The organism is Photorhabdus kleinii (assembly GCF_025384885.1).
Taxonomy (GTDB): domain Bacteria; phylum Pseudomonadota; class Gammaproteobacteria; order Enterobacterales; family Enterobacteriaceae; genus Photorhabdus; species Photorhabdus kayaii.
Map to the genome: position 1 here is coordinate 1 of NZ_JAJAFY010000032.1, position 57,671 is coordinate 57,671.

The 57,671-nt window shown below is 42.6% G+C and carries 43 protein-coding genes, 1 tRNA gene and 6 pseudogenes (1 of these 50 running past the window's edge); 22 read left to right on the forward strand and 28 right to left on the reverse strand.

Annotated elements, in window-relative coordinates; translation table 11 throughout:
* From LG003_RS15050 to LG003_RS15075, 6 genes and pseudogenes are all read right to left on the reverse strand, one after another.
* A partial coding sequence (locus LG003_RS15050) for a hypothetical protein (RefSeq protein ID WP_262981078.1) occupies positions 1-416 on the reverse strand: 416 nt, incomplete at its 3' end.
* 115 nt (positions 417-531) lie between these two features.
* A complete protein-coding gene (locus LG003_RS15055; protein ID WP_112878473.1) occupies positions 532-1,668 on the reverse strand; it encodes a DUF6973 domain-containing protein in 1,137 nt (378 codons plus the stop codon).
* A 52-nt stretch (positions 1,669-1,720) separates the two neighbouring features.
* Entirely contained in the window at positions 1,721-2,380 is a 660-nt protein-coding gene (locus LG003_RS15060) for an alpha/beta hydrolase family protein (RefSeq protein WP_240000828.1), read from the reverse strand.
* Positions 2,381-2,804: 424 nt separating this feature from the next.
* Positions 2,805-3,398, reverse strand: a complete 594-nt coding sequence (locus LG003_RS15065; protein ID WP_112878474.1) for a hypothetical protein — start codon at positions 3,396-3,398, stop codon at positions 2,805-2,807.
* Between the two features lie 412 nt (positions 3,399-3,810).
* Positions 3,811-4,191 (reverse strand): annotated as a pseudogene (locus LG003_RS15070) (virulence RhuM family protein); the annotation flags it as partial.
* Between the two features lie 198 nt (positions 4,192-4,389).
* A tRNA-Sec gene (locus LG003_RS15075) sits at positions 4,390-4,484 on the reverse strand.
* Positions 4,485-4,723: 239 nt separating this feature from the next.
* Between LG003_RS15075 and prlC the strand changes: the two genes are divergently transcribed.
* On the forward strand, positions 4,724-6,766 hold the full coding sequence (gene prlC / locus LG003_RS15080; RefSeq protein WP_262981079.1) for an oligopeptidase A: 2,043 nt from the start codon (positions 4,724-4,726) through the stop codon (positions 6,764-6,766).
* Between the two features lie 5 nt (positions 6,767-6,771).
* A complete protein-coding gene (rsmJ, locus tag LG003_RS15085; RefSeq protein ID WP_262981080.1) occupies positions 6,772-7,515 on the forward strand; it encodes a 16S rRNA (guanine(1516)-N(2))-methyltransferase RsmJ in 744 nt (247 codons plus the stop codon).
* A 37-nt stretch (positions 7,516-7,552) separates the two neighbouring features.
* On the opposite strand, the gene gdhA is transcribed toward rsmJ, so the two are convergent.
* Together gdhA and uspA are read right to left on the reverse strand one after the other, a co-directional pair.
* Positions 7,553-8,896 carry an NADP-specific glutamate dehydrogenase gene (gdhA, locus tag LG003_RS15090; RefSeq protein ID WP_112878477.1) on the reverse strand — a complete coding sequence of 448 codons (1,344 nt, stop codon included), beginning with the start codon at positions 8,894-8,896 and terminating at the stop codon, positions 7,553-7,555.
* 261 nt (positions 8,897-9,157) lie between these two features.
* Positions 9,158-9,589 carry a universal stress protein UspA gene (gene uspA / locus LG003_RS15095; RefSeq protein WP_036779007.1) on the reverse strand — a complete coding sequence of 144 codons (432 nt, stop codon included), beginning with the start codon at positions 9,587-9,589 and terminating at the stop codon, positions 9,158-9,160.
* A 460-nt stretch (positions 9,590-10,049) separates the two neighbouring features.
* On the opposite strand from uspA, the gene uspB reads away from it, so the two are divergent.
* A complete protein-coding gene (gene uspB, locus LG003_RS15100; RefSeq protein ID WP_049583893.1) occupies positions 10,050-10,385 on the forward strand; it encodes a universal stress protein UspB in 336 nt (111 codons plus the stop codon).
* A 54-nt stretch (positions 10,386-10,439) separates the two neighbouring features.
* On the opposite strand, the gene pitA is transcribed toward uspB, so the two are convergent.
* Positions 10,440-11,930 (reverse strand): inorganic phosphate transporter PitA, encoded by a 1,491-nt coding sequence (gene pitA, locus LG003_RS15105; protein ID WP_262981081.1) that lies wholly within the window; start codon positions 11,928-11,930, stop codon positions 10,440-10,442.
* A 269-nt stretch (positions 11,931-12,199) separates the two neighbouring features.
* On the opposite strand from pitA, the gene LG003_RS15110 reads away from it, so the two are divergent.
* From LG003_RS15110 to LG003_RS23510, 12 genes and pseudogenes are all read left to right on the forward strand, one after another.
* Positions 12,200-13,384 carry a BaiN/RdsA family NAD(P)/FAD-dependent oxidoreductase gene (locus LG003_RS15110; RefSeq protein WP_112878479.1) on the forward strand — a complete coding sequence of 395 codons (1,185 nt, stop codon included), beginning with the start codon at positions 12,200-12,202 and terminating at the stop codon, positions 13,382-13,384.
* Between the two features lie 132 nt (positions 13,385-13,516).
* On the forward strand, positions 13,517-14,338 hold the full coding sequence (locus tag LG003_RS15115; protein ID WP_262981082.1) for a TnsA endonuclease N-terminal domain-containing protein: 822 nt from the start codon (positions 13,517-13,519) through the stop codon (positions 14,336-14,338).
* On the forward strand, positions 14,328-16,454 hold the full coding sequence (locus tag LG003_RS15120; RefSeq protein ID WP_192903271.1) for a transposase: 2,127 nt from the start codon (positions 14,328-14,330) through the stop codon (positions 16,452-16,454). The genes LG003_RS15115 and LG003_RS15120 overlap by 11 nt, the downstream gene beginning before the upstream one ends.
* A gap of 10 nt (positions 16,455-16,464) precedes the next feature.
* Entirely contained in the window at positions 16,465-17,913 is a 1,449-nt protein-coding gene (locus LG003_RS15125) for an ATP-binding protein (protein WP_262981083.1), read from the forward strand.
* Between the two features lie 593 nt (positions 17,914-18,506).
* Complete coding sequence (locus LG003_RS15130) at positions 18,507-19,898, forward strand: TnsD family Tn7-like transposition protein (RefSeq protein WP_262981084.1); 1,392 nt, start codon at positions 18,507-18,509, stop codon at positions 19,896-19,898.
* A gap of 147 nt (positions 19,899-20,045) precedes the next feature.
* The gene (gene mads1 / locus LG003_RS15135) at positions 20,046-20,222 is read left to right on the forward strand and encodes a methylation-associated defense system helix-turn-helix domain-containing protein MAD1 (RefSeq protein WP_042522582.1); all 177 of its coding nucleotides are present in this window, start codon (positions 20,046-20,048) and stop codon (positions 20,220-20,222) included.
* A gap of 20 nt (positions 20,223-20,242) precedes the next feature.
* Positions 20,243-23,242, forward strand: a complete 3,000-nt coding sequence (locus tag LG003_RS15140) for a type I restriction endonuclease subunit R (RefSeq protein WP_262981085.1) — start codon at positions 20,243-20,245, stop codon at positions 23,240-23,242.
* Positions 23,235-24,461 carry a restriction endonuclease subunit S gene (locus LG003_RS15145; RefSeq protein ID WP_262981086.1) on the forward strand — a complete coding sequence of 409 codons (1,227 nt, stop codon included), beginning with the start codon at positions 23,235-23,237 and terminating at the stop codon, positions 24,459-24,461. Before LG003_RS15140 ends, LG003_RS15145 begins: the two co-directional genes overlap by 8 nt.
* Positions 24,458-25,570, forward strand: a complete 1,113-nt coding sequence (locus LG003_RS15150) for an AAA family ATPase (RefSeq protein WP_262981087.1) — start codon at positions 24,458-24,460, stop codon at positions 25,568-25,570. Before LG003_RS15145 ends, LG003_RS15150 begins: the two co-directional genes overlap by 4 nt.
* A 2-nt stretch (positions 25,571-25,572) precedes the next feature.
* Positions 25,573-27,204, forward strand: coding sequence for a type I restriction-modification system subunit M (locus tag LG003_RS15155; RefSeq protein ID WP_262981088.1), 1,632 nt, complete (start codon positions 25,573-25,575; stop codon positions 27,202-27,204).
* Positions 27,205-27,497: 293 nt separating this feature from the next.
* Positions 27,498-28,463 carry a hypothetical protein gene (locus LG003_RS15160; protein ID WP_262981089.1) on the forward strand — a complete coding sequence of 322 codons (966 nt, stop codon included), beginning with the start codon at positions 27,498-27,500 and terminating at the stop codon, positions 28,461-28,463.
* A gap of 361 nt (positions 28,464-28,824) precedes the next feature.
* Positions 28,825-29,013, forward strand: a pseudogene (locus tag LG003_RS23510) (IS4/Tn5 family transposase DNA-binding protein); the annotation flags it as partial.
* A 489-nt stretch (positions 29,014-29,502) separates the two neighbouring features.
* Here LG003_RS23510 and LG003_RS15170 read toward each other — a convergent pair.
* Positions 29,503-29,820 (reverse strand): hypothetical protein, encoded by a 318-nt coding sequence (locus LG003_RS15170; RefSeq protein ID WP_112879834.1) that lies wholly within the window; start codon positions 29,818-29,820, stop codon positions 29,503-29,505.
* 328 nt (positions 29,821-30,148) lie between these two features.
* On the opposite strand from LG003_RS15170, the gene LG003_RS15175 reads away from it, so the two are divergent.
* On the forward strand, positions 30,149-30,730 hold the full coding sequence (locus LG003_RS15175; RefSeq protein ID WP_112879833.1) for a plasmid pRiA4b ORF-3 family protein: 582 nt from the start codon (positions 30,149-30,151) through the stop codon (positions 30,728-30,730).
* Between the two features lie 19 nt (positions 30,731-30,749).
* On the opposite strand, the pseudogene LG003_RS15180 reads toward LG003_RS15175, so the two are convergent.
* The 4 genes and pseudogenes from LG003_RS15180 to LG003_RS15195 all read right to left on the reverse strand — a co-directional run.
* Positions 30,750-32,015: pseudogene (locus LG003_RS15180) on the reverse strand (IS4 family transposase).
* 191 nt (positions 32,016-32,206) lie between these two features.
* Positions 32,207-32,791, reverse strand: a complete 585-nt coding sequence (locus tag LG003_RS15185; RefSeq protein WP_262981090.1) for a plasmid pRiA4b ORF-3 family protein — start codon at positions 32,789-32,791, stop codon at positions 32,207-32,209.
* 53 nt (positions 32,792-32,844) lie between these two features.
* The gene (locus tag LG003_RS15190; RefSeq protein WP_262981091.1) at positions 32,845-33,111 is read right to left on the reverse strand and encodes a hypothetical protein; all 267 of its coding nucleotides are present in this window, start codon (positions 33,109-33,111) and stop codon (positions 32,845-32,847) included.
* A gap of 224 nt (positions 33,112-33,335) precedes the next feature.
* Positions 33,336-33,882: pseudogene (locus LG003_RS15195) on the reverse strand (IS630 family transposase); the annotation flags it as partial.
* 216 nt (positions 33,883-34,098) lie between these two features.
* On the opposite strand from LG003_RS15195, the gene LG003_RS15200 reads away from it, so the two are divergent.
* From LG003_RS15200 to LG003_RS15210, 3 genes are all read left to right on the forward strand, one after another.
* Entirely contained in the window at positions 34,099-34,767 is a 669-nt protein-coding gene (locus LG003_RS15200) for a papain-like cysteine protease family protein (protein WP_262981092.1), read from the forward strand.
* Between the two features lie 16 nt (positions 34,768-34,783).
* The gene (locus LG003_RS15205) at positions 34,784-35,344 is read left to right on the forward strand and encodes a hypothetical protein (protein WP_262981093.1); all 561 of its coding nucleotides are present in this window, start codon (positions 34,784-34,786) and stop codon (positions 35,342-35,344) included.
* A gap of 855 nt (positions 35,345-36,199) precedes the next feature.
* Entirely contained in the window at positions 36,200-36,361 is a 162-nt protein-coding gene (locus LG003_RS15210) for a hypothetical protein (protein WP_262981094.1), read from the forward strand.
* A 12-nt stretch (positions 36,362-36,373) separates the two neighbouring features.
* On the opposite strand, the pseudogene ltrA reads toward LG003_RS15210, so the two are convergent.
* Positions 36,374-37,756: pseudogene (ltrA, locus tag LG003_RS23515) on the reverse strand (group II intron reverse transcriptase/maturase).
* 579 nt (positions 37,757-38,335) lie between these two features.
* Between ltrA and LG003_RS15230 the strand changes: the two are divergent.
* A pseudogene (locus LG003_RS15230) lies at positions 38,336-38,791 on the forward strand (IS66 family transposase); the annotation flags it as partial.
* A gap of 273 nt (positions 38,792-39,064) precedes the next feature.
* Here the strand turns inward: LG003_RS15230 and LG003_RS15235 are convergent.
* From LG003_RS15235 to LG003_RS15260, 6 genes are all read right to left on the reverse strand, one after another.
* On the reverse strand, positions 39,065-40,003 hold the full coding sequence (locus LG003_RS15235) for a helix-turn-helix domain-containing protein (protein ID WP_112878384.1): 939 nt from the start codon (positions 40,001-40,003) through the stop codon (positions 39,065-39,067).
* A gap of 193 nt (positions 40,004-40,196) precedes the next feature.
* Complete coding sequence (locus LG003_RS15240) at positions 40,197-40,619, reverse strand: DUF4143 domain-containing protein (protein WP_262981106.1); 423 nt, start codon at positions 40,617-40,619, stop codon at positions 40,197-40,199.
* On the reverse strand, positions 40,619-41,362 hold the full coding sequence (locus LG003_RS15245) for an ATP-binding protein (RefSeq protein WP_262981098.1): 744 nt from the start codon (positions 41,360-41,362) through the stop codon (positions 40,619-40,621). The genes LG003_RS15240 and LG003_RS15245 overlap by 1 nt, the downstream gene beginning before the upstream one ends.
* Before the next feature lie 595 nt (positions 41,363-41,957).
* Positions 41,958-42,431 (reverse strand): hypothetical protein, encoded by a 474-nt coding sequence (locus LG003_RS15250; protein WP_112878386.1) that lies wholly within the window; start codon positions 42,429-42,431, stop codon positions 41,958-41,960.
* Entirely contained in the window at positions 42,431-42,928 is a 498-nt protein-coding gene (locus tag LG003_RS15255; RefSeq protein ID WP_112878387.1) for a hypothetical protein, read from the reverse strand. The genes LG003_RS15250 and LG003_RS15255 overlap by 1 nt, the downstream gene beginning before the upstream one ends.
* A gap of 600 nt (positions 42,929-43,528) precedes the next feature.
* Positions 43,529-43,690 carry a hypothetical protein gene (locus LG003_RS15260; RefSeq protein ID WP_262981099.1) on the reverse strand — a complete coding sequence of 54 codons (162 nt, stop codon included), beginning with the start codon at positions 43,688-43,690 and terminating at the stop codon, positions 43,529-43,531.
* Between LG003_RS15260 and LG003_RS15265 the strand changes: the two genes are divergently transcribed.
* A complete protein-coding gene (locus LG003_RS15265; protein WP_112878388.1) occupies positions 43,689-44,564 on the forward strand; it encodes an alpha/beta fold hydrolase in 876 nt (291 codons plus the stop codon). The genes LG003_RS15260 and LG003_RS15265 overlap by 2 nt on opposite strands.
* Positions 44,565-44,819: 255 nt before the next feature.
* Here LG003_RS15265 and cynS read toward each other — a convergent pair whose 3' ends face one another.
* Both cynS and LG003_RS15275 read right to left on the reverse strand, forming a co-directional pair.
* Positions 44,820-45,290: a cyanase gene (gene cynS / locus LG003_RS15270; RefSeq protein ID WP_112878389.1), complete on the reverse strand. Its 471-nt coding sequence runs from the start codon at positions 45,288-45,290 to the stop codon at positions 44,820-44,822.
* A 27-nt stretch (positions 45,291-45,317) separates the two neighbouring features.
* A complete protein-coding gene (locus LG003_RS15275; RefSeq protein ID WP_262981100.1) occupies positions 45,318-45,977 on the reverse strand; it encodes a carbonic anhydrase in 660 nt (219 codons plus the stop codon).
* A gap of 418 nt (positions 45,978-46,395) precedes the next feature.
* Here LG003_RS15275 and cynR point away from each other — a divergent pair, with 418 nt between their 5' ends.
* Positions 46,396-47,298 (forward strand): transcriptional regulator CynR, encoded by a 903-nt coding sequence (gene cynR / locus LG003_RS15280; RefSeq protein ID WP_262981101.1) that lies wholly within the window; start codon positions 46,396-46,398, stop codon positions 47,296-47,298.
* A gap of 47 nt (positions 47,299-47,345) precedes the next feature.
* Here the strand turns inward: cynR and LG003_RS15285 are convergent, their stop codons facing one another.
* From LG003_RS15285 to pulA, 5 genes are all read right to left on the reverse strand, one after another.
* On the reverse strand, positions 47,346-48,542 hold the full coding sequence (locus LG003_RS15285; RefSeq protein WP_262981102.1) for a Wadjet anti-phage system protein JetD domain-containing protein: 1,197 nt from the start codon (positions 48,540-48,542) through the stop codon (positions 47,346-47,348).
* Positions 48,539-51,934, reverse strand: a complete 3,396-nt coding sequence (locus tag LG003_RS15290) for an ATP-binding protein (protein ID WP_262981103.1) — start codon at positions 51,932-51,934, stop codon at positions 48,539-48,541. Before LG003_RS15290 ends, LG003_RS15285 begins: the two co-directional genes overlap by 4 nt.
* The gene (locus LG003_RS15295; protein WP_262981104.1) at positions 51,927-52,844 is read right to left on the reverse strand and encodes a DUF4194 domain-containing protein; all 918 of its coding nucleotides are present in this window, start codon (positions 52,842-52,844) and stop codon (positions 51,927-51,929) included. Before LG003_RS15295 ends, LG003_RS15290 begins: the two co-directional genes overlap by 8 nt.
* Before the next feature lie 41 nt (positions 52,845-52,885).
* On the reverse strand, positions 52,886-54,346 hold the full coding sequence (locus LG003_RS15300; RefSeq protein ID WP_112878395.1) for a DUF3375 domain-containing protein: 1,461 nt from the start codon (positions 54,344-54,346) through the stop codon (positions 52,886-52,888).
* Positions 54,347-54,754: 408 nt separating this feature from the next.
* On the reverse strand, positions 54,755-57,671 hold the 3' portion of the coding sequence (pulA, locus tag LG003_RS15305; RefSeq protein ID WP_262981105.1) for a pullulanase-type alpha-1,6-glucosidase. The gene runs 356 nt beyond the window's last position; 2,917 of the gene's 3,273 nt are visible here — the last part of the coding sequence; its start codon lies beyond the right edge, outside the window; the stop codon is at positions 54,755-54,757.

Genomic DNA, 57,671 nt, shown 5'->3' on the forward strand with positions numbered 1-57,671 from the left:
TGAACCTGCTGCTCATTAATGGAAGAAAATAAATAGTAAATTTTGTCCTCTACTGATGGGTCTCTTTTCATTTTTATGACAATTTTGGAATCCTCTCTGGGAACACGATAATAAGCTATAAGCCCTTTGTCCTGATTTTCATAATCAAAATCGAGAACCAAGATTTTTTCATCCCCTGAATCCGGATAATAATAATACTCTTCGAAATAAACCACTTGCCCATCCTTAACAAAGATAATCTTGGAAAAAATATCAGTCCTTTCCTTTAAATCCGCGCCAATGACAGACTTAATTTCGTCAAGATTCCAACCACTATCAATAATATACAACGTGTCCCATTTAAACGGCGTGATTTTGCTAATATTAACCAAGCAGTCTGTATTTTGCTGGCAATGTTTATCAGCATAATCAAACATACTCTTAACAATGCTAAACTGTCGGTTACTACTGAACATAAAAAAAACTATCAGCAATGTACATGAAAAAAAAATAATTTTATTTTTTCTGCTGTTCCAATTGCATCGCCAATAGTTACTCAGGTGAAAAGCCATCTTCATTTCCTCTTTCAAATACCGAGTTCATATAAGAAAACTGCTCATCGGTGATTTTTTCTTTGACAATCTCAAACCCCATCGCATTTTTCTTGGCAACATACAGTCCCTCTTTATGAAAGCGATTCAACACTGCCTTGGCCTGCGCTTTCATGGACGAGTTCCTGCTTTGTAGGCCAATCCTACGCCCTATCTGGTTATTGAGTAAATCAATTGTCTGATCTGCGTCCTTAAGGGCAGCAAACTGCCGGATGTTAAGATCTATTTTAGGATCACTTTCATGAGCATTGCCTGCATGGAGTGCAACTTCTTCACCATACCGAGCAGCAATGGTAGCTTGCCATAGTGTATGCCGGAAGGCATTGACTTGGGAGCCTTCCTTATATTTATTATCCAGTAACGTACCATTGGGGTTCGTTTTACTATTCCCCTGGGTCGAAAAACGCACCGCATTAGTCGTGATATTGGTAGCACCTCTTTCGTAGAGCCCAATATCATAGGCTGCAATAGGGTGCCGCATCGCAAATAAGATTTCCTTCATTTTCTGAGGCAAGTTATTGCTCTCTCCAGTATAAGCACCATACCAATCTTCAGGATAGCTAGCATCTTCCTCTGTTTTATACCCATATTTTTTATCAAAATCAGCCAGGTATGTAGTTAATTTTTTTATTTTACCTACCTCATTATTAATATTACCATTTGCTTTTATTAATTCATTTAAAACAAAAAGATTTCTTTCTGTCAGCGGCATATTATCATGTAGCTCTTTTATAGCTTTATTATAATTTACTTCTCCTATAGATCCTTTAAGATTATTATAAAACTTATCATATTTTGAATCTCTTGCATCCCTTCCATAAACAAATATTTGTAAAACAGCTTGAATTTTAACTGGTAGTAATCTAAATGAATTTATCTTCTGCTCTAGAAAAAATCGATCATCAAAAAATTCTCTCAGAGTATTCACATTTGAATTAATTCTTCCTTCAAACTTAGATACATAACTCATTACAACAGGTAATGTTGAATTAAAAACATACCCATTAGCCATAATTGGTCTGGTGATATGTGGATTACCCATCAAAAATGCTTTTTTCTCTGAGCCAAATTTTTTCATCCCCCTCAATATATTCTCACAGTCTCTTTTTAAAACTGGGCAATCTTTTCTTTCACAATAACCAATTCTTTATATCTTCAACTATAGGAGTAATCTGCAAAACACCTTCACTATTCCTAAATCCATGACTGAGACCTGGGTATTGATAAAAGGTAATATTATCTTTCTTTAATTGTTCTTCCATTTTTATCGCTGAACTAGGACTGACTGAATTATCATTTAGTGTTTGAATAATCAATACAGGTCTTTTAGACTGACTTAACACCTTATATTGATCAATACCGAGTGCGACTCTCCACCAATTAGCACCGTGATTACTCATCTCTATATGAATCATATGATTCCCAGCACTTATTTTCTGCTGAAAATCCCTAAATCCTTTAATTGCTTCATCGATATGCTCTGGTGGCACTTCACTCATCATACTATGAATAACATCATCAGCGAAATACCGACCTCCACCATTCAGTGACACTGTTCTATCAATATAATTGACTTGTGATGTAATTAAATTGGCAACTATTGCCCCTTCACTGCCACCCAAGATAATGATCTTGTTATATTCATTCTGATGTTTCAAATCACCAATGATCTGAATATAATCCTTAACCCGCTGTTCTAGAGTATCCGATCTAATATAAGCCTTAGGACAATCTGAACGTTCAACAGCGTCAGACCAAGGGAGTGATGCATTAATGCCATATTTTTCCACGGTCAGAATCACTATCAGGATAAATATCACTGAATGTGTCATTCACAAACTTATTATTAGCGATACTATTACAATCAGAACCTTGTATCAGCACCAACAAATTCTTACCGCCTCTTTATTTAAGATAGTAAGTTATTTCACTACCATCATGGCGGAAAAACTGTTTATGCGTATTTGTATTTCAGTAAGCGAAACCTATACAACATGAAAAAAGCACAACAGAAAGATTATTGCCGCTTTGTCCGCCTCAGATTTTATAGATAGAAGGGTATCTTTGACTTTGTTTAGCGATAAGTCCGTATTTACAAGGTTGATCAAAGCTGAAAATAAAATAAGGATATTATTATGACTCTTGCTGCCGGGATTGACATCGCTAAATATAAAACGGACTCGCCCTTAGGTAAGTCCGTATGAAGTTGTTGAATCAATTACTGACACCTATCTGTTTCATAAGCTCGCCCTCATCCCAGAACAGATACTCTTCATCCATAACGACGCCTTCAAATCCTTTAGCTTTGACTTTGGTCCAGTGCCCAAGCGTTGCCATAGGGAGGTGATAAGACTTACCTGTAGGTTTGATAACCTTACCACCACCCAGATCCATGGGTTTCGTAAATGTTCCATCAGTAAATCCCGTTACAGCAGTCCATTCTCCATCATTTGTACCAAACCGCACCGGGTGCTCTGTGATTCGGTTGTCAGGGGCAAATGTCCACATATACTTCAGATCGTCAATGTGCTTTTTAATGCCCTTGGTAGTATGACCATCAGGATAGTGAACAATAATGTCCATGGCATGGCTCTTATGTAGCTCCCACCATTTTTGGTTTGTATAGACATTGAAATCAAGGTCGTCAAAGTTAGCCAGATTCTTTGCCAGAACTGCGGACATACCTTTAACTTTAGGTGCGGGTTGATTTACTTTCGTGCCGGGCCAATTATTCTGCACCGCAAACACTATTGGACTGGCAGTAAACAGTAAAAGTGTGAATAACGATAATCTCTTGCGACTTTTCATGATCTTTCCTCTTTGTTAGTGCTAAAGGAACTAAAAGATTGTTCTATAACGAATTAAGTACTGTTGGACCCCCTTACATTGGATAGATTAAAAATGGTAGTTCATCAGTTTGCTTGGCCTTGATTAGATGGAGAAGAACCCTCCAAAACAACACGATTTAATCAAAGAGAAAATAACTAAACTGACTCACACACCGGATAATATCGTATAGAAAATCATCAAGGCCCCCGATACTACGCCTAATAGAAAAGCCTGTAAATAGTCACAACAAGTAATTATAACGATGAAAAACAAACCAATGTCGATTGGCCGTTTCGATCACAGGAGTCGCATTTGATGATTAATTTATTGATTTAATGTTGATAATTTGTGTTGGATAAATGAATAACCCCCATAAACACCCCCAAATGGTTTTGATCAGGTATTCCTGGAGCGTCTGGGTTGCCCACTGGCGGAATTGAGTGCCTCGGGGAGAGCGGACACGGTAACCGACAGCAAGAATGACGGGCAGGCTGTAGTGAAGCATATTGCGGCTTACCTGACGATTTCCTTCCTGTTGAACTTGTAAGTAAGACTTACAGGTTGCATTTTGTTCAAGCTCGCCTTCTTCGTAGATCGCTTTAATGTGTTGCATAATGGCCTGGGGAGTGACCCGGTAAAGGTTCGCAATGGTTGCTTGAGGTAGCCACAATGTCTCTTGCTCAAAGCGACATTCAACACGCACTTCGCCGTCATCACTAGCAAACATAATAAATTCGCCTGCCGGGGATTGGGTTAAGTGTTTATCTGTCATGCCGCCTCCGCTTTCATCTGACTCACAACGCTGTAATCCGCTTAGTATGCCAGAGATCTATGTTGAAGCTCATTACGCGTATAGCGTTTATTTTGCTGGCAACGGTTGATATGAGTTGATTACAGTAGAATAATTTTGCTTATTTTTCTGGTGTTACAAGGGATTTGTTGACGCTGGGAGAGTTCACAAGAGGCTAATTGGCGGAAGATCACAGGAGTCGAACCTGCCAGAGACCGCTGGCGGCCTCATCTGGATTTGAAGTCCAGCCGCCCCACCGGGGACGATGATCTTCCATATCAATACAAAGAATTATGAGAAGGAGCTAATCATAACGCATATTATCTGGCTTCTGAATCCGTTTGCTGAAATCATTCTCAATTTCCTAAAAAGCATTAAATTTTATTGTTCATAAGCTCAACATTCGCGTTGAGTTTGTCGAATTTTACCTACATCTTATTAGCCGATACCCATTACGATACAGGGTTGCTCCGCTCAGCAATGTATCCAAACACACATAAAAAGGACGTTTTATATGACTAATCCGTTACTCGTTCCATCAGGTTTACCAAAATTTTCTTCTATTAAACCAGAACATGTTGTTCCGGCTGTAAAAGAAGTCATTGCCAATTATCGCCAAACCGTCGAAAAAATCTTGGCCGAGAATACCGTTTTTACCTGGGATAATCTGTGTCAACCACTGGCCGAAGCGGTAGATAAACAGTCCCGTGCATGGTCACCCGTCAATCATCTGAATGCAGTTAAGAACAGCCCAGAATTACGCGCCGTCTATGAAGAAAGTTTACCGTTACTGTCCGAATTCAGTACCTGGTTAGGTCAGCATAAGGGATTATATCAAGCCTATAAGTCATTACGTGAAAGTGCTGAGTTTGAGAAGCTTTCTGTGCCTCAACGCAAAGTTGTCGAAAATGCACTGCGTGATTTTAAACTATCAGGTATTGGTCTGCCTGAAGAGAAGCAGAAACGCTATGGCGAGATCAGTGCACGTTTGTCAGATTTAAGTTCGCAATTCAACAATAATGTGCTCGATGCCACTATGGGCTGGACTAAATTAATCACTGACGTGAAAGATCTGTCCGGCGTGCCTGAAAGCGCAATCGCCGCCGCTAAAGCACAGGCAGAAGCCAAAGGACAAAAAGGCTGGTTACTGACTCTAGAAGCGCCAAGTTATCAGCCAGTTATCACCTATGCAGATAACCGTGAACTGCGTCGGGAAATTTATTACGCCTACAATACTCGCGCATCCGATCAAGGCCCAAATGCAGGTAAATGGGATAACAGCGAAGTGATAGCCGAAACCCTCGCGCTGCGCCATGAACAGGCTCAATTGCTTGGTTTAAAAAATTATGCTGAACAATCCCTTGCAACCAAAATGGCAAAAACCCCTAAGGAAGTGTTGGATTTTCTGAATGATTTGACAAAACGCGCGCGTCCACAGGGAAAAGAAGAAGTAGATGAATTAAAAAGCTTTGCTAAATGGCATCATTGCGCCCATAAGCTGGAAGCCTGGGATATGACTTATTATGGCGAAAAACAAAAACAGTACGAATTCTCTATCAATGATGAGCAATTACGTCCTTATTTCCCAGAACAAAAGGCTGTTGAAGGTCTATTCGAAGTTATTCGCCGTATCTATGGTATTACTGCCAAAGAGCGCCATGATGTAGAAACCTGGCATCCGGATGTCCGTTTCTTTGATCTGTATGATGACACCAATGAGCTGCACGGTAGCTTCTATATGGATCTGTACGCACGCGAGAATAAACGTGGCGGCGCTTGGATGGATGAGTGTATCAGCAAAATGCGTCGTTCCAACGGCGAACTGCAAAAGCCTGTCGCTTATCTGAACTGCAACTTCAATAAACCTGTTGGCGATAAACCAGCGCTGTTCACCCACAGTGAAGTCAACACTCTGTTCCACGAGTTTGGTCACTGTCTACATCTGATGCTGACCCAGATTGAAACTGCCGGCGTTTCTGGTACTAATGGTGTACCGTGGGATGCGGTAGAAATGCCAAGCCAGTTCATGGAGAACTGGTGTTGGGAACCAGAAGCACTGGCATTTATCTCTGGTCACTACGAAACTCAAGAACCTCTACCACAATCCATGTTGGATAATCTGTTAGCAGCGAAAAACTATCAGGCTGCTATGCGGATCTTGCGTCAACTTGAGTTTGGTCAGTTCGATTTCCGCCTGCATGTTGATTATGATCCAAAGAAAGGTGCTCAGACCATGAAGACTTTAAAGGAAGTGAAGAAATTGGTCTCGGTAGTGCCTTCACCTGAATGGGGCCGTTTCCCACACTCATTCACCCACATCTTCTCCGGTGGTTATGCTGCGGGTTACTATAGTTATCTATGGGCTGATGTGTTGGCAGCCGATGCTTACTCCCGCTTCGAGGAAGAAGGTATTTTTAACCGCGAAACCGGCCAATCTTTCCTTGATAACATTTTGTCCCGTGGTGGTTCCGAAGAGCCAATGGAACTGTTCAAACGTTTCCGTGGCCGTGAACCAAAACTGGATGCAATGCTGCGCAAGGCCGGTATCAAAGGATAATTAAGGTGGGTATCTGTTTAATCTGTGAACAAGGCGCTGATAACAGTGCCTTATCTCAACTGGTAGAGCGCTGGGGGTTGGTGCATGACGAAAACGCTATTATGGCGTTGGTCCTTACTCCTCAACGCCTTGAACTTCGTAAACGGGATGAGCCAAAGCTAGGCGGCATCTATGTCGATTTTGTATCAGGTACAATGGCCCATCGCCGCCGCTTTGGCGGCGGACGCGGTGAAGCTATCGCTAAAGCCATAGGGATCAAAAAAGATTATCTGCCAACAGTCGTAGATGCTACCGCAGGCCTGGGGCGCGATGCCTTTGTACTGGCATCTCTGGGTTGTCATGTAAGAATGCTGGAACGCCATCCTGTAGTCGCGGCATTGCTGGATGATGGGCTACAACGGGGGTATCAGGATGAAGAAATTGGTGGCTGGCTGCAAGAGCGCATGACACTGCTCCATACCTCCAGCATTACAGCGCTGGCCGATATTACGCCACAGCCCGATGTCGTTTATCTTGATCCCATGTATCCACATAGGCAGAAAAGTGCACTGGTGAAAAAAGAGATGCGGGTGTTCCAATCTCTGGTTGGCGCTGATGAAGATGCTGATAGTTTGCTATCCCCTGCACGCGCTTTGGCAAAACGCCGCGTCGTGGTAAAGCGGCCTGATTATGCAGAACCCTTAGCTGGAGTCGCTGCATCAGCAGCTATCACCACGAAAAACCACCGTTTTGACATTTATCCTTGTTAAAAAAATCAGCCGTATATTGCGGCTGATATCTTTTAGCCTACAGAATACCTTGAGCAAGCATGGCGTCGGCAACTTTCACAAATCCAGCAATATTCGCACCCTGAACATAATTGGTCTGTTTACCCTCGCCACCATACTCAACACAGGCGTGGTGAATATCTAGCATGATGTGATGCAAACGTGCATCCACTTTTTCAGCCTTCCAACCTAAACGGGCCGCATTTTGTGCCATTTCCAGACCAGATGTTGCCACGCCACCCGCATTGGCTGCTTTACCTGGTGCAAATAGCACACCTGCTTCAATAAAGGCTTCAGTTGCTGAAATAGTTGCTGGCATATTCGCCCCTTCAGCAACAGCTTTAACGCCATTCTTGATAAGAACCTTGGCCGCATCCAAATCCAGTTCATTCTGGGTAGCACATGGCAAAGCGATATCAACTGGCACAGACCACGGTTGTAACCCTTTCAAGAAAGTCAGACCCCGCTCTCTGGCATATTCTTCCACTCGGCCATAGTGTTGGTTTTTTATCTCTTCAAGATGAGCCAGCTTCTCTGGTGTGAAACCCTCCTCATCGACCAAGGTACCGCCGGAATCCGAAGCGGTTACCACTTTCGCTCCCAATGCCATACATTTTTCAATCGTATATTGCGCGACATTACCAGCACCGGAAACCGATACGCGCATATCTTCAAAACTCATGCCATGACGTTTTAACATGGCATTGACGAAATAGACCAGACCATAACCAGTTGCTTCCGGGCGAATCAAACTACCGCCAAAAGAGAGACCTTTGCCAGTAAATACACAAGCCGTGTTGTTAGAAAGCTTCTTCATCATCCCTGACATAAAAGCCACTTCACGGCCACCCACACCAATATCGCCTGCGGGAACATCGGTATCTGGCCCCAAATGGCGGTACAATTCTGTCATTAATGCCTGACAAAAACGCATCACTTCGCCTTGGCTTTTTCCTTTAGGATCAAAATCTGAACCGCCTTTACCTCCACCCATTGGTAAGGTTGTCAGCGCATTTTTCAAGGTTTGTTCAAAGCCCAAGAATTTCAGAATAGAGAGGTTCACTGATGGATGAAAACGCATACCACCTTTATATGGCCCAATGGCTGAGTTGAACTGCACTCGCCATGCACGGTTTACCTGAACTTTACCGTGATCATCTACCCAACAAACCCGGAACTGGATAACCCTTTCTGGCTCCACCATACGCTCCAATAAGCTGTGTTCGCGGTATTTTGGATTTTGTTCAAGAAACGGCCAAAGAGAGGTGAATACTTCCCGAACAGCCTGGAGATATTCTGGTTGATATTCATCCCTGCGTTGAATCGATCCAAGAAATGAAGACAAAGATAGTAAACAGCTCATTTAGTTATTCCTTATTTCTACTTCGGTTGTGATGGGACCCCAGTCATTTTCTAATAATTATTTTTGTCGAAAATGTGAGGTAAGTTGTGTTTGCCCTTTGAATATATCACTGTTCTATATTCATCTTTCAAGAAGTTTTTTTGCAGAAAGGTAAAAAAAATTTCTTGATTGCATCGGGTATAAACCAAACAACACTCCATTTCACCCAAAAAAATGCCTGCATAAGCAGGCGATTTTATCGAATAACTTTTCAATCTGTTGTCATTCATCATCACGCAGAGGAACAATCAGCATATCAACATGAACCGTGTTAATTAACTGACGAGCAGAAGACATCAATTTGCTCCAGAAATCCTGATGATGACCGCAAACAACCATATCTATGTCATATTTCTTAATTGCATCAACGAGTACTTGCCCCAGATCACCGCTACCACTCAGGGTTTCCTGAATGTCATAGTCTGAATCTGCAGAGAGAGCTTTCAGCGCACTGCGGGTCTCGTCAGTAATACGTTGCTGCATATCACCGAGATTAACATCAATCAAACCGGTGTAGAGATCGGAATAGTTAACATCAACATGGATCAGGGAAACTTTGGCATTGTCCGGTTTAGCCATAGAAACAGCTTTTCTCACCAAAACCTGACTTTCCGGGGATAAATCAACCGCAACAAGAATATGTTTGTAAGCCATAAGCGAACTCCTTCCATAATGCCGAATTAGTGAGTTGGCAGGGCAAATTGCCACTATCCTGTGTTTATTACTACTGAGAATGCTCTTCAAGTACTGTTTCGATCACAGCTCATCGTATTTAGCGACTGGACAAAGAACATCCACCAAACAACATATACCACAATTGCTCTTCCTGCCACTTGATGGATAACAAAATCCTACTCTGAATTTATGACCTTCCTTGAAACTCAATATATTTACGCGAACAACTAATCAGTCTCTCTAGAGTTGTATGGTTGGATAAAACTGACTAGATAAGTGTTTATGATGTTTTTCTGCCAGTTTTGTCCCAACTGACACAGAACAGGTTTTTTGTACTATCTGACTATCTTTCCTACAATAAATATAAGGTGTCACCACCTGCAATTTTGATTTTTTCTTTTTTGTGACAGCTCTAGCTAACCATTCTAAGGAGGGGATTATGTTCAGTACAATCGCACTGTTTTGGGCACTGTGTCTTGTCTGCATTATCAATATGATGCGCTACTTCTCTTCACTACGAGCATTGCTGTCCATTCTTCGTCAGTCTGATCCCTTACTTTATCAATCAGTAGACGGTAACGGCTTTTTCACTACTCATGGGCAACTTAATAAGCAGATACGGCTAGTGAACTACATCAATTCACAACGTTACCTTGATCATCATGATCCAGAAGTTGTTCTTCGTTGTGAAAGGTTGAGAAAACAATTTATTTTGACCAGTGCACTGAGTGGACTAGTTGTTATTTGCCTGATTTCTATGTTGATTTGGTATTAAAGAAAAAGGCGGTATAGTTGATCCATACCGCCTTCAAATTATCCATTAAAATAATTAAACCAGTTTCAAAGCGAACCAGTAAAGCGTACCGGACAACCCGATTGAAACCGGCAGCGTCAGTATCCAAGCCAACATGATATTCTGGATGGTTTTACCCTGAACACCACCGCCATCGACTAACATCGTTCCAGCCACCGCAGAAGAAAGTACCTGCGTAGTAGAGACCGGCATACCGGTATAACTCGCAACACCAATTGAAACAGCAGCAGTCATCTGAGCTGAAACACCCTGCGCGTAGGTCATACCTTTTTTGCCAATCTTCTCACCAATAGTGACTGCAACACGTTTCCAGCCAACCAGCGTTCCCAAAGACAGAGCTAGTGCTACCGCAATGATAATCCAGACAGGTGCATATTCAACGGTGTGTAATAAATCTTTCCGCAATTTATTCAGGAAACGGGCGTCTTCAGCACGGGTTTCCGGAAGTTTAGCCAGAGACTCAGCCGTATCAGCAATACACATCAACATGCGACGCATATTGTTACGCTGTTCAGCACTCAGCTCACTGTAGCTCTGAATGCCCTTTAATAGGCTTTCTGTCTGATCAAGAACAACGACAGCACGCGTAATATCACAATGGAATCGCCCTTCCGGTTCATCTTCCGCAACAGCAACCGAGGGCGTCAGTTCAATTGCATGGGATAACGCTGCACCATGCTGCTGATAATATTGCTGCAAGTGAGTAATGGCATCGTAGGTACGGGCAATGTCATAACCATTGGCATTCATGTTTACGACAAATCCCGCTGGAGCTACACCAATTAGCACCAGCATAATCAAACCGATACCTTTCTGACCATCATTCGCCCCATGAGAGAAGCTGACACCTACCGCAGATAAAATCAGCGCAGTGCGTGTCCAGAAAGGAGGTTTACGCTTACCATCCTTCTTTTCACGTTCAGCGGGAGTCAGATGAATACGTTTACGTTTCTTGGTGCTACTCCAGTAACGGCGCAGTAGAAACACGATTGCCCCCGCAATGATCAATCCGATTAAAGGAGAGAGGATCAACGACAGGAAAATCTGTATCATCTTTGGCACATTCAACGCATCAACCACAGAAGAACCAGTTACGATCGCATTGGTCAAACCGATACCAATGATAGAACCAATCAGGGTATGAGAACTGGATGCAGGTAAACCGAAATACCAGGTCCCAAGGTTCCAGACAATCGCAGCCAGCAACATGGAAAACACCATAGCAAGGCCATGAGCAGAACTGACATTGAGAAGAAGATCGGTTGGAAGTAAATGTACAATCGCGTAAGCGACACTTAATCCACCAAGAAGAACACCAAAGAAGTTAAATACCCCAGCCATAACAACGGCGAACTGTGCTCGCATAGCACGGGTATAAATAACTGTTGCTACCGCATTCGCGGTATCATGAAAGCCATTAATGGCTTCATAAAATAGCACAAACAGTAGTGCCAGTACTAACATTAGGCTGGTGTGAAAATCCAGGCCAGTAAAAAGATGTAGCATAAACGTTAAGCCAGTTAGTTGGACATGAACGCGGCGCATTATCAGTGACAAATGCTAGCGGGGGAAGTGAAATATGAACTTTTTTTGATTTCATGACAACTAGATAACAATAAGAAATAGGAATACTCCTTATATATCATTAAATTACATATCTTTTAAAAAATTGACAATTTTAAGTTATAAAGGACTTTTTCCCTACAAACTTATCAAAAATACAACATATTAGGGGAAATTCCCCACTAAATTATTTAGTCATAAAGAGAAAAACAGTGGAAAAATTTGATGCGGTGATTATTGGTGCCGGTGCAGCAGGTTTGTTCTGTGCAGCTCAGGCTGGACAGCTCGGTTTACGGATACTCGTTCTGGATAATGGTAAAAAAGTCGGGCGTAAGATTTTGATGTCCGGTGGTGGACGTTGCAACTTCACTAATATGTACACAGAACCATCAGCTTATCTTTCTGCTAACCCTCATTTTTGCAAATCGGCTCTGGCCCGTTATACACAATGGGATTTTATCGAACTGGTTCAACGTCATGGCATTGCTTACCATGAAAAAACACTAGGACAGCTTTTCTGTGATGATTCCGCCCAACAGATAGTTGATATGTTGCTGAAAGAGTGTGAAGCCGGTCAGGTCACTATTCGTCTGCGCAGTGAAGTTAGCCAGGTAGAAAAAAATGAGCAAGGTTTCGTTATCATCGTTAACGGAAAAGAAGTAAGTACACGCTCACTTGTTATCGCTTCCGGTGGGTTATCTATGCCAGGTCTTGGAGCAACGCCTTTTGGTTATCGAATTGCAGAACAGTTCGGCATGAAAGTCTTGCCAACCCGCGCCACCCTTGTACCTTTTACTCTGCATAAACCACTACTGGAGCAACTTCATATGCTCTCTGGCGTGTCTGTTCCCGCCATTGTTACCGCCGAAAATGGCGTTCTGTTCAAAGAAAATATCCTGTTTACTCACCGAGGACTCTCTGGTCCAGCAATCTTACAAATTTCCAGTTACTGGCAATCAGGAGAGTTTGTGAGTATTAACTTACTTCCAGATAGTGATCTGGAAGCCCTTCTGGAGAAAGAGCGGAGTTCTCATCCAAACCAAAGCGTAAAAAATACTTTGGCAAAATTATTACCAAAGCGGCTGACAGAGTGCCTGCAAACGCTCGGTCAGATCCCAGATATTGCTCTTAAACAACTAACCCCAAATCAGCAAAAACAGTTGGCTGTAAACCTCCAATCATGGCGGGTACAACCCAACGGAACGGAAGGCTATCGCACCGCTGAAGTGACAATGGGCGGTGTTGATACTCACCAACTTTCATCCAAAACGATGGAAGCTAATCAGGTAAAAGGACTCTACTTTATTGGTGAAGTGGTAGACGTCACCGGCTGGCTTGGTGGCTATAACTTCCAATGGGCATGGAGTTCCGCTTGGGCATGTGCTCAAGCATTGTGACTGTGTGTAGGTAAAATAAAGTTTGCCAATATCAAATAAAGATTGCCCAAATCAACAATCATGTAAAATATAGTTTGCCAGAATGAGCTAGTGAGTCTACGCTCTCAGTAAGGATGATAACTGGAGTAGATTATGACTCGCAGCTTTGAAAGTTATGAGGATTACAGGCGTCACCTTCGAAACAAGTGGGGTCAAGGAGAAGGGAGCAAATACAAGCCTTGGTTCACTGTAAGAGATGTTAAAGATTCTAATGCTTTTCGGGCTGAAGTTTTTGGTCTGAAAACAGGAAGGACCCACCATCTTCTTTCGTCTAAAGAATCTCAACTCTTCTATATTCTTGAGCATCGTGATGATGTTATTGATATTCGGGAACAGTTTCCGCTGCTTCCTTTGGAGTTGAGCCAAAAGGTAGCAAGAACACTTGGTGTTAAACACCCAACAGTTACGAAAACCGGCATCCCGTTCATCATGACTACTGACATTTTAGCAACCGTGGATTGTGGTGCTGGTAGATCCTATCTTGCTTTTTGTGTTAAGCCAGAAGAAGAATTGGATAACCCTAGGGTTCTTGAAAAGATTGAAATTGAAAGAATCTGGTGGGAATTGCTAGGCGTTCCCTTTCAGGTATTTACTGGTAGCGAGCAAGCGGAGATTTTAAGCCGAAATTTGTCATGGGCAACTGATCCTCTACGCTCAGGTACGCAATACGATATTGCTAAGTTTGTTGATCCAGCATTAAGCCTTCTATCGGTTGGGAAGCACTTGAAATTAGATCTTTGTGATACATTTATGAGCACTTTTAATATTGATAGCGTAAGTGCTTTAAATATTCTAAGGATGTTGATAGCTAAAAAATTTATCACTGTTGATTTGTCAACTTTACTCGAAACCTCTCCAATTATCACTATTGTTAGTATTTCTTCTAATGTGAGGAGAGTTGCTGGTGAAGATTGAAATTAATAGTACTTGGAAATTTATAGATGTTGAAGGTCTGGAAGATGGTACATATAGAGTTCTCAAAATTGAAGACAGTATATCATCATTAATTGTGTTTAACCTTGAAGATACAAAAATAATCGTCAGACCAGCTTTGCTTCAACTTGAACACTTTTATATGTTATTTAAGGAAAAAAAGATCCAAAAAGTAACTTATGAACCGAATCCTTACTTGTTAAATGATGAAGAGGAAATTCCTGAAAAGTATAAATTAATAAGGGAAGATAGATATAGGAAAATTAAAAATCTAGTTCAAGATCAATCTCTTCTTTTTCAATTCTCGACAAAGAAAAAAATTCCAGAAGTTTCTATTCAAGCCAAGGAGTTAGGAACTGATAATAAGACAATATATCGGCTACTCAATTTGTATTGGAAGCTTGGACAAACAAAAAATGCTTTGTTACCCGCTTATAGCTTGAGCGGTGGGAAAGGAAAAATAAGAGAGGACGTGAAAAATAGTCTTGGAACTAAGCTTGCTTCACGCACCGGACAATTCGATTCACCTCAGTCATATATTGTAAAAGAAAAAGATCGAAAATTATTTGAAAAAGCTTTGAAAAAATACCATTTAAAAAATAATGGTCTCAACTTAAAAGAAACATATAAGAATTTACTAAGACAAAGTTATCAATTTGAAATTTTAGATGCTCACTATTTAGATAGGATTCCAGGTGTACCGAGTTATAGACAGTTCGTAAACTGGTCGAAAAAGATCTTCAACCAAGATGAGGTTGTTAAATTTAGGACAAGCAAGAGTGACTACTTAAGAAATAAAAGAGCAGTAGAAGCTAGCATCACCGATAAAACTCCAGTGCCAGGTAGTTGCTTTGAGATTGATGCAACGGTCGCTGACGTTCATATCGTTTCTGAATTACGTCGAAACCATGTTATAGGTCGGCCAACAATTTACTCAATAATAGACCGCGCCAGCCGAATGATTGTTGGATTTCATGTTTCTCTGTACCACGCTTCATGGAAGGCTGCTCGACAGGCACTAGTAAATGCATTCTCTCCAAAAATTGAATATTGTCAGCAATTTGGAATTGAGATCAGCGAAGAAGACTGGCCATGTTCGCATCTTCCCCAGAGATTGATTTGTGACAATGGGGAAATGATAGGGTTAAAACCACAGGATCTCGTAGTTCCTCTAACGGAATTACAAATAGCCCCTCCATACCGACCTGACTGTAAAAGCTTAGTTGAAAGGCGATTTGGCTACTTGAATGATAAATCCCTTCATCGCCTTCTAGGAAGTAGTCGTGGTGGCAAAATCGTTAGAGGCAGTCCTGACCCGAGAAAAGATGCAATTTATACACTACGAGAGGTTACATCGCTCTTGATCAGAGATGTGTTAGAACACAACAAAGAAATATTTGACGATCTAGCCTTAACGAGCCGTCTACTAATTGAAAATGATCTATCCCCGACACCAATAAATCACTGGAATGTACACCTATTAAACCATCGACATGCACTTAAAATGGCTAGCTTGGATGAAATAAATGCTCGCTTGCTACCTCGAGAAGACGTTTCAATGACACGGAGCGGGGTTTTGTTCAATGAAATGTATTACTCCTGTCAACGTATTCGTGACGAAAATTTAGCTGCCATTGCACGAAATTACGGACGATTTAAGCTAGAAGCCAGAGTTAATTATGATGACACCTCATATATCTATGTAAGGCTGAAAGATAATGAAGGCTTTACTCGATGCGATATTTTGGAAAGAAGCAAGGAACTAAAGGGAATGCCACTTGCTGAGGTTTATTATCTGCGTGACTGGCTTGATGAAAAGAAGCGTAAACAACTAATCACGGTCTCTTCAATTGATAACTTAAGCCATAAGGAAAATATTCAAAAAAGTGCATTTAAATCTGTAAAACAGACTCCCAAATTGAAAACCAAGGGGGAGCGAACTAAAAATGTTAAGCAAAGACGACGAGAAGAAATTGAGTGGATAGAATCTAAGGAACAACAAGAGTCTTCACCTGTAGAACAAGTTGAAGATGGTGTTAAAACCGAAGATCGTAGTTACTCTAATCAATTGACAAAACTACCAAGAAGAAAAAAATAATGGAGTCGATGTGAAGAGCATTATGCGATGGGAACAAGCTAACTACAGTAAAGCCATTTTGCCTGAATATCAAGGAAACCCTTTAATTGAAGCACTTCCTAAAAAGGCAAATGATAGCGATGTAATTGAAAAATTCTGTAACTATCCCGATCTATCTTCACACATTCGAACTTCCTTAGATTATCTAGAAAGGGAGGAATATCTTGCTCGAATTGATGAGTTGCGACAACCACTCCCCCAATATATTGAATGTTTCAGAGCGATAGAAAGAGCAATTAAGTCAGGTTATTTGGCTAAGAATCCGCTCACACCTACCACAATGCAATATTTACACTATCCTGTTGATGCGCGTCCTAATGTTGAACCAGCAACTGGCTATTTTGTGCCCAAAGGAAAGGGTATAACATTAATCGGTGATAGTGGTGTTGGCAAAACTTGTATGCTGGAACAAGTTCTTAGTTATTTTCCACATGTGATTGAGCATGGTAACTACAATGGTAAACCTCTTGATTTTAAGTATCAGGTGGTTTGGGTAAAGGTCGATTGCCCTAGAAACTCAAGTGTTCGGGAGCTTTGTGAGGAGATATTGTTTAGTTTGGATTCAGCAATGCGGAATGAACGAACCACACCTGGAACGACAATCCCTAAACTACTCACTCAGATTGAACAAAAGATCAAGTCGAGCCACTTAGGAATACTGGTTATTGATGAGATGCAAAACCTTCAGTTCAAGAGAACTGGTGGTGAAAATAATCTTCTCAAGTTTTTGCACCACATAGTAAATAAGCTTGGTGTCCCATTATTTTTCTGTGCTAACCCGCCTTTTGATGATTCACTTGCTTTGACTCTTAAAAATGCACGACGAGCAGAAAGTGGTAGGACAATCTTTATGAAACCACTTCAACGCCACGACATAGGCTGGGAATCGTTTATCGCTGAGCTATGGGATTTACAGTGGACTAATGTAGAAACCCAGCTCAGTGATGAGCTGAATGATAAGATGTATGAGCTTTCACTAGGGAATATTGATATGGCGTGTCGTATTTACTGTGAAGCTCAACGATTAGTTATTGGTACTGGTGATGAGAACATAACAAGTGCAGTACTTGAGTATGCTTACCCTGTAGCATGTTCTTTATCGTCGAGAACCAATGAAGTAATAGAAGCTAGGCAAAATCTCATCTTACCGAGAAGAACGGCCAAGCAAAATACTGTTCCTAACACTCTTAAGACAAAGCTTGGTAAGCCGAGAATTATTGGTGATTATAATAGACCGCACCATCCAGAATTTGAGGTGAGGCTACGTGAGTTGCACTTGACGGATAAACTCCTTCATATGATTGGAGACCCTGACTTGATTCAACATGGAATAGCTACAGGAAATGTGCCTACTTATATGCAAGATGTCGGTATATTATGTGATGAATCTTTTATATTTAGTGAATTTCGAGAGCTGTAGTCGCTTTGTACAGTGGTGCTGAATAACGTTGAAAGATGTTATTGTAGAGGTCTCGGCTATTAAGCAGAAACACTACTCTAATGTGCTCAATGTCAGAAGTGGTGAGAACGGAACGTAACCAGCCTGCGAAAGACATCTCTAACAGAGCCTCGCAATTGGTAAACCAAATCCAATAGGCCTGATTGCTATTCCGGATGATGTTCAAGAGCTGATGTTCATTCTGGTAGTCTTGGCCTAAAGAAAGAAGATCAACGTAAACTGTTTGGACGCCTATCCCCTGATTTATATGATTATACGTATCTTGAAGTTCTTCTCGACACTCGTGTGAGAAGGCATGAAACCTCATCAACCTCAACTGCCAGCATCCATGTATGAAGCGTTCATGTGAGCCAACAGGCAAACTATCAAAACTAGGGGTAAAAGGTTGTGAGGCGAAGTTGAATTTCAAAGGTATCACCTGTTTTTGACAATCATTACCTAGAGAGTAGCAAAAGTATGGTCTAAAAATTCAAATGGAATACATTTTTGGGGAAGTGACCTAGCTCCGGTCTTTGTTACACTTATTGGAGCCGGACTGCGTTTATGGTGAATATATGTATTGTCTGCCAAATGCACTACCAGATGAATTGCTTTTTAGTCGAATTATCAGATTCTTATCTGTATCAGGTCTGTCTACTTCAAAATTCCTATTAACTGTTTATGACAGCCCAAAGGCAAGTATTCACCCCTATTTAACTGCGGGTCTAAGCCATTTGGCAGAGTTATCTGATGAAGAGGTAGATAACTTACTGTATCAACAGACATTAGCTCCAGTTTTCATGCGTTGCTTACCTTTACATTCTAATGAAATTTATTTGGGGCTTATTTCAAGCAATAACTATACAGCGACAAGAGCTAGTCAACTATCTTGTGTGAGGGAAAGAGAGCCGCTATCCCTAAAATGCTGTCCACAGTGTGTAAAGTCTGATATTGGTAATCATGGTGTTGCTTACTGGCACCGTAGTCACCAGATACCAGGTATCGAGTCGTGCTCAAAGCATTCTATATGGTTGGTGCATGTTGCACTTCCCGAGCGGATCAGAACAAACATAGGCTTACCAGCGATTCATGACCTTTGTCGAAAAAGCTCGCAATCAAGCTTCGAGTTAGCACGCTATGCAAATAAGTTTCTGAGCGCAAAAGAGGATAGCAGCCCCAAAATAAGCTTGGATTTTTACAGAGAAAGATTACGTGAACTAGGGTATGTGACAAAACACAACAGAATTAGAAGACGCTTGTTATCTTCTGAGTTTTATCGATTTGTTTTGCAACTGGAGTATCCATCTGACAGTTTGCTTCCTAAGACATCGGTAGATTATAAATATTTGTCATACTTGCTTCATGAAAATACTTCGCAGCAGCCTTTTAAGCACATTTTATTTAGTTACTGGCTAAATTGTACTGAGCCAATAGGTTACGGCAGTGCTGCTCATAGTTTTTGTCAGGTGGATGACAGTCATCAGAAAAAAGCTGAGTGCTTAAAGCTCTTAAGGAAAGGTAGGTCAATTGCCTGCGTTAGCCGGGAAACAGGTAAAAGCCGTTGTTTTGTCAAATCTATTGCCCTTCTTGCAAACGTAAATACACGACTGAAACCCACAAAGTTATTACCTTCGGTTTGCAAAACAGCTATCGTGCTCGCAAGAAGAGGTTTCCATCGTAAAGAAATTGCGCGAAGGCTGTCCATTTCTATCGGAAGTGTAGAGATGTTAATTTCAGCAACAATTGGATTGGTGCAATGGCGGAAACAATGCAAGTATGAATCCAAAAGGCGACGTTATGAACATCAGATCCTTCGTTATCGCCAAAAGTATCCGCAAGCTATCCGACGAGATATAAAGTCTGATTGTAATGCTGCATTCTTCTGGCTGTATATACACGAAAGAGCATGGTTGGAAGATAACTTACCGATTGCAACTCCTCCGTCCCCGCCCCCAAGATCTAAGTGACTAATTGCAAGAATGATTAGGCGTATCTCCACACATTGATGCCCAGCATTGACACTGTGGAAAGTAAGTTCAGTGAGTTCTGGCAGTACATTGTGAATTCCGCAATTTTCTCATACAATCTGTTTGTTCAATGTGTGGGATTAGATAATGGGCGATGAAATTCTGACGATTCAAGAGGTGGCTGATTACCTCAAATTGAATGAAAAAACGGCGTACAGGCTCGCTAGCGAAGGAAAGCTACCGGGTTTTAAGGTTGGCGGCAGTTGGCGCTTTAAGAGAACAGATCTAGAAGCATGGATCGAAAAACAAAAGGGTCGAGCTTAGTCTCGAACGGAATGCAGCAGATGACAAAAGAACAGCATATCGAAGAAAGCTTCATCAAAAAATTACAAGATCTCAAGTATACCTATCGACCAGATATTCGTGATAAGGATTCATTAGAGCGTAACTTTCGAGAAAAGTTTGAGAGGCTTAATCGAGTTAATCTAACGGATGCTGAATTTGCCCGCTTGCGTGATGAGATCATCAGCTCAGATGTTTACTCTGCCGCTAAGACCTTACGTGAGCGCAATTCCTTTCAACGCGAGGATGGCACTCCACTGCACTACACATTGGTAAACATCAATGATTGGTGTAAAAACGAATACGAAGTCATCAATCAACTTCGCATAAACACAGATAATAGCCATCACCGATATGATGTGATTATTCTTATCAACGGTGTACCAGTTGTTCAAGTGGAGCTAAAGAGCCACCAGATCGTAACTCGTCGTGCTATGGAACAGATTGTGAATTACAAGAATGATCCTGGTAATGGCTACACCAACACATTACTGTGCTTTATGCAATTGTTCATCATCAGTAATGAGCATCGAACTTACTATTTTGCGAACAACCATAGCCAGCACTTTAGTTTTGATGCTGATGAACGTTTTCTTCCAATTTATCAGCACGCCGACATCAACAATAAAAAGATTGCTCACTTGCATGATTTTGCGAATGACTTTTTGGCTAAATGCACACTAGGACAAATGATTAGTCGTTATATGGTACTCGTGGCGAGTGAACAGAAAATGCTCATTATGCGTCCGTATCAAATATATGCGGTAAAATCGATTGTTGATTGTATCCACCAAAATCGTGGTAATGGCTATATCTGGCATACAACAGGTAGCGGTAAGACTTTGACGTCATTTAAAGCATCTACCTTATTAAAAGACAATAAAGATATTGAAAAGTGTTTATTTGTTGTCGATCGGAAAGACTTAGATCGTCAAACCCGTGAGGAGTTCAACAAGTTCCAGGAAGGTTGTGTTGAAGAAAACACCAATACTGAAAAGCTAGTTCGCCGAATGCTTTCGGAGGATTATGCCGATAAAGTTATCGTCACCACCATTCAAAAGCTTGGCTTAGCATTAGATGAAAACAGCAAACGTAATCAGGTTAATAAGAAAAATGGCAAGCCAACATATAAAGAGCGTCTAGAGCCACTGCGTGATAAGAGAATCGTATTTATTTTTGATGAATGCCATCGTTCGCAATTTGGTGATAACCACAAAGCAATTAAGGAGTTTTTTCCTAATGCGCAGTTGTTTGGGTTTACTGGTACCCCCATTTTTGATGACAACGCTACATACAAGCAGATCGATGGCACTGTCGCATCTAATGTGACTACAAAAGATGTATTCCAGAAAGAACTACATGCCTATACCATCACACATGCTATTGATGACCGAAATGTACTGAGTTTCCATATCGATTATTTCGGTAAAGATAACGGTGAGAAAAAACCTAAGAAAGGCGAAAATCCGCCGCCGAGAGCTGTAATTAATGCCATCTTAGATAAACATGATAGTGCCACGAGCCAACGCCGCTTCAATGCCATATTGGCGACAGCAAAGATTAATGATGCTATCGAGTATTATCAGCAATTCAAAGCTATCCAAGCAGAGAAACAAGCCGAAGATAGTAGCTTTGAACCGTTGAACATCGCTTGTGTGTTTTCTCCTCCCGCAGAAGGAAACAAAGATGTGCAGCAGTTACAAGAAGATCTGGAACAAGAAAAGGAAGACAACAAACAGCAGCCGGATGAGAAGAAGAAGGCGCTAACAGCAATCATTGAGGATTATAACCAGCAATATGGTACGAACCATAAGATTAGTGAGTTCGATCTGTATTACCAAGACGTTCAGCAGCGTATTAAAGATCAGAAATACTCAAACGCTGATTATCCGCGTAAGAATAAGATCGATGTGGTTATCGTTGTGGATATGTTGCTGACAGGTTTCGACTCTAAGTATTTGAACACTCTGTATGTAGATAAAAACCTCAAGCATCATGGTCTGATACAAGCGTTTTCTCGCACCAATCGCGTGTTGAACGATAGCAAACCCTGGGGCAACGTTTTAGACTTCCGTGGTCAGGAAGATGAAGTTAACGCAGCAATTGGTCTTTTCTCCGGTGCCGCCAAGGGGCGGGCCAAAGAAATTTGGTTGGTCGATCCCGCGCCTGTTGTAGTGAACGAATTCAAAGAAGCAGTCGAAAATCTACAAACATTTATGCTCAAGCATGGCTTAGAGTGTACTCCTTCAGACGTAGCTAACTTAAAAGGAGACACCGCTAAAGCAGAGTTTATCAATCATTTTAAAGAAGTGCAGAAGCTCAAAACTCAATTGGATCAATATACTGACTTGAGTGTTGAAAACCAACAAACCGTTGCAGAACTATTGCCGGAAGACACACTGCGCGGCTTTAAAGGCTCCTATCTAGAAACTGCTCAAGAGTTAAAACGAAAGCGGGACAAAGGTGGCGATGATGTTGAAGATGCTGTACAACAACTTGATTTTGAATTCGTACTTTTTGCATCAGCGGTGATTGACTACGACTACATAATGGCGTTGATTGCTAAATCTACTCAGACAACCAAGACTAAGCAGACGATGACACGAGCGCAGCTAATCGATTTGATTAGCTCCAGTGCTAACCTGATGGGTGAGCGAGAAGATATTATCTCCTACATCAATAGCTTAAAAGTAGAACAAAGCTTGACAGAACAAGAGATCCGCGATGGTTATCTAGCTTTTAAAGCTGCTAAAGCAGGTCAAGAGCTAACAAAAATGGCAGAGAAGCATGGTTTGTCACCGCAAGCCTTAAGCGTTTTTGTCGATGGAATTATGAACAGAATGATATTTGATGGCGAGCAACTTACAGATTTGTTGGAGCCCCTAGAGTTGGGTTGGAAGGCTCGACGTTTGGCTGAGATCGCTTTGATGGAAGATCTTGTGCCGCACTTACAAAAGTTGGCACAAGGCCGTGAAATTTCGGGGTTAGCTGCATATGAGTAAAGAATACAATAAGGCTCTGATCCCTGAGCGAAGATTTCCTGATTTTATGAGTGATGAAAGTTGGAAGATCATGTCATTTGGAGAGGTATTCTCACGGATAACAACCAAGAATGTAGAAAATAACACAAACGTGTTGACTATATCTGCGCAGCATGGACTGGTTAGCCAAACGGAGTATTTCAAAAAGAGTGTTGCGGCGAAAGATCTAACGGGATACTACCTTTTGAAAAAAGGTGATTTCGCTTATAACAAGAGCTACTCCAAAGGCTACCCTATGGGGGCAATCAAACCCCTAAAACTGTATGAGCAAGGTGTAGTTTCTACTTTGTACATTTGTTTTAAAACAAAAGATGGCTTTAGGAGTGATTATTTTGAGCATTATTTCGAGTCTGGGGCTCTTAACTCTGAAGTAAGTAAAATAGCTCAGGAAGGTGGAAGAGCACATGGGTTGTTAAATGTCAGTGTAAAAGAGTTTTTTAGGAATGTTCGGTTAATGGTTCCTACATTGCCCGAACAACAAAAAATTGCAGATTTCCTATCATCTTTCGATGAGCGTATCGCATTGGAAGAGCAGAAGCTGGATGTCCTTAAAGCGCACAAGAAAGGTTTGATGCAACAACTTTTCCCAGAAGCTAGTGAAGAGTTACCGAAATTGCGCTTTCCAGAATTTTTGAATCAAAATGGCTGGGAACTTAAGACGTTAGGTGAAGTTTGTCATATGCAAGCTGGTAAGTTTGTTCGTGCCTCGGAAATTATTCATGAATCAGCTGATGGTCTGCATCCATGTTTCGGTGGTAATGGCCTACGTGGCTATACACGGACATTTACTCATGTAGGTAAATACTCTCTTATTGGCCGCCAAGGTGCTCTATGCGGAAATGTAAATCTTGTCTCAGGTAGTTTCCATGCAACAGAACATGCGGTTGTAGTGACACCAACTAAAAATGTCGATACAGATTGGCTTTTTTATATGCTAGTGAACTTAAACTTAAATCAATATGCAACAGGACAAGCTCAGCCAGGGCTTTCAGTAGATAACCTAGAGAAAGTGGCACTATGCATCCCTTGTAACATTAAAGAACAGCAAAAAATAGCTGAGTTTCTGGACTCCATCAAAAAGCTAATCGATGACCAAACAGAAAAGTTATCATTTCTAAAGTTATATAAGAAAGGCATGATGCAACAGTTGTTCCCATTAATGGAAAAAATGGGGATATGAACGAAATGACTTTTGATGATCTGGGGGCAGTCGCTGCCCACCTTCGCGATAAGTTGGAGGAAAAAAAATACATTGTTCTCTTTGCCTATAACGGAACAGGTAAGACTCGCTTATCTATGGAGTTTAAAGATCTTGGTAGGGATGGTGACCGTAGAGATACTCTTTATTTTAACGCTTTTACCGAAGATCTGTTCTATTGGGATAACGACTTAGACAGTGACTCAGAGCGTGTTCTTCGAATGAATAGTGATTCGCGTTTCTTTATAGGTCTGCAAGAGCTAGAAATGGAAAACCGTATTCGTCCATTATTACGCCGTTATGCTGATTTTGATTTCTTTATTGATTACGACGAATGGAGTATCAATTTCGTTCGAGAAGTTCATGATGGCGATACAGCCCAAACTATAGAGCACATCAAAGTATCTCGTGGTGAAGAAAACATTTTTGTTTGGTGTTTTTTTCTAGCAGTAGCTCAGCTTGCTATAGATGGTCAAGATGCGTATCGCTGGGTCAATTACATCTATATTGATGATCCAATATCATCTTTAGATGATAATAACGCCATTGCTGTGGCAAGCCATCTAGCACAACTATTAAAAGACCAAGATGGTGATATACGCGTTGTTGTTTCGTCTCACCATGCATTATTTTTCAATGTGATTTGGAATGAGTTAGGAGAAAAGCGAAAACAGCTTCAACCTTACTTCTTACGTAGTGACAAGGAGTCTGGTTCTTACACTTTACGTTATACCAATAGCACGCCATTTTTTCATCATGTAGCATTACTGACGCAACTTCACCAGGCTGCGGAGTCCGGTGAACTATATACCTATCACTTTAATATTTTGCGTGGAATCTTGGAGAAAACAGCAGCATTTCATGGGTTTAAAAATTTCTCCGCTTGTATTAAGCAAGACGATGATGATCCAGATGGAGTCCTTCATGCTCGTATTATCAATATCCTGAGTCATGGTGATTACTCTATGTTTGATCCAATGGAAATGCAGGAAGAGAACAAAGGCTACTTCCGTAAAATATTAAGTGATTTCATGGAAAACTATCGATTCAACCCTGAGTTATTCCCAGAATTAACGACTGAGACAAATTAATCATGACTAAAGAACAGCTTAATCAGCTAGGTAAGGCCCTCTGGGATATCGCAAATAACTTACGTGGTGCAATGAATGCGGACGACTTCCGTGACTATATGTTGTCGTTCCTGTTTCTGCGTTACTTGTCAGATAATTATGAAACTTCAGCTAAAAAAGAGCTTGGCTCTGATTACCCTAAGCTGGCAGAAGGCGACAAGCGTTCACCTTTGGCTGTGTTTTATGAGCAATTGACTGAAACTGAAAGAAAAGAATTTCAAGAACACATGCGTACAAAGGTCCATTATGTTATTGAACCGAAGTACTTGTGGAGCAACATTGCAGAGTTAGCTAGATCTCAAAGTACAGAACTACTAAAAACGTTAGATGATGGTTTTGATCATGTTGAGAATCACAGTTTCAAAAGTACTTTTCAAGGGTTGTTTTCCGAGATAAACCTGAACTCTGAGAAGCTGGGTAAAACTTATACGGCTCGTAATACCAAGCTTTGCACTATAATCCAGAAAGTATCAGAGGGAATCGCTGAATTTTCTACAGACAGCGATATATTGGGGGATGCTTACGAGTATTTGATCGGTGAGTTTGCCGCTGGTTCTGGTAAGAAGGCCGGTGAGTTCTATACACCACAACCGATTTCAGATGTATTGTCTGCAATAGTTTCGTTAGACAGCCAAGATCCTAAGACTGGCTATAAGAAGCGGATTGAAAGTGTAATGGACTTTGCCTGTGGTTCTGGTTCCTTACTGCTTAATGTTCGTAAGCGACTTGGTAAGCATGGTATTGGTAAGATTTACGGTCAAGAAAAGAATATCACTACCTATAACTTAGCTCGCATGAATATGTTATTGCATGGGGTAAAAGACACTGAGTTTGATATTCATCATGGTGATTCGTTGCTTAATGACTGGGACCTTTTGAATGAGATGAATCCGGCCAAAAAGCTTAAGTGTGATGCTATTGTAGCGAATCCTCCATTTAGCTATCGCTGGGAACCAAGCGAAGCAATGAGTGATGATTTCCGGTTTAAGAGCTATGGTGTAGCACCAAAATCAGCAGCTGATTTTGCTTTTTTGCTTCATGGTTTTCATTTCCTCAGTGATGAAGGCACTATGGCAATCATCTTGCCTCATGGAGTGCTGTTTCGAGGCGGTAAAGAAGATGCGATTCGTAAGAAATTACTGCAAGATGGCAACATCGACACTGTGATTGGCTTGCCAGCAAACTTGTTCTTTTCGACAGGTATTCCGGTTTGTATTCTGGTCCTTAAGAAGTGCAAAAAGTATGATGATGTATTGTTCATCAACGCCAGCGAACATTTTGAGCCAATGAAGCGCCAAAATAAGCTGATGCCAGAACACATTGATAAGATCATCGAGACTTATCAAGAACGTCCAGACAACGTGGAACGCTATGCTCGCAGAGTGACGATGGAGGAAATTGAGAAGAATGATTTCAATCTCAATATATCGCGGTATGTAAGTACAGCTAAATCTGAACAAAAGGTTGATCTTAAAGCCGTAAATGATGAATTAGTTGTTCTTGAAAAAAGATTAAATGAAGCTCTAGCAACACATAATAGCTTCCTTAAAGAGCTAGGCTTACCGATTTTGCCTGGGCAATTTGATGATAAATAGTCGTTGATACGTGCAATTCTTATACATATTGATAGGAAGGAAGCTGTCGAACTAGCATGTGGTTGTGAGCTAGAGGATTCGTGAGATTTATCTTCCACCTTTAGACATACGATATCGCAAATAAAATGGTTGCCCTAAGAGCGGCCATTTTTGCTCTTGGAATATTGTTTTCCTAATTTTAAGCTTAAAATTTGGTGATTTTATTAGTGAAAAATTTCTCAAAGTTTAACTTTCTATTTGATATCGCTTTGTTGTGAGAGTTTGTCGGTCTATGGACACTTCATTTGTAAGTTATGAGTAAAAGACAAAACGGTTTTGGCCCTGCATTAGGTGAATCATTGCAGAGCTTTATTTTCAGAGTATTAGACCGCAATGGGTTTGGTGATTTTTCCACTATTGTGACAGGCGGTGGTTGGGGAGATAAGCCAAGTGTACCTTATCATGCTCGAAGCGAATTTGAAGTGATTGATCCTAATGGGTTATTCAGACTCTATGTAAAAAACACAAAGAGGAGTCACACTTGTTTTTCTTCCCCGTTGCCACTGACACCCTCTTTTATAGAGACTTTTTATCCAGAGCAGCAAAAAAGCTATTCTGGGCAGCATATCCAAATTCGTTATTGCCAAGACTGTATCGAAAAGCAGTTGTATGAATTAGGGTATGCCTATTTCAAAGTAGACTGGCTAAATGCAGTTAATTGCTCAGTACATTCTTGTCAGCTTTACGTTGTGTCGCATGGATTGTCGCGAGGGGAAACCATAAAATCCATCAAGGATATTCTTATTGGTAAAGGTGCTTTAGTAGAAAAGACAGACTTAAAGATAGCTGTTGTTGATCCGTCCCCCTCTTTCTCTGAAGTTGACTTGTTTTTTGCAACTTGTGCTAAGGAAGCTATTTTTGATTGTATCTTTTTTGATGAAAAGCTCTGCCCAGATGATTATACCGATTTGATACCCACAGGCTTGTTAAGACAAGAAAACTCTTACCATCCGACATGGGGAGCTAGGCGACGCTCATTGCTCCGCAATATTGAATGTTATTATGAACTGGCGATAGAAAGATCTTACATTCAGATAATGTCATATATTTCCAGCACGATGCTTGTTGAAAGTGTACCTACTCCTTGTGCTTCTCTTAAAAGCAGCGGTAAGTTTTTGTTAAAGGTTACATCCAAAAGTTGCACGGATTGCAATAGCCTCTCCTGCCCATTGTGGTATGCTGATTGTAGTGATGGTTTTGGCAAACTTTATTCTACATAGAATCGTATGTTGGCAAACTTTATTTTACCTACACAGACTGGTGTGGAGAGACAATTAAGTTTGCCCGTAAGAGCGATTTTCCTTATGTTCTTACTGGCAACCATAGCAGCCACAACGGGTTTTCAGTATGGGGCACGACAGAAAACTAGAAACCCTTGAAGATTACAAAAGAGCCATTTATGTATTACGGTGAGTGTCTTATCGTCACAGGTTGTTCTGAATGTAGGTATACATCTCATCCAAATGTTTCTGCAGCATTTTGCGCTGTCTCTTATACACAAATCCCTCAGTAAATATTGAGGAATTTGTGTACTTCTGCCTAAATGATAGTTTTCAGGATAAAACGATAAATTGAGGTAAATTGACCAGGTTTGTAACGGAAGCAGAACACTGGGCAAAAGAGACGTTCTCAGGCGCAAAACTGGGTGACCAGCGGCGCACCGAACGGTTGGTAAAAGTCTCCTCATCACTCGCTAACAACATAGGAAAATCGATTGTGAAATCTCTGGATACCCCCGCTGATATCGAAGCGGCTTACCGTTTTATCCGTAATGCGGATGTTAAAGCCGATGCCATTGCAGAGGCGGGTTTTGCTGCCACCGCTGAGCGGGTTAAATCCTGTGACTGCCTGCTCGCGCTGGAAGATACCACGACGCTGAATTTTACGCATGAAACCGTCAGGGATGAAATGGGCTATACCTCATCCAGTCAAAAACCCTCGGGAATGCTGGCGCATTCAGTACTGCTTTTTGCCCCCAATCAACAACAGGTTGTCGGGTTGATTGAACAAAAACGCGGGGTGGGAAAACACCGAATGAATTATTTAAGGGAATACGAACATGTTTACTTTCGGATTAACGATGTTGCACTTATTATGTGAATCCAAGATGGACTTAAATATTTTAATACCACTAAAAAAGTCTGAAAATTGGCGTTCTAACGGTATATTTTTGTCAACTTGATTAAATACGAATTTAATACGATTTTCATCTACACCTAGATCAATAAGATTGGCAATTGTAGTTACGCTATCGACTTGCTATTTATGATGAGGAGTAACAGGAATAATAAAGTAGTCAATATCTTCCTGACTATCTTTATAGGCTTCCATTTGATTGATAAATATTTCGATGTTGGATGAACCAACATCAATAATTGCACTGTCTGAAATATCAATTCGTTTAAGAATGTCGTTAAATTCTCTTGCGCTAATTTTTTCTTCTTCGTTGCCATCAAAGTTTATTGACTCAACTCTGATAACTTCGGCACTTTCAATACGAGGTTTTAAAAGAATATTGCAAATAGTAGATTTTCCAACATTACCTGATTTATTTACAACAGCAATTTTAATAAACATTTATGGCCTCTGTTTCATCAGAAATTCAGTAAGTTTTTTAGAGATCTGGTTTTGATTAGTACAATTCCAAGAATATACTATGGCGGGAGTAAACCCTGCTTCCTCTAATCTTTTGATAAGTTGTTCACATGTAACATTTATGCTATGCCAATCTTTTATATCATGCTCAACACGAACAGTAGCCTCGCAAGTTTGACGCCAGAAGAAAGGTCTCTAAAGGATCGTTGACGATCCTTTAGAGGATCTAGGAGAGCATAAAAATCTGTGGGGTATCCCTTTCATCAATGAGTATGATCGTTCGCTTTATCATCATGGTGAAAGGAAAATTATGCCCATATACATAGTCAAAGCCGCCATTCGGGGTGTCAGCCCCATGATCTGGCGACGCTTTCGAATAAAGAGTGATATGTCATTGGGCGCCCTCCATTTTCTACTACAATTTGCTTTTGGTTGGGATAATGACTCCCTCCACACCTTTCATATCTACGGCAAAGACTATGGCATCTGCTATGAAGGTGGCCTCAGCTTTTATGATTATCCCTGGACAATTTCCCTTGAGTCTTTTCATTTCGAAAACCGTGATAAATTCACTTATGAGTATAATCTCTTTCGGCATTGGTTACTGGACATCCGCATCGACGTGATTGAACTTCATTCAAATAAAAGTACGCCATTCTGTCTCAGCGGGCAAGGTATGCCTGATGCCAATCAATATGATGAAACCGAAGCGACATTGAAGCTCTTAGAAGCTATTATCGAAAGTGATGACAGTACAACATTGGGTGACATCCAAGAATTCATCGACGAATTCAATCGCGTTAAATGTAATCGCCATCGACTCAACCGATTACTAAAGAACTATGATTTTTACACGCCTAACGGGTCACAAGGCTTAGACTGGACTCTATAAAGGTATCATACACTGAACCTTAAGCATTAAGTCTCTCGAAAATACCCTCCAACCCATTATTTTTATTGGATTTTCCTTGGGGCAACTTCAACGCATTTTTGGCGAGATATTTCAGAGCCCAATTCAGAGGGTGTTCTATTTCCGACCCGGCATGATGAATAATCGCGCCCAATATCGGCAACAACCAGACATCAACATTTTTGGCTGCCTTGAGAAAGGAAACTGAAGGCAAAAACCGCCTCGCCAGACTGCGCCGGACTATCAACGCCAGCAGACTTGCCCAAATGAACCCCTCCGCTATCGCTTTCTGGCCGGTCGCAAAACCTGTCCAGTTGGTGTGGGATTTTAGTTCCCTGAACAGCAGTTCGACCTGCCAGCGACAGCGATAAACCGCCATGATGTCATCGGCGGTAAAGTGGGATGGCGGCAGATTGGTGAGCCAAAAACAAAAGCGTTTTTCCTGCGCAAACCAACGTCGGATGACCCGAAATTCGAATCGGCCACGCCGACAGGTGAAATCCAGTACTTCAGCACGGTTGTTTTTGCGACTAATCTCCCGGAGTTTTTTGCCCGCCAGTGTCGGTAATTGTCGCCCCTGTCCATTTCGGGCGCTGACAATCAGGGGATTAAGCAATTGGCTTCCCCGCACGATAAATGCCCCCCGGACAGGGAAAATTGCTCGAAGTACCCGAAATCCACGTAACCGGCATCCGCCAACAGCAATGTATTGCGTAAGGTGTGAGGGGCAGGCAGATAAGCCCGCTCGGAGGCCGTGTCTGCGGTCACCGTCATGGCGATAGGCGATTGGCTGAACAAAGACAGGGTCATATGGCACTTAACCGCCGCCTTCAAGGGACTGAAACGACAGGGAAAAACCCCGGCTAACTCGGGATGAACGTTGAATGAGCTGCCATCCTGCAAGAGGATATCGTCAAACTGGCTGAATTTTTGGGTAAGGGGGCAAAGCTTTTTCAATCAACTGAGTCATGGCGAACGTCACCAGTGTCCTCATAAAATCGGCGAAAGCGCTTTTACGCAACTGATTATGAAAGGGCTTATAGGCGACAGTGTGTTTTTCACTCAGACACATGCCATTGAATTGCCAGTGCAGGTCAGCGATGGAGGGACAGTTTCCTTTGCTCAGAGCGGCTATCAGACTGAGAACCAGAGACTGTGGCCCAATATTTCTGAGTCGTTCCATAAAGCCACATCAGCGGGCGGTTTTTTCAAGAAAAGTGTTACTGAAGAATTGCATTAACTGAAGTTTTGTGGAGATAATTGTCATCGGCTTTATTCTCTGATCTCGGTATTTTGTTTGGCGACAATTATCAGATCATAAATAAAGCCTTTTTTCTATCTAAAATAACCGGTTGGCGCTAAAGATCCTGTTTATGATAAAGGTATACCTTTATAGACAGGTGGCCTACAGCCAGAGTACTTCCGGCTCAAGGGCCGGAGCAGAAAGATTAAGCTGCCTCAGCCGCTGATTGACTTTTTATCGGTTGAACCGGACGGTATCGAGTGCATCAATAAAGGGACGAATATCACCGACCGTGGTCGAGTCATCCGCAATCGCACGAAATAATGCCAGGACTTTGTCCACTTCATCAGCCCATGTCGCCCCCCCGGCATTCCATGACCACTCAGACAAAATGGTGTTTTCAGGTCTGAATTATCATGGATAGTCTCAATGCGAATGTCATGAAGCCAGTTATCAAATAAGTTGAATTGATAGGCAAAGCGATCGCCGACATCAAAAGCAAAATCATCAATCACGACCTTGTACGGATTATCCGGGAAAGCGATGCCTCCTTCGTAAGAGATGCCGTAGTCTTTGCCATAAATGTGGAACTGATGAAGGTGATCATCATCCCAGCCCTGTACTATCTGGATAATGTAGTGAAGCGCAGCCAGTGACGTATCAGTAGCAATCCTCAGCCGACGCCAGACCATGGGACTGACACCACGAACAGCGAGCTTAATCGTGTACATTTTCATAGCAAAGCGGATGATGGAGACGTAGTGAAATAATGTCAGTATTCTATCGTCAGCGGGGAGCATTTGATGATGACTGCCCCACGCTTTTTCATGCTCTCTTGCTTATAGGGTCAGTATTAAGGCATTTCTGCAATTGGTATAACCATTCTTCTATAAAAATTTAAACCATTGATTGTTTCATATTCAATTAAGAAAAAGCCTGGAGCATTACGAGAATTTGCTGTGATCAAAGCCTGCCCAGCGAGAATTAATGTATTTCCTATTTCTGAGGTATAATCTAGTGGTTCAAAATTAATAACCGTTGTTGCATTATGTGCAGTAAATGCAATTTTATTGTTTGGCAATGTACTTATTAAAATTGACGTTGGAAGAATATGTAACATTTTTTATCCCTTCTTGGTTATGTATTTAATGTGTTGAAAACTGTGATTGCAGTACAACTCTACGATTAAGGTTTTACTGCAATTTATATGCACTAAACAGCATTAGATGCAATACAATTAAATTCATAATACACACTTTGAATACGTGCCCCCTTCTTATTTTTGATAAATAATATTATTTTTTATTTATAGTGTATGTTTGTTTTTAGTTGTTTATATTTATTTTAACGTAAATTATGGTTGGGGATAAGAGATAAATAAGTTTTTATAAATGAGTTAATGAATTTTTCAACGCCTTTCAAGAATTGCCACATATACTGACAACAATGATTCCATGTGACAGTTTCATGCAATGATTGCCATAGGCGTTCAATCTTATTTATCTATGGCGAATAGACCGATAAAAACAACAGATTAAATTTAGGATTTTGTTTTAGCCATGCCCTGACTTTCCGACTTTTATGAATGCCATAGTTATCTAAAATCAACGTGATGTTTTTTGCATGGCGATATTGGCAATTCAGTTTCTTTAACATTTTGATAAATAAATCAGAATTTTTCTTTATACCGCTGACATAAGTCACTTGGCCTGTTTGGGCGTCAAGGCAGTCCGCAAGGTAGTATTTTTGATTTTTTCCCGGCGTCATGACCCGTTTTTGTTGCCCTTTCAGACACCAGTCCGCTCAGATTTTGGGGTATAAGGTCAATATCAACTTCATCTTCGTAAAACACAGGATGTTGTTCTGACACGTTGGATAAGGATTCATCCAATCAATAGCATTCCTGATGATCAGTCAGGAGATTACCGCTCTGCGAAAATTAGAATAATCAAGATATAAGGTTAATTTATTAATGTACCTCTGATAAATTTTACATTTTTATAACAAAAAAATAAATCTTATATTGTATTTGCAGACATACAATCCAATAAGATTCGTGATTTAAAACTCTAAAACTGGAGTCACATTTTCAACAAGTGAGGACAACATGACTGATATTCAAAATGGCAATTTACCGAGATGCCTTTCTTTAAAAAAAGTGGCGCTTTCCGCTTCCAAACGTAGCATAGAAACCAACATCTTGTATTCTGATGGGAAGACAGGCTACTTAACGGATTTCTGGAGTAAAGGGTACTCGCAGATTCAGGAGCAAACGTATTGGTGCTGGGTCGCTGTGGCTGCAAGTATAGGCAGTTATTATGCGCAGACGCCGTATTCTCACCGACAAGCGTCAATTTATGAGAAATCCAACAATATTACGCCTGGAACTTGTGTAGCTCCCTATCGCACCCTTCCAAAGAATAATTGTAATAAGGAGGGAGATCCAGACAACTCCTTGGCGGTGATAGGGGCGTTGGGGCAAAAAATACTAGGAAAAGGTTATGTACCTGCTCTTATGACAGAACTACTAAATGATAAGCCATTTGTCATTGCCGTTTATTTCTCGCACCCAATTGCCAAATTAGGTAACGCTAAGGGGCACGCAGTGGTGATATCATCTGTATTCAATGAAAAGCCGTATCATGGAGTTTGGGAAGTATGCGACCCGTGGAGCAATACGAGAACGTTGGAGAATTTCGATACATTCCCGTCATATTACTATGGTGATCCAATGGCTAGATGGGCAGAGACCTACTTTACTAAAAAACCAATATAATACATGAGGTACGCAAATGACTATTAACTTTGTGAGTGCTCCAAGCGGGGCAGATAGTGTTATAGTTTCTTTTTTACAAGATATTATAGATGGAGGCTCGCTTAGCGAAGCTGATACAAACAATAAAATAAATACCAACGACGTCTCATCGTCGAACCCGATTAAAATGTACTATGTCGATTACAATGAATTTGAAAAAACGAAATCCTTGATCAAGGCTGCCCGCGCTACAGGTTGGCGGTATCTATTGTGGTCAGACGGCTCTGTTGTGTCCGATCTCCATTTGAACATGCACGATGAAAATCTCATCGTCTCTTCAATGACCCTTGATGGCCCAATACCCGTCTCGACAGTTGAGGCGCTCCTTGCAGCAGAAATGGATAGCAGAGTTCAACAGCAAAGCTATGAAGTGAGGCAACTTAATTTACCTTGGTGTTATTTTGTAGCTCTGTGGTTACACAACCCAATTCACGACATTATCATCCCGCTTAAGCCAACATTAATTCATGATATCACGATCCACAAATTGTATGAGGTGGAAGAAATTTCCAACAAAATTATAGCGCAAACAGGTTGACTCTAAGATGCTAAGCTATAGTGCACAGTTAAAAAAGTGGGCATCTTTTTAACTTTATTTTAATCGCCATATTCATTTTCTATAGCAAAGGTAGGAGAATGTAATGAACGTATTCCAACCACTTAGCCTTTGGCACTGTACTGAAATTGGGAGATGAGGTGTGGATCCTCTCAGATTCCTAGCCTTCTTATAGTGCCTAAAAGCAGGAGCCATGTCAACGGTATCAATATCCATGGCTCGATAATTGATAGCGGGCGGGTTGCGTTTCCTATTTTACCACCAACTAACTAAAGTGCCCCACAAATTTTTATGCTCCCCGTGATGAGGAAACAGTCTGCTCAAAGCCGGGATTTTTCGACATAGACGGGCTTGATTCCCCCGTCAATACAGTACGGAAGGAAACACACTGCGGGTCTAATTTGAACAATCAGACCCACAGTGTTGTTTCCAGTACATAAAGACAGTAGCAGTCATACAGCTGAAAACATAGCATTCATGAATAAAATAGCCCTTAACCTGCCCAAAAATGAGAAAACAGCTAAAGTAAGCTTGAAAACCAGGCGCCAGAAGGTAGAGTGGGATAATAATTATATGATGAAGGTTGATAGCAGGCTTGTGAGGTGTCGAAAATTCATACGCCACTACATAATCACTTAGTTTGACTTGTAATGGATTGATCTAATGCTAATTTGGTGCGGTATTTTTGTGTTTTAAAGCTGGTTAATCTAAATATTTCCATTTTTGACTCAAAATCAAATCACTATATCGAAAATAACATAACTTAATCTAAAATACTGCCTCTCAAATTTTCCCTAAAAATTTTAATCACAATTAAGATCATGAATCGGTTTAATTATGGCAATGGTGCCCCTTGGCAAAATAATGACAGGGTTGGCCGGATGGGCTGTATTTGTTATTCAGCCTGTGTATGCAGATGACAAACCTTTATTCAAACGGGTCGCGGTAGGAATAGCCGTTACCGGCTACCCCCGCACAGATCCGGACGTGCGCTACTAACGCATCCGGCTCCTACCTCGGGTGTTTGGCGTAAAAGCGCTGCAAAGGATAAGGATGTACAATTCGGGGGGACGGTATCAATTTTAGTCACCAACTGACTGTAACGCGACCACGTCATTTTGTGCCGCTGGCTTCGCCGTCTCAGTGACTTCAGCCACATCCGCTTCACTTCTTCCACAAATTGACACAAGGCTCTGCTGTTGAAGGGGACGCCATAGTAATTGATGTGCCCTTCTACCACTCGTTTCAGCCACCGTCCCGTTTCTTCCGGGCGGTTGTGCCGCCGTTGCCGCAGCCCCTGCTTTATTCGCTTCAGTTGTGTTTGACGTCGTTTTCGTTGAGTTTTGCGCATCACCGCATCCTTGCCCGTGTGTAGTCGTCCTATATAATGCGTAAATCCCAGAAAATCAAACGTCCCCGGCTTGCCCCTCTCTGGTCGCTCCTCATATTGCTTTAACGCAAAGCGGCCAAATCGTACCAACCGGGTTTTCGCTGCGTGTACCTTCAGCCCAAACTGCATCAGACGTCGTTGTAGCAGGAATTGGCACGCCTGAGCATCCTGATGATTCTGGAAGCCCAGAACCGCATCACCACCACCTCTCCTTGCACCTACTTTCTCCATGCGTTGAGCCAGAGATCAAAGCTGTAGTGCAGATAAATATTCGCCAGCAGTGGCGATATGACAGCACCTTGCGGCGTGCCACAATGCGACTTCTGTCGGTGACCGTGTTCATCAACTATCCCCACCGTGACCCACTGCCTGATTAATCGCAACATCCGACCGTCCCTTATCCTGTGCTGAATAAACCGGATGAGCCAGTCATGCTCCACGGTATCGAAGAAACGACTGATGTCCAGATCCAGCACCCAATTGACTTTCCTCTCCATAATTGCCACATTCAGCGCGTCCAGAGCATCGTGCTGCCCTCTGCCCGGTCTGAACCCATACGAGAAGCCGAGAAAATCGGTCTCGTAGATTTGATTTAAGACCGTGACAGCCGCTTGCTGCACGATTTTGTCCTCCAGACACAGTATACTCAATGGCCTTTCTGTCCCGTCTTCTTTCAGGATCATCACCTGCCTTGCCGGCTGGGGTCTGTATTGCCCCCGATGAAGTCTGCCGTGGAGCGCATGGAGGTTATTTTGCAGATTTTCTGCCTAGTTTTCCCATGTGATACCATCGCAGCCCGGTGCCGACTGGCGTTTAAGTTGCTGAAAAACCTGATATAACAGTTCTTCACTGATGTGATGAAAAAGGTGAGTAAACTGTTGTTTCCTATCCTTCTTTGCTGCTTTTCGCACAGCCAGCAAGCGTAACGTCGTATTTCCCCGGCTCTGTGTCCGGATACGGGCGCACTGTTGGCTGTTCCCCTTGGTCGGGAGCCTTCCCTCCATCAATTCCGCCACATTGTTTTCTGTTTTGTTCACTGATTTCTCGGTACTATACTCCCGTCCGACTTCCTGATCTCAATAGAGCCTCTGCTTTGACACTTAGACCTTATCGTCCCAACTGCTCAAGATGGGAAACCGTTCAGGATCTCCCAGGTTCCGCGCGACGAACTTCCTCACATGCACAGGGCCTCCGACCCCGGGAGGTATAGTCAAGTTTCGCCAATACACCCTGACCATTGTAAGTTTCTGCTTCCCTTAACTGCATCACCACCTCCGATTTACCGATTTCGTGGCTCAATACCTGGCCTGAGTGCCTTCGCTAATACTTCACGACAGTAGTTACCCACAGTCGCGCATAGCTAAAGGACCGGGCGAGTGGCTAGCTCTTACCCGGAAGGGACTTCACCCTCTGTTCTATCGCCAGCTTGCCTGGCGTACTAAGGCTCCGGTGAACTCACCTTGTCTTTCCCTTCCAGCCGCTGCACGCTACCGCTTCCTTATCTTCACCTGGAGACTGACACCATGAGCCGTAGCCGATATACCCCGGAGCAAAAACAACACCCTGTGACCCAATGGCGGCACAGTGGCCGTTATGCGCAGAGCATGCCGAAAGACTGGTCAGGCGGCACATTAGTGACGGATGATTATGCGGGTTACAATGCGCTGCATGCCCGGCCGTGGCTGAATGAGTTTCGAGCCTGGTTGCAGACGACTCAGGCCCAAACGGCCCCCAACTCCGGGTTACGCAAAGCGATAGATTATCCCCTGAAGCGCTGGTCGGCCCTTGTGTGTTATCTGGATGATGGCCGGGTGCCGATAGACAACAACCGGGTAGAGAATGCCCGCCGGGGCGTGACGGTCGGCCGAAAGAACTGGCTTTTTGCGGGCTTGCTGCCTGCGAGGCAACGGGCCGCCATGATAATGATCCTGCTGGAAAGCGCCAAAGCCAGCGGATATGAGCCCTGGTTCTGGTTACGTGATGTCCTTACCCGGTTACCGGCCTGGCCGAACAATCGGTTGAATGAGCTGCTCCCCTAGCCGGAGAATCCCTTCAGTTAACATCCCATTTTGTTGTTATCTGACAACGCAAGGTGAGTTCACCGGAGCCTTACGATAAAGAAGGCAATCCTGTCAGTCAAAATCCGTGATAATCTTACCAATCAGGGAGAAATACAGGCTAGCAAGCATCTTGATATCACAGGGGGTTATTGGGTGATCTGCTTGGATGAAAATACCCATCACTCGTTATACATCTGGCAGAACACCCTGATTTTAGGGGGCTGCCAGATGAGCGGGTGTTTAATAGCAGAATCATCCTATATGAAAAGCAGATGGATCTAGTTGAAATTCTTTGTCAATTTCCAGCTTTTTCAATATCGCGGGAAGAACCTGGTGAATCGTACGCATGCCAACCAGAAGTTCGTTCATATAAATATCTGGATGAATACGTGAAGAATTGAACCCCAAACTTTCTGCTTCGGCTTCAAGACCGAGATTGTCACCAGAATCATAAATTAACGCGAGCAGTTCTGCCCTAAGAGGAACGCCGGACCGAAACGCTTTATCCTTAACAATATTGAGCCATTCTTCGTAATCTTTCATAACATTATATTTGAATTCTTTGTACCTAGGAGCCAGTTTTGTATCAACCTCAATTTTACAGGCCGCTAGATCAACCAAGCAGGACTCAATGTTTCCTGCCTCTGTTTCAAATAAATCTAACTCTTCATCATAGATAAAGTCAGAAATGTAAGCAGCGTAGAAGCCATAAACATTATTAAGTGCATTGAAGATTTTGTAGATGATATTAGCGTAATTATCCTTTTCTACTGCATCCCAGAATTCTTCATCTTCATCAACGTCCAGCTCTTCAGGGAATGACTTCGGCGACCTTATCCCCATACTTGTAAGTACACTGGAAACACTTGAACATAAGAGATCCATCTCGTCCTGCAAGGGGTCAGTAATATACCCAGTCTCTGCATTCTCGTGAGCCATGTCAGCAAGACGGTATATGAGTTTTTGCCATTTAACAGCTTCTTCATAAGAACCCGCCCAGAGAATAAATTCAGGGTCCAGTTCACCTATCATTGCTACATCCCGGAGTTTCTTTTCCATATCCAGCGACATATGTTCACCTTTTTTCCATTTAGTGATCTGAGTGGGAGATACCCCAAGTCGACTGGCCAATTCTTTTTGGGTGCAGGATAAAGTACGCAGGGCTAGTTCTACCAAAGCTTCACTTATCATTGTGAGGTTCCTTTCTTTTTACTAAATATATCTAACAATGTAGTAAAAACAGTCTTGCTTATTTTTTAGTATATTTCAATCATTTTTTACTAAAAAATTGCAATTTATTAATTTTTCAGTATTTATCTGCATGGAGGCTGGTTTCAAGTGAAGTTTGGGCTGAATTAAGACGTCCTTTAGAACGTGGTAGATATCAATGCCCCCAAAGCGCATTCATTGGTACTGCAAATGTGTTCGGTACGTGGCTAATTGGCAGACAATTGTTACCTGTGTAAAGTAAGATGCCTCCCTGCCAATCTCTGTCAGCCAGTGAAGCTAATCTTGCCAACCCCATACCGTCTTTCGGCTGTATGCTGGCCGCTTTTTTAACTTCAACCCCCCAGATTCTTCGACCATCTTCAATAACCAGATCAACTTCAACCTGATCTTTATCACGATAGTGGGAGAAGTGCAGTTCATGTTCTCCCCAACCTGATTGGCAGATCAATTGTTGCACCACAAAGCTTTCGAGTACTGCACCAAAGTCATTACTAAGGTTATGCCAATCGTCGACTCTCATATTGTTTAAAGCACAAGCTAAACCGGAGTCTACTACATGAACTTTAGGAGCTTTTATTAAACGCTTGGCTTGGTTTTATGCCAAGCCGGTAAGCGTCTCACTAAGAACAAGCGCTCTAGAATGGTGATGTATTTATCAACAGTTTCTCGCTGAAGACCTACATCTTTCGCTAATCCACTGATGTTCAAAAGGCTACCAGTACGCAATGCGAGGATCTTAATGAGTCTCAGTAATTCGTCTTCATCTCGAATCGCTGCAACGTCTTTCACATCACGTTGAATAATGGCGTTGAGGTACTGCTTATACCACTGACGAGCTCGCGCCTCACTGCGCATATTCGGCTCTGGATAACCTCCTTGTACTACAGCTTCTGCTACGCCTTCAATGAGGATTTGTTCCCCTTTGATTGAAGGAGAAATTTTGTTAGTGATCAGCTGTTCGAGTAGCGATGTTGGACTATGCTGCTTTTCTTGTTCAGAAAGTGGCTGCAAAAAGATTACTTCGACGCGACCTGCTAGTGATTCCTGTACTCCAGGCAGCAACAGCAAATTAGCTGAACCAGTTAGTATGAACCGCCCCGGTCGACGATGAATGTCTATAGTTGCTTTTAAGGCAGGCAAGATCTCTGGCACACGCTGTACTTCATCCAGTGTGACACGTTCTGGCAAGCTTTGTACAAATCCAGTGGGATCGGCTTTAGCTGTGTTAAGCAGAGTGCTGTCATCAAAAGTTAGGTAAGCACGCCCAGGCTCTAGAGATTTCGCCAACGTTGTTTTGCCGACTTGGCGAGGACCAAGCAAGCACACCACTGGTGTATCAGCCAATGCTGCCTTGAGCTGTGGTGCTATTATCTTGGGTGTAGTGCGTTACTCAAGGTTGTTCTTTTATGTTCAATGTGGAGAATGAAGCTTAAATTGCTCCGTCTATTTGTTGGCTATGGCTATCGTCTAAATGCTGGTTTTCATAGCGTCTATTTGCTGGTTTCCTTTTCGTCTATTTGTCGATTTATGACGTTCTTACACATCAGTCAAAATTTTTCCTTTGGGCTTAAAGGCACGACTGTAACGAAAAGCCAGAGTAATTGGAGGAATAAATCTAACAATATCCGACAGTAGAGGAGTCGACGCCAGTGAACTCTGTATCCAGCACACAGAGAGGATAAGGAGCACCAGTGGACTTAAAAAGCTTACTGTAAAGCTATATCGTGAAAAAGCCCCAATCTTGCATTCGCAAAACTAGGGCCTAATATCTTTCGCTTTATGACGGGGGGACTGAGCACCATGATAAGATGGGAGAAGAACCGTCGACTAGCTACGCTTTGGAAGCGAATTCACAAGTAATAAATTGTCAACATAATAATAGCGGTTTAACCACCAAGAATTTATTTGGACCTTATCACCTAAACTGCTTCCCCATTTTTATCGAAAAAGCATTCATGATTGAAATAACAGTTGCACATAAACTGGGCAGCAATTGCGTAATAAAACCAAGAATAGTTCCGTGATTCACCGAAGAATGATGATTAGCCATGCCTCCCATAGCAATTTGCATAAAAGCGGAGTTTGTCAGGTAAGCATAAACCAAGCCGCAAATCCCTGTAACCAACAGAAAGCTTATAAGCATGGCAACCACCGCCCCTACCCTCTGAGGTAATCTTCCCCTGATTGAATTGATGGTGAGCGCGGTCAGGCAACCCGGAGCAAAACCCCATCCCAAGAGATACCAAATAATCATTAACCCCTTTAGCGGGACGCTATGTGCCATTTCCAAAATATCAGCGCGCCATAATATAAGATTCAGGCATGCAGCCAACACAGCCAGAAATATGGAAATAGCGAAACTGTTAGGCAAAGTTAATTTCTTATTCACTAAAAGACCTTGAGACGAGCAAGAAATCTCGCACCAGTTACTGAGTTAAGAAGAAAACTACCCAAAATGCCAGCAATAAGTGCGGCAGTATATCCTTTAATCAGGAATAGCAACGGCATTTCTATTGAACCCCAATAATTCAGCCCCACGTTGTGGTCCAAGCCCCAACAAAGTGTTTGGCAAACACTGAATAACAGAGCGCTACTCACGGCGGTCATGATATAAGCGCCGGTACTTCCTGGCGTGAAACGTGCTGATACCAAGTAAGTCAGTCCCCCAACGGCGGCCCCCATGCCAATACCACATAAACCAAGCGCCCATACGAGACGCCATACCAGAGGGCCATTGTCGGGAAATAAAATAAAACTCATTAAAAGAAATCCAGCCTCTGCGATAAAGCCCAGAGAAATAAATAGCTTAATCGTGCGTATAGCACGTTTCTCACCTTCTGCCACCACATATTGCGGATCGGGTTCATTCACGATTTGAGTAGACATTTTTCATCTCCTGGATAGGTGCGTTAAATATCCGATGATGCCATTCAATTTCATCTTTCCGAAGCAGACTACACACGCTGATAGATTGTATAAACCGAGTCGAACGTTGTAATAGAATGCTATCAGAGCGAAAAAAATACTTTATAAAATATTTCGAAAAATAATTTTTTGTGTATTACTGATAACTCTTAATTATATAAATAATCAATAATATCCAAGCAATAGATTAATCAAATTATTTAATAATGCAATCACATAAAACAAGTGATGTAATCACTATGGTATGAGGATGAAATCCTGTCAATGTGAAATAAGAAATTAATAAGACAATCCAGCATATGATCTTTTTAATATTTTGATATTCCCCATTCAGCCTGACAAAAAACTTTCATTTTAATTAATAGATTGCAACTTATTTCCCCTGCCTGCAATATCGCAAAAATACAATAAACAAGACCTAATATTGGAATTTGTAATAATATGAATATTCAAGCGCAATACTATTTTAATTTTATAATTTGACAATAACTCTATACTTAGTTATTAATTTAATTAAGCAACTAACAAGATCATTGTTTAATTATCTATACCCTATGGATTTCAAGATGCATCGCGACGGCAAGGGAGCGAATCCTCGGGAGCATAGATAACTATGTGACCGGGGTGAGTGAGTGCAGCCAACAAAGAGGCAACTTGAAAGATGACGGGTATATATTTGGCTTCTATATAACTCATACCTATCAGGAGAGATTTAATTACCATGAATAAGTCCCAACAAAAATTTAATATCAACGAAAATGTCATAAACGTAGATGGAAAAGATGTAAAATTTTTCACATCCCAACCTCTCGATCCAATTAAGAATAGCGCCAAGAGAAATCCTATCGTCTTGGTACATGGCACTGGCGGCAGCACAGAGATACATTTCGGTTATCTCTTTCAACTACTTGCCTCGGAAAATCGAGTTATATCCCTGGATTTTTCTCAACCAGTAAAAGCAAACGAAACGCTTACCCTTGAACATCTTGAAAAACAGGTCGAAGCCGTTATTGAAACAGCGGCGTCGGGGGAGTCTGTCACACTGATAGGTTACTCGTTGGGTGCTGTCGTTACTGCTTCTGTTGCCGCTAAGCGTCCGGACCTGGTTCGTAATTTGGTTCTGATCGCAGGATGGGTGAAAACAGATTCACAGTTAGCACGATTTTTATCTGTCTGGCGTCAGTTATATGAGATCCAATCACCCTCTATTGCAGACTTTATGATATTTTGCGCTTTCAGTTCTCCCAATCATGTCAATATGCTTCCAGATCAGCTTGCAATCGGATTTGAAAATGCTGTGCCGGGGGAATTTGAAGCGTTACAAATGGATCTTAATGGCCGGGTTGATATCTCCCAACTTGTTCCTACGATAAAAGCCACAACGCTAATTATCGGCTGTACACACGATCAAATGATACCTATCCGTCACAGCAAAGATCTGTTTGGTGCCATTCAGGACGCACGCTATACAGAGATAGAGTGTGGACATGCGGTCATTTATGAGCGTCCTTCGCAGTTGATGCAGGTTATTGATCAGTTCTGCGCGGACCCGTCGTTTTATCCTGCCGGGACCATAATCCCTTCAGACCTGCCATAATCCCTTTAATCCTCTGGAGAACTATGATGAATAAAAGTACACCAAATACAGATATATCACAGGCCACAGATGTAGCAATTATTATCAACGGACCAAATGCGACACTTACCCATAACTCAATTAGTTATATACTTGAATCTCAAATACATTTTATAAAAAACCCGAAATGGCTAATTAATAAACTTTAATTTGAAACAGCAAGAGATTTGTCTCTCAAATTCAAACCTCTTGCTGATGCCAACAATTGCAATTGCTTTAGAACGGTTTAGTCGGCAAATATTTCCCATCTAGCGTAATGACAGCACGCGAACCGCCATTAGGATCATCGACCTTTTTGATATCAAGTTTGAAGTCAATCGCACTGATAATGCCATCACCAAACTTCTCGTGGACAAGCGCCTTAAGGGTTGAACCATAAACCTGCAACATTTCATAGAATCGGTAAATAGTCGGATCAGTCGGTATACCCTCGGGAATACTGCCACGTACAGGGATGGTTTGCAGCAGAAGGAGTGCATCCTCGCCAAGTTCAAGCCGGTCAACCACAATCCTCGCAGCATCGGCTGGCAATGGGTGCTGGCCGAGCAATGCTGCGGTGACGAATGCGAGACTCAGACCAGTTCCTTGTGCGATATCTTCAAACGTCAAATTCTTGCGTATCTTAGCGTCGATGATAGCATCAGTAAGGACCAGCCTGGGAGTTTGGGAGTATTGAGATTGTGTCATAATGATTCCTTTGGATTAATAAGCTATTTAAATGCCGTGGTGAAACACGGATTGTGTTGCAGAAACATGTGGATAGTCCGCAAGCGAAACAAATTGGCCGACCAAGCCGTCTAGAGCATCGATCGAACCAGCCTCTATATCGTAAACCCAGCCGTGTAGATTCAAGTGTCCCTGTTCCAGCCCAAGCGCCACGGACGGGTGGGTCTTGATATTAGCAATTTGAGCGATTACGTTTTCACGCACCATCGAGTCAAGTCGAGCAATCTCACTAACATGCTCACGTGCCTGATTAATCGCTTTCGCAGAATCCGCATAACGTAACCAGCTGGTAATCGCGGGAAGATGATCCATACATTTACAGGTCGCAATTGTGGTCATAGCACCACAATCTGAATGTCCGCAGATCACAATGTCAGTGACCCCAAGCACAGCGATCGCATACTCAACGGTAGCGGAAACACCGCCAGATTCTGCACCGTACGACGGAATGATGTTACCAGCATTGCGTATTACGAACAGATCACCTGGCTCACTCTGAGTCAGAAGCTCTGGAACCACACGGCTGTCGGAGCACGCAATAAACAAAGTACGCGGATTTTGGCTGGCGGCAAGCCGCTTGAAACGCTCGCAACACTTTGGAAATACCTCGTGCTGGAATTGTAAAAAACCTTCAATAATATCCTGCATGTCTTCACTCCATCGTGATCGATAAAAAAGCGAATGGATAAAGAATGAACGAATTTATCTATAGCGTCAAAGATCGGATTACTATCATCGCTATAGTATTTTCCAATAGTTTATTGTCGTTCTGCGGCAACGTATTTGTTTTTTGTTATTTACATCTTATAAACGACAAATGATGACGCCATAGTGTTTACATGATGTAACCAAGTTTCGTGATCAGCTCAAGATAAGCTACGGGGTAATACCACCAACGCTAACACTAAAGGTACAACACGGCGTTGACATGTTCAGGAAGCCCTTATAGTCTTCACCCCATCGTGGCCGATAAGACAGCCAACAGGTGAAAAATGAGCGAATATTTCTATAGTCTCAAAGATCAGGATGTCATTACTTCCATATTATTTTCAAATAGTTAATTGATATGCTGCTACGACACATTCGTTATCTGCTGGCAGTTGCCAAACATCAGAACTTCACACGCGCCGCAGAGGAACTTCATATCTCACAACCAACCCTATCGCAACAAATCAGGCAACTTGAAGAGTCACTGCACGTGCAACTGTTCGATCGCTCTGGAAGGACTGTACGACTGACTGACGCTGGCGAGGTATACACAAGTTACGCCCGTCGTGCGTTGCAGGATCTGGATGCCGGACAGCGTGCGATTCATGATGTGCAGGATTTAAGCCGCGGATTGCTCAGGCTAGCAATGACACCCACCTTCACTACTTATTTCATCGGCCCTTGGGTAGAACGTTTCAACGCGCTTTATCCAGGAATTACGTTGAATATTAAGGAAATGACACAAGATCAGATAGAAGTCTCTTTAGCAGAGAACCAGCTCGATCTCGGCATCGCGTTCTCAGAAGTGCGCTCCCCCGACATTGATAGCGAACCATTGTTCATCGAAACACTCAGCCTGATCGTTGGTCAATCGCATCGACTCATTGGTCAACAAACATCATTAACGGCGAAAATGTTGGAACATGAAGGGTTAGCGCTACTAAGTAAAGACTTTGCAACGCGGAACCATATTGATTTGTACTTCCAGAAACAGGGGATCACGCCACACATTGCAATTGAGGCCAACTCCGTCAGTGCAATCGTAGAAATTATCCGTCGGGGACGACTCGCAACTTTGTTGCCTGATGTCATAGCCCACGAACAGACAAGGCTCTATTCCATTGCCATTCAACCTACGTTACCGCAACGCAATGCGGTACTGTTGTGGCGCCGTGGCGCATATCGAAGCGCTGCGAGCCAGGCGTTTGCCAATCTGATCACGCACCGTTTCGATGTATACCAAGAAAGTGACGATTTCTGATAATGATAAATAGAAAACACATCGTGTCTGGCGGCTTCCCTTCTGTGTTAGGGCAACCAATTCATAAGCTTGTTTCTAATGTAATCAGATGAAAGGCGCTCCTGCTCTAAACGTGAAGATTGGAACCGGCCAGAAATGAGATCATTAAACAACTGTGCTTCATCCTCATTTAGCGATGAAGGATTGGATTCAACTGGATTTGATTCAGGAACCATTCTCTCTTCATGGGCTTTAACAGTTTCAACGTCCATCATCAGAGGCTCAATATCCACAAACTTGTTTCTGGCGTCACTGAGAATAGACAAACCCCAAGTATCAATATCTCCCCAATATCCTACACGTTTATCTTTCAACCAGACTGCATCCATCCAGGCAATGTTTTTCCCTCCTCCTATCACCGCGATCGTGTCAAACATTTCGGGTAATGCCAGACCAGACTGTAGGTTTTCTACTACTAATATATTCGATGCCGGAAGTTCGTACTGTCTAAGTAATTCGCCGGGTATTTGTAGTATCGGTATTCCACCAAGTGCAGCCATCACAGCACGGCAAAGCGGCCTGATAGTTAACCAACCTTTAGGATTTATTGAACACCCCAACCAAGCAATAAGACCACCTGATGCCGAAACAGCTCCCTTGTGAATGATATCGGCCAACTCTTCGATCAGGATTTGGTGATTCTCAAGAAACTTAGTATCAATCCCAATGAGTGGCAGTGCTCTTAGATATTGCCCTTCCCCTAAGCCTTGCTTTAATTGTGGCAGCAACTTTGCTAATAATTCCGCATCTCTCAACGAGAGTTTTTCCACAATATCTATGCACTTAACCAATGCAGGATAGAGATCTTTATTAACCCACAAAAATGGCTTCATATTTCTTTCCCATACCTTACTTCGGGAAAGGGCATCACTCCCTAAAAATTGAATCAGACATTGCATCGATTCAATGACAACAAAAGTTGGAATGCGTTGCTCAGATAGCTCCCTGAAATTCTTAGAAGACCACTCCACGACATCTTGATGGGGAAATGATTTCCACTCATCAATAAACCGTTGGAAATGAACTATATCTAATATGGCAGAATTCCCTTTGGGTGGCTTCAAGCCAACGCGAATAGGGAATGCCTTGATGCCCAGTAACCGGGCTTTTAGTGAGGGAAGGCTATCCCACTCACGCTGCCTAATGATGCTCTTAACTTGTGCTGGCAATAACCCCCAACTCACCTCATACTGCCCTCTTTTCATGTCAGTTTCTCAAACTCAATACCCAGATCAGCAGCCTCATCAGGCAACTTTTTCTCCTTCTCTTCGCCCATTCTCCGGTCAATCTCTTCCCAAGTCACTTCACATAAATGGCTGTCATGGTTTTCCTGATCTCTTTCCGCAATGAGCAGTGAACGAGCAGATTCCCTTGCCAGATTTAAGTTCTTATAAGGCGTAATCAAATTAACGTGAATGTGGAGCTCTCTAAATACTCGGAGCACCCGCCGACTTACCGTTTCAGCCGTATTTGAGAATGCCTCATCCAAGAAAACAGTACAGTAAACCGGACGATCATAGCCATCTGGCGTCAAAACATAGGCCAAACTTGCCGCGACAATAGTCGCCGCAAATGACTCTTTCTCGCCACCTGACTTTCCACTGGATGACTCCAATACATCACGAATCTCACCGGTATTACTATCCAACTCTTCGGCATAAAATGACATCTGATAACGAGGATCAAGCAACCTTAAACTTTCTAATGTATTTGAGGAACCTGGCGCACTTGCTTTCCCAAGTATTTCAACTACTTTAGCCAATTGACGGAACCGTGCTTCATGGTCATCACTGGTTACCTGACTCAGCACCTTACGCAAATGCTGTTCAAACTCATTAACATGTGGGAATTTCTCTCTCTTTGAACCCAGCTTTAAATGTGTCCCTGATCGAAACTCTGTACGCTTAAGGACCCGGTTAATGATATCAATCCGTTCGAGGACATCTTCCCGTTCAGATTCAAGCTTAGTTTTAATCCGCGCCAGTGACTGCGTTGCATGCTTATTCAACCGCTCAATAAACTGCTCCACAAGGTTGGGAAGCCCTTCCTCTTCCAGTTGTCGCAAATGATTAAGATAATCAGGTAAGCCATCAATATTACTTTGCCAGTCAACCGTGAAGACTTGCCATTTATCGTTAGACCTGAATGAGACCATAATGCTAATGGCTAATCTTTCCGCTTTGTCTTTACTGTTTCGGCTAATATCTAACAGACGTTCTAAATCGTCTTCAACTCTCAATACCAATTCAGACATCCGGCCTAAATCGTTTGTATTAAGTACGCCAACCCGAATCGCAAGTAATTGCCGGGCTGAATCAGGTAATCCTTTCGACGCTTTTTCCTGCGCTTTGCTCCATTCCTCTTTTGCATTTTTCAGCGTATTTTTAACGCCACCAGAATCAGAGTTGAGCTGATTTAATACCGATTGAATTTGAGCTAGCTGCCCTTTAGCCGACTCCCAACGCTCTCTGGCCTTATCAAGATCACCCCCTGACTGTTCCAACACCTTGAGGTCAGCCTGCAAATCAGAAAGCTTTTCGTGCCAGTAAGGAGCATTAATATCATCCCAGCGGTAACCTTGGATCTTCTCCCAAAGAATTTTACGATCAGAAACAGAATTCAAATCTTGACGGGCTTGACTCACCTTTTTCTCGGTTTCTGCCAGTTGCAGAGTTAACTCTTTTTTATCGTTATTAAGAATGGCTAAACGTGACTTGTTCGAAAAACCCAGACACCAGCGCCTTCTGTCGTCTATCCGGTGCTGATCTTTTTTCTCAAAGCGCCCCTTATCCATGTGCATCAACCCCTGCTGTGTCATCGAAAACGGGGTTTGATCCAATTCTTCCGTACTTGAAACACATTGCAGGTCAAATCGCTGCAAATGGTGCTTGAGCCACTCTCGATAAGGGTGATTACGCCATACCAGTTTCCTTAGATAACCATCAGACTTAAACACCACCGATTGATCTTGAGTTGTAGAATCATTCACAACTTGAACACGGACATGTAAACCGGTATGTCGGGTATTCAACCAACGAGTCACCATCGAATAACAATGATGTGGCACAGCAAGTGTGGTTCGTAACCCGCCTAACGCCCTCTCTATCGCGCCCTGCCAGCTCTTTTCACGATCTTCGACATCGATAAGCTCACCGATAAATACACACTGGTCCTTACTTAATTCTAAAGAATTAACCAGTTCATCTCGCAGTTGCTGATATTTCACATCAATATTGGAATCGGGTCTTGCCTCGATCTCACGAATTTCCTGAGAGATATCATGGATATTGGCTTGTAGCTCACTGAATTTAGCACTGATGGTGGCAAACCTGTCCTGATACTCTCCTTCTTCTTGCTGAATACTGGCAAGCCGGGTTGATGCTACGGATTGATTTTTAAGAAACACCGCCTCCTCTAATACAGAAGGAAGAGCCAGCTCGTTAGCATGAGTTTGATATTGCGATGAATTTCTAACCACCCGACTCAATTGAGCTTGGGTATGATCAACCTCTTTTCTCAGCGACTCTATTTTATCCCCACCAAATTGAAGATATTCCTCGTGCCTTCGCTCAACCAACTTATTCGCATCCACTTTCTGCTCTTCAGCTTGGCTAATTTTGAGGAGTAGCGCTTCCAGTTCAGCCTCAATATCGGCAATTTTTTCACTCCACAATTGTGCGAAAATCTCCCCAAAGTAGACCGGGAGACTATTTTTCTCAGCTATCAGCTCCGCAAATTCTTTCGTTGTTTTTTCGATAATTGCGTTGAGTTCAGGTAACCTGGATAAGTGCACTTTTTGTGCTCTTGCATCCACTAATTGACTATGAATTGCCACCAGATCAGCAAACTCTTCCACGACCTTTTTAGCATCATCCTTGACCGTACTCGGTTCCAGTACCAATTCACGAATCAACCCGGTTAAATCATCAATTTTTTTCAGACCTAACGCCCGCGACAAAAGTGCAGGCGCATTCTTATTGTCCATATACAGGAGCTTTCGGTACAACTCTTGATAATCAGAAAAATTATCATCACAGCACGTAATCGTCGGGTCATCACGAAGCCATTGCTTGAATGCCCGAGCATTACCGTTCCCAAAAGCATTCAGCATTTCCTTAAGAGTCAGGTCTCTTTTGGCAACAACATAAACTCGTGTCACATCCGCGAGCACATTCGTCGATTTAGTAATCCAGAAAAGCGCCGCAAGCGTGATTTTTGACCCATCATCACCCTGATATAAAGCTCTAAGCCCAGTCACTACGCCAGACTCACGCTTACTTCTGACTCTCGTCCCCGCTCCGTCATGGGCAGATCCAAAACTTCCCCGCATATAGGAAAGTAAAGTCCGGTCAGAACGATCACCCTGTGCCGCAGCTACATTGAAAGTTGCCTTTCCGGCAGGAAGCAGCAAAGCCATAAGGCCATCAATAAATGTCGATTTTCCGGCGCCATTATCTCCAGTGACTAGCGTTCCCATAGGATCTATCAACGCGGTATGCAAACCATTAAATGACCCCCAGTTATAAACTGAGAGTTCAGCTAATCTGATTTGACCAACATGAAATAATGAATTAGCCGAAAGAGTTTGATCAGTCATTTTCATCTCCTGTCTCTTCCCCTTCATTTTGATAATCAACAGCGTCGCTGCCATTTTTATTTAGCTCAATACCCTTTTCTCCCGCCATTTTCAGGTATTCATTGAGCATACTTTCGAGAAATTCAGCGCTGACTACATAGCGGATCACCGGCGTAATCTCGAAGCGATCCTCGCTTCCTCGGACCGAACTCAATATTTTTTTCGTCACCATTTTCTCAAGAGCACCCTTGAGTTTTCTCCGGTCAGATTTAGTACTGTTTGTCAGCGGTAAAAACGGTGTCAGATGGGATTCTATACGTTCTATATCAATGATAACCCTTTGCTCTCCCGATGTTTCCCGGTCCTGGTAATGTTTACGCAGCACCAACAGCAACAATGTATCGTATAAAGAGAGCGTTCTTCGGCTAATCAGAGAGACAACCTCTTCATCATCTATACCCAATAATTCAGTATCTTCCTCATTCTGAAAGCCAGCTATAAAGGCAACACCTGCTTTTTCATCTAAGATTAACTTCAAATAGACTTCTGACAGATGTTTGCGCACAGCACATTGGTATCGACAAAGTAATTCAAACAATTTAGCTTTCTGCGAAGACAAAATAACGCCCTGACGCAGCAAGCTAACTAGCACCCGGCGCGCATCCAGCGGCATATCACTGTTTGAGTTTTCAACGTGCTTACTGACTAATACATCATCAACTTCACCGGATGGGCTTTGGTTGACAACCGAAAAAGCAACATCAGATTCAACGCCAGCTGTATCTGTAAGCGGATCATACTCTGATTGAGTATGGTGTTTTATCAACTGATCGAAGGACCCTGTTTTCTGTTCTTCCTGAGGATCGGAATGAGACTTCCCAGAGGTAGCGAGGGCGCCATTATCTTTATTCAACTTTTTACCTACATGCATTACAGCCCTCACTATATATATACAACCATTTTCTATTCACTCTAAAGAACCAATTCATCCAAACTATCTGGAAACAGGTCAGCACTCAGCAAGAAAGTGGGTATAGACGCCCGCAAGCGAACTCCCCGTTTGTCACTGATTTCAATTGATTCCTTTTCTTCCAATAATGCAGCCCCGACAGATTTGGCCACCCGCAAATAGGCAACTAACTCCTCCAACCCTGAATTAATCGGCTGATAATTTGCAATAGACGCAATTGTCATTGGACCAAACTCTTTTAACGTTGCTAACGCCCTCTCAGCAATTAATCGAATTTGAACAACATCAAGGCAATCCAGCATTTGCATACTCGGTTCCCGAGAGTTGAGCTGTTCTTCAGCACCTGAAGTATCCAGCTTTTCATCAGGTGATTTAAGCAGCATGCTTTCAGGAGAGCTAATACTTGCCGCGCCAACGGGCAGTGACAGAGTTGTTGCCGTTTGTAAGTCATAACCTGAGTTCTTTAATTCAATGGCGAGTCGTTCCAATTGACCAAGCAATCTATCAACCGCACGATTTTCTTGAGCAGTACCACTCTCTATGTAAGCACGCAAACTCTCTTCCGTTCTTCTCCTAATTTGAAAAACTCTGTCACTCTCGCGGCTTAGTTCTCTCATGAGCTGACTTAAGAATTGCCGCTGTTGGGCACTTAAGTGTTCTGCGACCGGACGGCTTAAAATACTGCGAAGCTGATCTCGTAGCTCCATAGTTCTATTTTGATCACATAACAAATCAAAAAAGCTTTCAAACGCACTACCGGCGTCAGTTTTAGCCAGTAATGCCTCTTTTTCTAAAACAGCAAGCAGGATATCTCCTCTAGTGGAGTCCCCCTCAATAATTTGAATACGAATTTCCTGATCCAACCGACGAATTTCATCTTCAACACGGCGAAAATCACCCGTTAAAACAGAAGCCAGTTGGTAAATTTCACGAATTCTTTCCCGCTGTTCAGCTCCGGTTAATTCGGTCACAACGCCGGCCCTTAGAGCATCAATCTCTCTTTGGATCTCAGATTTTCTATCTTCCAAAAGTGCGACACGCTCATCGGCATTTGGGCTAATCGCTACTGCAAAGTCCCTGACCGCTTCCTGCACAATTCGAAGATGAGACGCAGTGGTTCCTGAATTGCGTTCATCAAGCCCCTGGCTAAAACGGAGTGCAATTTCACTGGCATCCGTTTTAGTTAATGTGTCATCCATCTCACGCAACCAGCCTTCCCGAATCCATTTATTGAGATAAGTACCTGCTCCCGTTTCAGTTTCCCAAATGCCAAGTTCACGACAGCGTACCAACTCTGCATCAAGTGACACACGGGCACGACCAAAAGGGACTTCACTATCCTCGGAAAATAACTCCCCCAAAAATGCCAAAATTACAGGAGCATTATCAGCTCTCAACAGTTTCCAGGCAGCACTTTCCTGAAATAGACGGCGGTACTTTGCCTGTAACCCTTGGAAATTCAACTTGCCTCCCTCTGTGTGGTGATGAATAAAGAGCGATTAGATGAGCATTAGCCCACAGCCATCCTTTCCAAAAAGCCACCACCAAGAATTTTGTATAATTTACAATCGATACAATCAAATAAAACCATATCATCATATTTTTTTATTATGTCAACACAAATTACTGACTTTTAAACTATTCAGCGTTGCGACCAATGGGAGAATTAAACTTATTAAAGTCACCTATTTTTGAAGAATAGCGACAACATGATGGTGAAAAACAAAAACTGCTAGCGCAGACAGATAATAAGGAGATAAACAATGTCTCAATTATCATCAACAAGAAAAGCGGTGGCAGTACCTTTTCAAGGTAAAAATGAGCGGTCTGGACAAACCGCCCCGATACAAACAATGGAAAACGCCTACGCGTTACTTTCTACGAACAGGCAAACCAGTACCGCGCTTCCCATCTTGCGGCAAAACCAGCACCGCTACTGACCAAGCCGGTAGCGTGACCGCGCCATCTTTCGCAATTCTGGTACCCGCCGCCAGAGATGTATGGCCCAGTTCCCTTTGAATATTATTCAACTTCAACCCTCTGACGTTAAGATCTCTTACTGTGGCAGGATGTGGAGCCGCATTAATCATCACCACCAAACCGTCAAATCGCGAATCACGGTCATCACCAGTAGTATTACCATCATCTATGGTCATCACCAGCAACCCAAGCTGCTGATGCGGCCCAACGTTACGGAAATCAACACGTTGTTTAACCGATGCACCATCACCAAGAGTCATCAGTGGTGAATATTGACGCAAGCGCAACAATTCCTGATAAAAAGCCGCCATCTGTAATAATTCAGTCCGGCCCGGTTTATCTACCACATTTTTCACTTTTTCAATCAATGCATAATTTTCGCCATCAACACGCTGATCCGGCATACCAACATCATAGTTGTTATCTTGGTAAGTGTAGCTAACACGGTTAAACCAATCACCGGAATTATAGGAATCGCGGGTAAAAGATTTTGAACGTAGTAACTCCGATCCGTGTTGAGCAAAGGCCAATCCTTGTCCAAGGAATGTCGTGGCGAGGGATATTGCCTGCATACGAACTCGTGTTGCCAGATTCGCCTCACGTGAAGCTTTGTAGCTGATTATGTCCCACAGCGTTTGGTTATCGTGCTTAGAGACATAATTAATCACCTCAATGGGATCAGCGGCATAACCGGCTATAGCGCCTTTGTAGTTAATTTCCCTACCCGTTTTTACCGTCCCATCTTTATCGATTATCACAAAATCAGCCAAATTACCCGCCATGCCAAGACGTACCAGATCCGCCAGATGACGCACCTCATTAGCATCTAACCAAGCCATTTCGTTCAGTAACGTTCCCGCGCCATTGCCCACTCCCTGGTTAATACGAATAGTGTCAGCGGAATCAAACGGCCCACCACCTTGTACCGCGTCGCGTAATCGATCAGAGAAAGTACCAATTCCAGTGCCTTTAAGATTAATCTGTGAAGCCATCTCGAAACGGTCGTCCTGCCCGGAATTCCAACCTTCACCGAAGAAGTAGACCGATGGGTTAATCGCGCGTACTTTTGCCAGCGCCGATAACATCTGTGCCTTGGGATGAAAACCCATTAAGTCAAAGCGGAATGCGTCGATCTTATAGTCCTTAACCCAGGTAACCAATGAGTCTTCAATGAGCTTAGCGAACATGCGGTGCTCTGGCGCCGTATCGTGACAACAAGTGTTAGATTCAACATTGCCCGTGATCTCATCCAAACGATGATAATACCAAGGCACTACCTTATCCAATACCGAGGATCGGTGCGTCGGTCCGGCTGCGTTGGTATGGTTATACGCCACGTCCATGATCACATTCATTCCCAGTTGTTGCTTGATGGCCTGAATCATGGCGCGAAACTCTTTTATACGTATCGAACCTTCCGCATCTGTAGCATAAGAACCTTCCGGTACCGAGTAATGAAACGGATCGTAGCCCCAGTTGTAGGAGTCGGTTTCTGCAATCATTGCATTCAGCTCTTGTACCTGCGGGTTATTGGCACTATCACCGCTCTTCAACTCCTGCAACACTTCACCCACGGTCTGTAAACCATTGCAATAATCAGCAAAACGGCTGCTTCTCACCTTTGAATTAACCTGGCACAAACGACTAAATGGGTGATTAAGATCGGCCACTTCGTTGCTAAATTCATTAATGGAAGCCACATCAAATACTGGCAACAACTCTATATGAGTGACTCCAGCCTGACTCAGTGCTTTAAGATGTTTGAACATATCGCTGTCATTAGCAGTCAGAGCCAGATATTTACCTCGCCAGGCTTCCGGTACCGTGTTATCTGCAACGGAGAGATCACGAACATGAGCTTCATATATGGTCATACGCGCAATGTCCGCCGGTGTATTTTGCGAACGCGGCATGATCAGGCTATTCCAATTTTGTGGTTTTAGCGCCTCATCATCCAAATTGATGACTTGACTGTACTCCGAATTGGTGGACAAACTGTGAGAATAGGGATCAGTAACTTCGTAGTGCTCCACATTACGGGAATATGGATGGTATACCGTTAAAGCATAGCGGTAGTAAGCACCAACCAGCTCTTTATCACCTTGCCATAACCAGGAACCACTAGCAGGATCACGGTTCATTGCATGATTGGCAATGACCTGTTTATTTGCATCATAGATAACCAATCCAACATGCTGAGCAGTAGGCGCCCACAAGCGAAAGGTAACACCGGTATCGCTAACCAGCGCACCATATTCCAGCATGTCAGCATCGTTAGCGAAGCGATCATCCAACACACCAGCCGTTTGTACTTGAGTAGCCGACAATAGCAAGCCAGCTTCATTGGTCGCCAACGCCACCAGATCACCGGTAAGCAGTGTATCAACATCCGTGTTCTCTGGCAGGCGGAACGCTGTTAATTTCTTCAAGTGCGGGAATCGCTCAGCCGTCTTCTGGCTCAGAGTCGTCGGCGTTAACGTCAGATAGTTATCGATGAAGTTTCCTTCATCGTTAGCTTCCACCTTACCATTTCGGTTGTAATATAAGCGGACATAAGGCTTATCCGCTCCACCCGACCATAACAGAGTCTGGTCATCGACCCAATGTGCCGAAGCCTGAGAAACACCAAACACGGAATTAAAGGCTGCCGCGCGGCTGCCATAGATTTGATAATTGCCGGGTATCACAGAGACGGTACGGTTACTGAAATCGGAGAAGGAAATTTTCAGGTCACTGTCAATCAATTTAGTGTTGTTACCATCACGCACGATAAAATTGATACAACCCTCGTCCTTGGTTAACGGTATT

Excerpts from the sequence above, each read along its gene's own strand:
- LG003_RS15055 (WP_112878473.1), bottom strand. The coding sequence starts at position 1,668 with ATGAAAAAATTTGGCTCAGAGAAAAAAGCATTTTTGATGGGTAATCCA.
- LG003_RS15065 (WP_112878474.1), bottom strand. The coding sequence starts at position 3,398 with ATGAAAAGTCGCAAGAGATTATCGTTATTCACACTTTTACTGTTTACT.
- prlC (WP_262981079.1), top strand. The coding sequence starts at position 4,724 with ATGACTAATCCGTTACTCGTTCCATCAGGTTTACCAAAATTTTCTTCT.
- gdhA (WP_112878477.1), bottom strand. The coding sequence starts at position 8,896 with ATGAGCTGTTTACTATCTTTGTCTTCATTTCTTGGATCGATTCAACGC.
- uspA (WP_036779007.1), bottom strand. The coding sequence starts at position 9,589 with ATGGCTTACAAACATATTCTTGTTGCGGTTGATTTATCCCCGGAAAGT.
- uspB (WP_049583893.1), top strand. The coding sequence starts at position 10,050 with ATGTTCAGTACAATCGCACTGTTTTGGGCACTGTGTCTTGTCTGCATT.
- pitA (WP_262981081.1), bottom strand. The coding sequence starts at position 11,930 with ATGCTACATCTTTTTACTGGCCTGGATTTTCACACCAGCCTAATGTTA.
- LG003_RS15115 (WP_262981082.1), top strand. The coding sequence starts at position 13,517 with ATGACTCGCAGCTTTGAAAGTTATGAGGATTACAGGCGTCACCTTCGA.
- LG003_RS15130 (WP_262981084.1), top strand. The coding sequence starts at position 18,507 with ATGTATTGTCTGCCAAATGCACTACCAGATGAATTGCTTTTTAGTCGA.
- mads1 (WP_042522582.1), top strand. The coding sequence starts at position 20,046 with ATGGGCGATGAAATTCTGACGATTCAAGAGGTGGCTGATTACCTCAAA.
- LG003_RS15140 (WP_262981085.1), top strand. The coding sequence starts at position 20,243 with ATGACAAAAGAACAGCATATCGAAGAAAGCTTCATCAAAAAATTACAA.
- LG003_RS15145 (WP_262981086.1), top strand. The coding sequence starts at position 23,235 with ATGAGTAAAGAATACAATAAGGCTCTGATCCCTGAGCGAAGATTTCCT.
- LG003_RS15150 (WP_262981087.1), top strand. The coding sequence starts at position 24,458 with ATGAACGAAATGACTTTTGATGATCTGGGGGCAGTCGCTGCCCACCTT.
- LG003_RS15155 (WP_262981088.1), top strand. The coding sequence starts at position 25,573 with ATGACTAAAGAACAGCTTAATCAGCTAGGTAAGGCCCTCTGGGATATC.
- LG003_RS15160 (WP_262981089.1), top strand. The coding sequence starts at position 27,498 with ATGAGTAAAAGACAAAACGGTTTTGGCCCTGCATTAGGTGAATCATTG.
- LG003_RS15170 (WP_112879834.1), bottom strand. The coding sequence starts at position 29,820 with ATGTTTATTAAAATTGCTGTTGTAAATAAATCAGGTAATGTTGGAAAA.
- LG003_RS15175 (WP_112879833.1), top strand. The coding sequence starts at position 30,149 with ATGCCCATATACATAGTCAAAGCCGCCATTCGGGGTGTCAGCCCCATG.
- LG003_RS15185 (WP_262981090.1), bottom strand. The coding sequence starts at position 32,791 with ATGCTCCCCGCTGACGATAGAATACTGACATTATTTCACTACGTCTCC.
- LG003_RS15190 (WP_262981091.1), bottom strand. The coding sequence starts at position 33,111 with ATGTTACATATTCTTCCAACGTCAATTTTAATAAGTACATTGCCAAAC.
- LG003_RS15200 (WP_262981092.1), top strand. The coding sequence starts at position 34,099 with ATGACTGATATTCAAAATGGCAATTTACCGAGATGCCTTTCTTTAAAA.
- LG003_RS15205 (WP_262981093.1), top strand. The coding sequence starts at position 34,784 with ATGACTATTAACTTTGTGAGTGCTCCAAGCGGGGCAGATAGTGTTATA.
- LG003_RS15210 (WP_262981094.1), top strand. The coding sequence starts at position 36,200 with ATGGCAATGGTGCCCCTTGGCAAAATAATGACAGGGTTGGCCGGATGG.
- LG003_RS15235 (WP_112878384.1), bottom strand. The coding sequence starts at position 40,003 with ATGATAAGTGAAGCTTTGGTAGAACTAGCCCTGCGTACTTTATCCTGC.
- LG003_RS15255 (WP_112878387.1), bottom strand. The coding sequence starts at position 42,928 with ATGTCTACTCAAATCGTGAATGAACCCGATCCGCAATATGTGGTGGCA.
- LG003_RS15265 (WP_112878388.1), top strand. The coding sequence starts at position 43,689 with ATGAATAAGTCCCAACAAAAATTTAATATCAACGAAAATGTCATAAAC.
- LG003_RS15260 (WP_262981099.1), bottom strand. The coding sequence starts at position 43,690 with ATGGTAATTAAATCTCTCCTGATAGGTATGAGTTATATAGAAGCCAAA.
- cynS (WP_112878389.1), bottom strand. The coding sequence starts at position 45,290 with ATGACACAATCTCAATACTCCCAAACTCCCAGGCTGGTCCTTACTGAT.
- LG003_RS15275 (WP_262981100.1), bottom strand. The coding sequence starts at position 45,977 with ATGCAGGATATTATTGAAGGTTTTTTACAATTCCAGCACGAGGTATTT.
- cynR (WP_262981101.1), top strand. The coding sequence starts at position 46,396 with ATGCTGCTACGACACATTCGTTATCTGCTGGCAGTTGCCAAACATCAG.
- LG003_RS15285 (WP_262981102.1), bottom strand. The coding sequence starts at position 48,542 with ATGAAAAGAGGGCAGTATGAGGTGAGTTGGGGGTTATTGCCAGCACAA.
- LG003_RS15290 (WP_262981103.1), bottom strand. The coding sequence starts at position 51,934 with ATGACTGATCAAACTCTTTCGGCTAATTCATTATTTCATGTTGGTCAA.
- LG003_RS15295 (WP_262981104.1), bottom strand. The coding sequence starts at position 52,844 with ATGCATGTAGGTAAAAAGTTGAATAAAGATAATGGCGCCCTCGCTACC.